The organism is Rhodococcus sp. DMU1, assembly GCF_012272955.1.
GTDB classification, from domain to species: domain Bacteria; phylum Actinomycetota; class Actinomycetes; order Mycobacteriales; family Mycobacteriaceae; genus Rhodococcus; species Rhodococcus aetherivorans.
The window spans coordinates 1-57,258 of record NZ_CP050952.1; the positions used below are offsets into that span (position 1 = coordinate 1).

The window sequence follows — 57,258 nt, forward strand, 5'->3', positions numbered from 1 at the left end:
GTGAACGACGAGCCGAACGCGCTGGCCGACGTGTGGCCGGACGTCGTCGCGGAGCTGACCGCCGACGGCGAGGGCCTCAGCAAGGGCCAGAAGGCGTGGCTCGCCCTGGTCAGGCCGATCACCCTGGCGCAGGGTTTCGCCCTCCTGTCGGTTCCGTCCTCGTTCGCGCAGGAGGCCATCGAGCGGGATCTGCGCGAGCCGATCCTCCGCGCGCTCCACCGCACCCTCGGCCATCGCGTCGAGGGACTCGGCGTGCGCATCGAACCCTCGGCGGCCGTCGACGATCCCGCCGAGGACCCCTACGCCGTGCCCCGGGACACGCTGCCCCTCGAGGGCCTGCCGCCGGACCCCCGCGCGCCCGAGCCCCACGCGTTCGATACGCGGCCGATTCCCACCGGACCGCGCGAGACCGACCCCCGCGACATGGTGCATCCGTTCCGGCGGCGCCGCCCCTCCTCCCTCGACCACGGCATGCTCGAGGTCGACACGGGCGAACTCGAGGAGGTCGACGACGACCGGGAGGCCATGACCGCGGTCCGGGAGTCGTGGCCGTCCTACTTCACCCAGCCGCCGCCGCCCGCCGCCGCGGCACCGACCGGCAGCAGCAGCCTCAACGCGAAGTACACGTTCGACACGTTCGTCATCGGAGCGTCGAACCGGTTCGCCCACGCGGCCGCGGTGGCGATCGCCGAGGCGCCCGCCCGCGCGTACAATCCGCTGTTCATCTGGGGTGCCTCCGGCCTGGGCAAGACGCACCTGCTGCATGCCGCCGGGCACTATGCGCAGCGCCTGTTCCCGGGCATGCGGGTCAAGTACGTCTCCACCGAGGAGTTCACGAACGACTTCATCAACAGCCTCCGCGACGACCGCAAGGTGGCGTTCAAGCGCAGGTACCGCGAGACGGACATCCTCCTCGTCGACGACATCCAGTTCATCGAGGGCAAGGAAGGTATCCAGGAGGAGTTCTTCCACACCTTCAACACCCTGCACAACGCGAACAAGCAGATCGTGGTGTCGTCCGACCGTCCCCCGAAGCAGCTCGCGACGCTCGAGGAGCGCCTGCGGACCCGGTTCGAGTGGGGCCTGATCACCGACGTCCAGCCGCCCGAACTCGAGACCCGCATCGCGATCCTCAGCAAGAAGGCGCGGATGGACCGGCTGGACGTGCCGCACGACGTCCTCGAGTTGATCGCCAGCAGGATCGAACGCAACATCCGCGAACTCGAGGGTGCGCTGATCCGGGTGACGGCCTTCGCGTCCCTCAACCGGCAACCGCTGGACCTGACGCTGGCGGAGGTGGTGCTGCGGGACCTCATCCCCGACTCGACGGCTCTCGAGATCAACTCGGCCACCATCATGGCGGTGACCGCCGAGTACTTCGGCACCTCGATCGACGACCTGTGCGGGCCCGGCAAGGCGCGGCCGCTGGCCCAGGCGCGACAGATCGCGATGTATCTGTGCCGCGAGCTCACCGACCTCTCGCTGCCCAAGATCGGGCAGACCTTCGGCCGGGACCACACGACGGTCATGTACGCGGACAAGAAGATTCGCAAGGAGATGACCGAGCGGCGGAAGGTCTACGACCAGGTGCAGGAGCTGACCGCGCGCATCAAGCAGCGCTCCAAGCGCTGAGCCGTACCGCCCTGTGGCAGGGGCCCGGACGATCGCGTCCGGGCCCTTCGTCGTATCCGGGGACGGGCCGGCGGTGGGCGGTGGGTGTGATTCTCGAGACGGATGGGCAGTGACTCACACCTGTGGACAACCGTGTGTACAACATGGGATCTTTGTGGACGGACGGTGTACCGATGTTGAACACTCTCGAGATGTCCACATCCGTCCTCGAGAATTCCTCGAGTTCATCCTCGAGAGTGCGGGGCTCGAGAAGCCCGCCCCACCAGCGTAGACGGTCGTTCGTCCACAGATTCCACAACCCCTATTACTACTTCTGTGTTTTCTCTCGAAGATTCCTCTTTCAAAACAGGCTTGTGGAGGACTCGAGTGCACAGGGTCTCGAGAGCCGCGTCCCCCTCGAGCCTCCGGCTTTCCAAGTGCTCCACGAGCGCATACCGTGGAGCGACGTCCCCGCTGCCGACCTCGGTGTCGGGGTCCTGTGCCAGACTTCGTTGAATCGATCGACAGCCATCAGAGCGAAAGGATCCGCCGGGCGATGGAGCTTGGAAGCATGAAGTTTCGTGTCGCTCGCGAGGACTTCGCCGACTCCGTCGCGTGGGTTGCGCGCAGTCTTCCGTCGCGGCCGCCGGTGCCGGTGCTCGGCGGCGTCCTCCTCGGCGCCGACGAGCAGGGACTGACCGTCTCCGGGTTCGACTACGAGGTCTCCGCGCAGGTCCATGTCTCCGCAGAGGTCATCACCCCCGGGCAGGTGCTCGTGTCGGGCCGCCTGCTCGCCGACATCACCCGCGCGCTGCCCAACAAACCCGTCGACGTGGTGCTCGACGGAACGCGGGTGCTCATCAACTGCGGTAGCGCGAAGTTCTCCCTGCCGACCATGCCGGTCGAGGACTACCCACAGCTGCCCGAGTTGCCGCAGCAGACCGGTTCGCTGCCCGTGGAGGTGTTCGCCGAGGCGATCAGCCAGGTCGCGGTCGCGGCCGGCAAGGACGACACCCTGCCGATGCTGACCGGTATCCGTGTGGAGATCGACGGCACCCACATGGTGCTCGCGGCCACCGACCGGTTCCGCCTCGCGGTCCGCAAGATCGAGTGGATGCCCACCGCCGACACCGCGACCGCCGCGGTCCTCGTGCCGGCCAAGACCCTCTCCGAGTCGGCGAAAACCGTTGGCGGATCTTCTAATTCGCCCGTCCAGCTCGCACTGGGTGCCGGTTCGTCGGTCGGCGCCGAGGGCCTGCTCGGCATCGTTGCGGACGGCCGGCGCACCACCACCCGCCTCCTCGACGCCGAATTCCCCAAGTTCCGCCAGTTGCTGCCGACCGAGCACACCGCGATGGCGACCGTCGACATCGCGCCGCTCGTGGACGCGATCAAGCGCGTCGCGCTCGTCGCCGAGCGCGGGGCGCAGGTGCGGCTCGAGTTCACCGAAGGCGGTCTGCTGTTGTCGGCCGGTGGCGACGACGCCGGGCGCGCGGAGGAGTCCCTCGCCGCGGAGTTCCAGGGCGAGCCGCTGATCATCGCGTTCAACCCCGGGTACCTGCTCGACGGTCTCGGCTCGCTGCACAGCGAGAAGGTGTCGTTCGGCTTCACGACGCCGAGCCGTCCCGCGGTGCTGCGACCGGCGCTCGAGGAAGCGCCCGAGCCCGACGCCTCCGGTACGTTCGCCGCCCCGGACAGCGACTACACCTATCTGCTGATGCCGGTGCGCCTGCCGGGCTGACCCGGGGCAGGAAACGGTCGGAGCCCGTGTACGTTCGCACCTTCTCGTTGCGCGACTTCCGTTCCTGGGAAGCCGTTTCGCTGAATCTGGCGCCGGGGCCGACGGTGTTCCTCGGTCGCAACGGGCACGGCAAGACCAACCTGCTCGAGGCGCTCGGCTACCTGTCGACGCTGACCTCGCACCGGGTGTCCGGCGATGCCCCGCTGTTCCGGAGCGGGACGTCGCGCGCCCAGGTGGGTGCGGTCGTCGTCAACGGCGGCCGGGAACTGGGTATCGACGTCGAACTCAACGAGGGCCGGCCCAACCGGGGCCGGATCAACCAGTCCCCGACCCGGCGGCCGCGCGAGATCCTCGGCATCCTGCGGACGGTGTTGTTCGCGCCGGAGGACCTGTCGCTGGTGCGGGGCGACCCGGGCGACCGGCGCCGGTTCCTCGACGAGCTGCTCGCCACCCGCATCCCGCGGATGAGCGGGGTCCGCGCCGACTACGACAAGGTGCTGCGACAGCGCTCGGCCCTGCTGAAGACGGCCGGGGGTGCGCTGCGCCGCGGCAGCCGGTCCGGCGACGGGGCGAGCGCCCTGGCGACGCTCGACGTGTGGGACGGCCATCTCGCGGCACACGGGTCCGAGCTGCTCGCGGCCCGCGTCGCGCTGCTGCACGAGCTCGCCCCGCACGTCGCCGAGGCGTACCGATCGATCGCCCCCGAGTCACGACCGGCGCTGCTCCGTTACCGCAGCACGGTGGGCGAGGCGCTGCCGCCGGAGTTCGCCGACCCGGCCCGCGCGCCGCGATCCGACGACCGTGAGGTGCTCGAGGCCGCGTTCCTGACCCGGCTGGCGCAGGCGCGGACGAAGGAGATCGAGCGGGGCGTGTGCCTGGTGGGCCCCCACCGCGACGAACTCGACCTGACCCTGGGTGATCAGCCGGCCAAGGGATTCGCCAGCCACGGGGAGTCCTGGTCGTTCGCGCTGGCGCTGCGCCTGGGCGCCTTCTCGCTCCTGCGGGCCGACGGCACCGACCCGGTCCTCATGCTGGACGATGTGTTCGCCGAGCTGGATCGGCGTCGTCGCACCGCGCTCGCCGCCGTCGCGGCCTCGGCCGAGCAGGTACTCATCACCGCCGCGGTCCCCGAGGACGTGCCGGCGGAGCTGTCCGCGGTCCGGTTCGGGGTGCGGGCCGAGGACACCGACCGGGGACGGCTCTCGGTGCTGACCCGGCTCGACGGCGGCGATCCCTCGCAGCCGGATCTGGACGGAACCGTGGACGGAGCACTGCGATGAGCACCGAGAATCCGGGCGAACAACCCCCCGAGCCGCCGCTGCGCGGGATCGACCTGGCCCGTCGCGCGCTGGAGGAGGCCCGTGCGGCCGCGAAGGCGAGCGGGAAGTCGGTGGGGCAGGGGCGCGCGTCACGCGGGGCGCTGCGACCACGGCGCCGCCGTCGCGGCTGGTCGGGCCCGGGCCCCGACGAGCGGGACCCGCAGCCGCTCGGCGCGCTGGCGAACTCGCTGGCCAAGCAGCGGGGATGGTCGGGGCGCGTGTCGGAGGGCACGGTGCTGGGCAGTTGGGCGCGCGTGGTCGGCGACGATATCGCCTCGCACGCGTCGCCGACGACGCTGCGCGACGGGGTGCTGCACGTGTCGGCGGAGTCGACCGCGTGGGCGACCCAGCTGCGCATGATGCAGGCGCAGATCCTCGCGAAGATCGCCGCCGCGGTCGGGCACGGGGTGGTCAAGGAGCTGCGGATCACCGGGCCGACGGCGCCGAGCTGGCGTAAGGGGGAGCGGCACGTCCGCGGCCGCGGACCGCGGGACACGTACGGCTGATCCGACCCTGGATTTATATGTAACCCGATGTTACGTTGAAATCAGCCGGTTGTGCGCTGCCGCACACGTCCGCATCGGGAGGTACGTCCATGTCCACACCACTCATCGAACCGGACCGCGTCCTGCTCCAGGCCCGCAACGTCGAGTTCGACTGGAGCACGCTGCCCCTGCACTGGGTGCCGGGCGATCCGTTCAGCACCCACGTGCTCAACGTCCTGCATCTGTTGCTGCCGGCGGGGGAGGAGTGGTTCGTCGAGACGTTCAAGGAGGCGCTGCCGCTCATCGAGGACGAACAACTGCGCGAAGACGTCGTGGGATTCATCGGCCAGGAATCGGTGCACTCCCACGCTCACCAGGGGGTACTCGAGCAACTCGAGTCGAAGGGTCTCGATCCCACCCCGTTCACGGACCAGATGCGGTGGCTGTTCGGCCGGTTGCTCGGCCGGCGACCGCTGACCGGACTGCGCGCGGAGAACTACCTCGTCGAGCGGCTCGCCATCATCGCCGCCGTCGAGCACGTCACCGCGTTCCTCGGGGACTGGGTCCTCAATGCGAAGGGCCTCGACGCGGCGGGCACCGATCCGACCATGCTCGACCTGCTGCGCTGGCACGGCGCCGAGGAGGTCGAGCATCGCAGCGTCGCCTACGACGTGATGCGCTACTTCGACCCCGGGGAGGCCCGGCGGATCCGCACCCAGCTCCTCGTCACCCCGGTCCTCGTGTGGTTGTGGATCCGCGGTGCCCGATTCCTCATGGCCCACGACCCGGACCTGGCGCGTGCATCGAAACATGTGCGTGCACCTCATCTTTCGGACTGGCTGGCGGCGAGTCGCCGCGGCACGCTACCCGGCCCGGTGGACCTCGGCAGGCGCATGTCGCGGTACTTCCACCGCTCGTACCACCCGAGCCACGAGGGCTCGACCGGTCAGGCGGTCCGCTATCTGGCGTCCTCCCCCGCGGCCCGGGCGGCAGCCCGATGACCGGGGTGCTGCCGCGGCACCGTCGCCCGTCGGACCTGCACGGGCGGAACCGGACCGACCGTGCGATGGGCCTGCTCGGTTCCGTCGTGGAGAGCTACCTGCGTCTCGTCACGGCTCTCGGCTACGACGGCGCCGCCGGTGCCGGGGACCCCGATCTGCAGCTGAATCTGGTTGTCACCGAAAAGGACCCGGTGACGGCCGACGGCGACGTGGTGCGGTTGACGCTGCGTGCCCCCGGCGGCGCCGAGCTGCCGGCGTGGCACCCGGGTGCCCACCTCGACTTCCATCTGCCCTCCGGGCGGCGACGGCAGTACTCGCTGTGCGGCGATCACGAGGACCGCACCCGCTACACCGTCGCGGTTCGCCGGATCCCCGGCGGCGGGGGCGGGTCGCTCGAGATGCATGCCCTCGAACCGGGCGACCCGGTGGCCGTGCGCGGTCCGCGCAACGGGTTCCCGTTCGTCGCCGAGGGTGCGGCCCTGTTCGTCGCCGGCGGGATCGGCATCACTCCCGTCCTGGCGATGACCCGCGCCGCGGACCGTGCCGGAATGGACTGGCGGCTCGTCTACACCGGACGCACCCGGGCCGCGATGCCGTTCCTCGACGAGATCGGAACATGGGATCCGTCAAGGGTTTTCGTACGTCCGGACGACGAGTACGGCACGCCGACGGGCGCCGACCTGCTCGCCGGCGCCCCCGCCGGCGGGGCCGTCTACTGTTGTGGGCCCACCCCGATGCTGGACGCGGTGCGTGCCGGCATCGATGCCACGGGGGCGTCGGCCCTGCACTTCGAGCGGTTCGGTGCCCCACCCGTCGTCGACGGCCGGGCCTTCGAGGTCCAACTGGCGAGCACCGGAGAGGTGCTCGCCGTCCCGGCCGACGAATCGGCGCTCGAAGTGATCCGCCGGCGCCGGCCCGGCATCGGCTACTCGTGCCGGCAGGGGTTCTGCGGAACCTGCCGGGTGCGGGTCCTGTCCGGCACCCCCGACCACCGCGAGAACCGGCTCACCCCCGAGGAACGTCGCGAGGAGATGCTCGTCTGTGTCTCGCGCGCCGACGGTGGCCGGCTCGTACTCGACCTCTGAGGGAGAACATGACCACTCGTACCGTCACGAACGGAGCCGTCCGCCTCCACGTCGTCGAGGAGGGCAACCCGCAGGGGCCGACCCTCGTGCTGGTCCACGGCTGGCCCGACACGCATGCCCTGTGGGACCGCGTGGTGCCCGCGCTGGCCGGCGACTTCCGGATCGTCCGGTTCGACAACCGCGGTGCCGGCGCGTCGACCGTGCCGCGCGACGTCGCGGCCTACCGGCTCGAACTGCTCGCCGCGGACCTGTTCGCGGTGATCGACGCGGTGAGCCCGGACGCGCCGGTGCACCTGCTCGGGCACGACTGGGGGTCGGTGCTGGGCTGGGAGGCCGTGTGCGAACCCGGGGCGGCGGAGCGGATCGCGTCGTACACCTCGGTGTCCGGGCCGAACCTCGACCACCTCGCGCTGTGGATGCGTCGCCGGCTGGGGGAGCGGCGCCCGCTCGGCCCGCTCGAGCAGGCCGTGGCGTCGTCCTACACGGTGCTGTTCCAGACCCCCGGCCTGCCCGTGCCCGCGCTGCGGTGGTGGTTCTCCCGGCACTGGCCCCGATTCGTCGGGTTCTTCGACCGCTCCGACCCGGCCCTGATCGGACCCGTCGCGCCCACGCTCGCCGACGACATGGTGCACGGCCTGAAGCTGTACCGGGCGAACCTGCGCCGGCGGCTCCGCGCGCCGCGCGAGCGGCGCACCGACGTCCCCGTTCAGCTGATCCAGGGCCTGCGGGACCGGGCGGTGCGGCCGGTCGGGTACGAGGACACCGAGAAGTGGGTCACCGATCTGCGCCGGGAACCGCTCGACGCCGGGCACTGGTCGCCGCGCTCGCATGCCGGGGAGCTCGCGGCCGCGACCGCGCGCTTCGTGCGCGACGTCGAGGCGCGGCACACTGTCCGAACCTCGTCGCCCTAGCGATTCACCCTCCCGTACTCGCGACGCCGCGCCTGCGGGCCGGTGAGCGGCGTCGGCGGCCCGTCCTGTGTCGGACGGGGCAAGTACGCTTCCGGGCAGTAGGATGAATTCCGAATGCGTGCGCGTGTGCGCGAGACCCAGGCGGAAGAAGGAGAGCTACCAACCCGTGGCTGCCCAGAAGTCGAACAAGAGCAACAGTGAGTACGGTGCTTCCTCCATCACCGTCCTCGAGGGTCTCGAGGCGGTGCGCAAGCGCCCCGGCATGTACATCGGTTCCACCGGTGAGCGCGGCCTGCACCACCTGATCTGGGAGGTCGTCGACAACTCGGTCGACGAGGCGATGGCCGGCCATGCCACCAAGGTCGAGGTGACCCTCCTCGAGGACGGCGGCGTGCAGGTCGTCGACGACGGCCGCGGCATCCCCGTCGGGATGCACGCCTCCGGCATCCCGACCGTCGAGGTCGTGCTGACCCAGCTGCACGCGGGCGGCAAGTTCGATTCCGATGCCTACGCCGTCTCCGGCGGTCTGCACGGCGTCGGCATCTCGGTGGTCAACGCGCTGTCCACCCGGCTCGAGGTGGAGATCGACAACGACGGCTACCACTGGGAGCAGACGTACCTGTCGTCGAAGCCCGGCGAACTGATCAGGGGCGAGCCCACGCGGGCCACCGGCACCACCGTCCGGTTCTGGTCGGACCCGGACATCTTCGAGACCACGACCTACAACTTCGAGACGGTCGCGCGGCGCCTGCAGGAGATGGCGTTCCTCAACAAGGGCCTGACGATCACGCTGACCGACGAGCGGGTCGCCCCCGAGGAGGTCACCGACGAGGTCGTCAGCGAACTCGCCGAGGCACCGAAGAAGGCCGAGGAGCAGGAACAGGCCGAGGCCGAGCAGCATCACAAGGTCAAGACCCGCGTCTACCACTACCCGGGTGGCCTCGAGGACTACGTGCGGCACATCAACCGCACCAAGCAGCCGATCCACAACTCGGTCGTCGGCTTCACCGCGAAGGGCACCGGCCACGAGCTCGAGGTCGCGATGCAGTGGAACTCGGGCTACTCCGAGTCGGTCCACACCTTCGCCAACACGATCAACACCCACGAGGGCGGCACCCACGAGGAGGGCTTCCGCGCGGCCCTGACCTCGGTGGTCAACAAGTACGCGAAGGACAAGAAGCTCCTCAAGGACAAGGACCCGAACCTCACCGGCGACGACATCCGCGAGGGACTGGCCGCGATCATCTCGGTCAAGGTCGGCGAACCGCAGTTCGAGGGCCAGACCAAGACCAAGCTCGGCAACACCGAGGTCAAGTCGTTCGTGCAGAAGGCCTGCAACGAGCACCTGTCGCACTGGCTCGAGGCGAACCCGGCCGACGCGAAGACCATCGTGACGAAGGCGGTCTCGTCCGCGCAGGCCCGCGTCGCCGCCCGCAAGGCGCGCGAGCTGGTCCGGCGCAAGTCCGCCACCGATCTCGGCGGGCTGCCCGGCAAGCTGGCGGACTGCCGGTCGAACGACCCGAGCAAGTCCGAGATCTACATCGTCGAGGGCGACTCCGCCGGTGGCTCCGCGAAGTCGGGACGCGACTCGATGTACCAGGCGATTCTGCCGCTGCGCGGCAAGATCATCAATGTCGAGAAGGCGCGCATCGATCGCGTGCTGAAGAACAACGAGGTCCAGGCGATCATCACCGCCTTTGGCACCGGTATCCACGACGAGTTCGACATCGCGAAGCTGCGCTACCACAAGATCGTGCTGATGGCCGACGCCGACGTCGACGGCCAGCACATCGCCACGCTGCTGCTGACGCTGCTGTTCCGCTTCATGCGTCCGCTGGTCGAGCACGGCCACGTGTACCTGGCGCAGCCGCCGTTGTACAAGCTCAAGTGGCAGCGTTCCGAGCCCGAGTTCGCGTACTCCGACCGGGAGCGTGACGGCCTGCTCGAGCGCGGTCTCGCCGCCGGCAAGAAGATCAACAAGGACGACGGCATCCAGCGTTACAAGGGTCTCGGCGAGATGAACGCCAAGGAACTGTGGGAGACCACCATGGATCCCAGCGTGCGCGTGCTGCGTCAGGTGACGCTCGACGACGCGGCCGCAGCCGACGAGCTGTTCAGCATCCTGATGGGCGAGGACGTCGAGGCACGTCGCAGTTTCATCACCCGTAACGCCAAGGACGTTCGCTTCCTGGACGTCTGACCGGGTTCCGCGGCGCCGGAGAGGGCGGCGGAAGGGGTGTGTGACGAGGTTCACACCACCGCTTTCGCCGCCCTTCGGCGCGTCGGGTGCGCGTTCCCGGGCCGCGAATGTTACTGGTCGGTAGAGTTTTCGGCTCGGTGACCGGCTCGGGGCGCGACTCCCGCCGGTTCCGGGAGTGGTCGTGCTCCTTTCGTTATCCGCACTCGGACGGATATGGTGCGTGCACTCAGGAACGTCTCTTCCGACCACTCCACCCGCAGCCGCACCTCCTCGACACCGAGCGGTGTGGCGCGGGTGTGGGTCGGCGGCGGAAACCGGGTGGAAAGTGAGCTGTGAAGATGAGTGACGAATCGCCACCTCGGCAGCGGTGGTGGAACATCGAAGGGTGGGGCCTTCGCTGGAAGGTGACCGCCGTTCTCGCCGTTCCCGTGACCGTGGCAATGGTGCTGGGCGGCCTGCGCGTGCAGCAGGAGCTCTCCAACGCCGTCCACTTCTCGTCCGCTGCCGACCAGGTGGCCGTCGTGCCCGACCTCGTCGACTTCGGTACCGCCTTCGGTACCGCCTCCGCGACGCTGGCCGCCGGCACCGGCATCACGAACGAGATCGAGAACCTCGACGCGACACTGGAACGCGTCCGGGCGGTGTCCCAGAATCCGGAGCTGGATCCGGTCATCGCCGCGGACCTCACCCGCACCGTGGCCGCCGCCGAGGCGCTGCGAGACCGTATCGCGGCCGGCAACATCCCGCTCCCCGAGCTCAACGAGCAGACCAATGCCATCCGCAAGGACCTGATCCGCATCGTCGAGGCGATCGTCGAGCCGATCGAGGATCCGTCCGTGCTCGCCGAGGGCACCCGGCTCGTCGACGCCTGGGCGTCGCAGCGCTACCTGTTCGATCAGGTGATGGGCATCGTGGCGATCCTGCGGGACCCGGACCAGCCGGGCACCACCCTGGTGTCCGCGTCCGGCTCCGAGCTCGCCATGCTCGAGACGCTCGCCCGGTCGTATCCGGCGTCCGACGCCCAGATCCAGGAGCTGCGCAACGGCGTCGCCGAGCGCACCGCGATGATCGACGCCGCCGGCGACGGGCCGCTGCCCATCCTGAACCTGCGCTCGTCGCTGCTGCAGAGCGTCGAGGTCTACGGCACCCTCATCGACGAGGCGTCCGACGCGATCAGCGAGACCGTTCTCGCCCGCGCCTCCGACACCCGCTCCGCCGCCCTCCGCGACACCGCGATCGTGCTCGGTGCCCTGCTCGCCGCGCTCGTCCTGGCGCTTCTCGTGTCGCGGTCGCTCGTCGGCCCGATCCGCCGCCTGCGCTACGGCGCTCTCAAGGTCGCCCGGCAGGAACTCCCCGACGCCATCGACCGCATCAAGGTGGGTGACAACGTCGAGGACATCGAGTTCACGCGGGTCCCGGTGCACACGACCGAGGAGGTCGGCCAGCTCGCCCGCGCCGTCGACGACATGCACGGGCAGGCCCTGCGCCTCGCCGGCGAGCAGGCCCACCTCCGCCTGCAGATCAACGACATGTTCGAGACCCTCGCCCGGCGCAGCAAGTCGCTCGTCGAGCAGCAGCTCGGCCTCATCGAACGACTCGAGTACGAGGAGAAGGATCCGGCCCGGCTCGAGAGCCTGTTCCGACTCGACCACCTCGCGGCGCGCATGCGCCGTAACGGCGACAACCTGCTGATCCTCTCGGGCACCCGGATGCGGCGCGGCCACTCCGCGCCCGTACAGCTCGGTGACATCCTGCGTGCCGCGATGTCCGAGGTGGAGGACTACCAGCGCGTCCAGATCGGCTCGACGCCGGAAGGCGCACTCAGCGGCACGGTCGCCACGGACATCGTCCACCTGCTCGCCGAGCTCGTCGACAACTCGCTGCGGGCGTCCCCGCCGGACAGCACCGTGACGTTCAGCTTCGCCCGGGCCGTCGACGGTGGCCTGCTCGTCGAGATCGCCGACCGCGGTATCGGGATCCCGGCCGAGGAACTCGACGCGATCAACGAGCGGCTTGCTCTCGGTGGCGAGGTCGGTCCCGACACCGCCCGCCACATGGGTCTGTTCGTGGTCTCGCGCCTCGCGGCGCGGCACGGCCTCACCGTGCGGCTGCGCCCGACGTTCGACACCGCACGCAACCCGGGCATCACCGCCAGCGTCCACATTCCCGACGTGCTCCTCGTCTCGCCGCTCGCCCTGTCGCAGACCGGGCCGCAGCCGCGCATGGGCGAGGACGGCCGTCCGGCCGAGGCCCTGGCTCCGCGGCCGCCGCGCGACGTCGCGGCCCCGGCCCTGCCGGAACGCACCCCCGCGCCGGAATCGCCGCTGCCGCAGCGCCAGCCGGCACCCGTTCCTCCGGAGCCATCCGCGGGTCTGCCGCAGCGCCAGCCGGGGACCACTCCCGGTCTGCCGCAGCGCCGCCCCGGCTCGACTCCCGGTCTGCCGCAGCGTCAGCCGGGTGTCACCCCGGGTCCTGTGCCGCGCCAGCCCACGCCGCTGTCGGAACTGCCCCGACGGCAACCCGGTCCGACGCCGGTCCTGCCGCCGCGCCGCTCGGAGACGGTCTCGTCTGCTCCTGCTCCCGCCGCGGCCGCTCCGGCCTCGCCCGAGTCGGCTCCGTCGTCCGCGGGCAGCGGTCTGCCGCAGCGCCGGCCGGGTGCCACGCCGGGTCTGTCGCCGCAGCCGGCTCCGGCCACCGCGGGCAATGGTCTGCCGCAGCGCCGGCCGGGTGCCACGCCGGGTCTGTCGCCGCAGCCGTCCGCTGCTGTGCCGGGCAGCGGTGCGTCGGGGAACGGTGCGTCGGGGAACGGTGCGTCGGGCAGCGGTGCGTCGGGCAACGGTCTGCCGCAGCGCCGCCCTGGGAGCACTCCCGGGCTGCCGACGCCGCCGGCCGCCGCCGATTCCTCCCTGCCGCAGCAGCATTTCGAGCAGTCCGCAGACCCGGCCGCCGCGTCCGCCGGCCACGGCAGCGCAGCAGCCGACGGGCAGCCGGGCCGCGCCGCACGGCATCGGTACCGGACGAACCCGGCCAAGACGGCCGCGTTCTTCCAGCCGCGCCCCGACGTCAACTCGCTGCGTCCGGGTGCCGGCACGCCGATCTTCGCCGACATGATGTCGAGCTGGCTCGTCGATCCGACGAGCCTGCCGGAGGACCGTCGGCCGGAGTGGAACTCGCGGGCGGACGTCGGTTGGAGGGCCGCCCAGGAGGCGGCGCAAGCCCCGGTGGAGCAACTCACCACCGCGGGTCTTCCGCGACGTGCACCCGGTCATAGGCTGGTGCCCGGTGCGGTCGCCTCCCCGGCGACCGGATCTGTGCCGGCTGTTCGGCGGCGCGACCCGGAGGCCATCCGGGCCAACCTGAGCCGTCACCAGCAAGGGGTTCGCAACGGGCGGGCCTCCGCGCACGCGTCCACCCAGACCGACGAACAGGGAGTTCGATGAACATTGACCATGGATCCGACGTAACTCGTCCTCTGGACTGGTTGGTGTCGAACTTCGCGCGCGAGGTTCCCGGCGTCTCCCACGCCGTGCTCGTGTCCGCGGACGGCCTCCTGATGGCGGCCAGCGCACACCTGCCTGTCGACCGTGCCGAGCAGCTCGCTGCCGTCACGTCCGGCCTGGCCAGCCTGTCCAACGGCGTGTCCCAGCTCTTCGAGGGCGGCGGAGTGCTCCAGTCCGTCGTGGAGATGCAGCACGGTTACCTGCTGCTGATGAGCGTGGGTGACGGCTCGCACCTTGCGACCCTGACCGCCTCGGAATGCGACATCGGACAGGTCGGTTACGAGATGGCACTCCTGGTCGATCGTGTGGGGGCGTCGGTCGAGGCCACTCCGCGCATCGGTCTGGGGTCCTGACGTCGAGGTGGCCATGGAAGAACGCAAGCCGGAGTCGCCGCCGGCCCAGCCCAGTCTGGTCCGGCCGTACTCACTGACTTCGGGACGGACCAGCCCCGCGGTCGAGCTGGCGTTGGAGGCACTGATCCAGGTCCTCCCGGGCACGGACGACCGTGCCCGGGACCTGGACAACATCAATGCCACGATCGTGGCTTTGTGCAGAGAGTCCCCGTCGGTCGCCGAGATCGCGGCGCGGGTGGGTGTGCCGATCGGGGTGGCGCGCGTACTCGTGGCGGATCTCGTCGAAGCCGGGCACGTACGGATCCTGGCCACCCTGAAAGACGATTCGAGCGACGCGGAGCGTCGTGAGCTGATTGAAAGGGTCCTCAGTGGACTTCGCGAACTCTAACTCCCCGAAGCGGGTGACCTCGACGAAGATCGTGATCGCCGGGGGCTTCGGTGTCGGCAAGACCACGTTGGTGGGGGCGGTCTCGGAGATCGTTCCGCTGCGCACCGAAGCGCTGGTCACCAACGCCAGCGACGGCGTCGACAACCTGAGCGCGACGCCGCAGAAGGCCACCACGACCGTCGCGATGGACTTCGGCCGGATCAGCCTCGCCGAGGATCTCGTGCTGTACCTGTTCGGTACGCCGGGGCAGCACCGGTTCTGGTTCATGTGGGACGACCTGATCCGAGGTGCGATCGGTGCCATCGTGCTCATCGACACCCGGCGTCTGGACGAGAGTTTCGCGGCGGTCGACTTCTTCGAGGCCCGGAACCTGCCGTTCATCGTCGCGATCAACGAATTCGACGACGCCCCGCGGTACCCGACCGAGGACATCCGTCAGGCCCTCGCGGTCTCGGCGGACGTGCCGATCGTCTCGATCGACGCTCGGCAGCGCGAGTCCGCCAAGTCGGCGCTCGTGACGGTCACCGAGTACGCGCTGCGCAAGCTGCATCAGCCGGTAGCGCCCTGATGGACACGCACGTGCACCTGTTCGGCATGGGCACGTGGGTGATCGTCCTGGCGTACGTGACGTCGGCGATCGGGTTGCTCGTGGGACTGGCCAGTGCCCGCAAGTCGTTGTCCGCCGGTTCGGAACGGGCGCGGCTGTACTGGCTGATGCGAGCCGCGCTCTCGACCGGGGGCGTCGGGGTGTGGCTGGCGCACTTCCTGCCGATGGCGGGTTTCACGGTGGACGGCAGCATCATCCGATACGACCTGCTCGGCATCGTCTTCTCGATGGCGGTGGCGCTGGTGTCCGCCTTCGTCGCCATGGTGGTCGTGCAGCCGAAGCGGGTGTCGCGCCGGGCCCGGCCGTCGCGCGGTGCCGTGGCGGTACGGCTGCTGGGCGGGTCGCTGGTCCTCGGCGCCGGGATCGCCGGCGTGCACTACTCGATCATGTGGGCGATGGAACTGCAGGGCACCGTCGCATACGACCTGACCTACGTGGCGGCGTCCGTGGTGGCGGCCTGCCTCACCGCGGTGGTGGTCCTGTGGCTGGTCACGGTCGCCGACAGCAGGGGGATGCGGATCGGCGGCAGCATCTTCGCCGGCGCGGCGGTGATCGGCGTGCACTTCCTCGCGATGGCGGCGGTGCAGGTGACGGTGGATCCGGCGACCGCGGCCCCGTCGGGGGTCGAGGTGTTCGCCGTCCTCTTCCCGGTGTTCGTGCTCGGCATGCTGATCCTGACGGTCCCGATCATGGCGTTGCTCATGGCTCCCGACCGGATGGCGGCCGCACTGGAGGCCGAGGCCGAGGCGTGGGCGCAGCAGCACAGCCCGGCCGATCCGCGGCATCCGGCCACCTGAGCGCACGGGGGCGGGACCTGCCCCCGTTCGAATTACATCGATGCGATACGCTCCGATCGCTGTCGAGGGGGCGAAGTCGCAGCCCGTATCGATTCGGTGTGGCGCGCCACCGCACGAGTGCGGACCGACTTCCGCGTGCCACGCTCAGAAGGTCACGATGTCGCACGAAATGCACCACTTCTCCATGGGGATGTGGGTGTTCTTCCTCGCCTATGCCACCTCCGTCGTCGGATCGTTCGTCGGGCTCTCCTGCGCCCGCCAGGCGCTGATCGCCCCGACCGGCCGCGGCCACCGCCGCTGGATGGCCATGGCCGCCCTGTCCGTCGGCGGTGTGGCCGTCTGGCTCATGCACTTCATCGGGATGATGGGCTTCGACGTCCCGGGGACCGCGGTCCGATACGCGCTGGGACCGACCGTCTTCTCCGTCGCGCTGTCGGTGGCCGCCACCTGGTTCGGGCTCTGGCTCGTGAGCTCCCGCGCCGCGTGGGTGAACCGCGTCCCGTCTCTCGTCCGCCTGTTCGTCGGCGGTGTCGGGATGGGCCTGGCGGTCAGCCTCATGCACTACAGCGGCATGTGGGCCATCCGGATCCAGGGCTCGCTCGAGCACGACACGGCGTTCGTCGTGGCCTCGGTGGCCATCGGTGTCGTTGCGGCCACGGTCGCCCTGTGGCTCGCGCAGGCCGCGGACCGGTGGACGCTCCGGGTGCCGGCCGCCCTGCTCATGGGCTGCGCGGTCGTCGCGCTGCACTACACCGGCATGGCCGGTGTGCGCGTCCAGGTCGACCCGACCGTCCCGCTGCCGGCGGGCCAGACCGTCACCGCCCTGCTGTTCCCCTCCTTCGTGCTCGGCATCGTCGTTCTCACCGTGCCCATCGCGGCGCTGCTGCTCGCGCCCAGCCGGAGGGATCTGGCACTGGAACAGGAGTTCGCCCGCTGGACCACCGACGACGACGGCACCGACTCGTCGCGGACCGTTCCGGCGCGATCGTGACGTGAATTCCGGGCGACGTGCAGGGTCGGTCGAGCGGAATCGCCGCATCGGTCGGTGTGCGAGCTGACCTGCACCTATAGACTCGTGTGGTTGCGAGACGCGCGCCGGGCGGAAGCCCGCGGCGTTCGAGCCGAGTAGAAGAAGGAGCTCATGACCGACACCACGTTGCCGCCGGAGGGGCCGGGGCACGACCGCATCGAGCCCGTCGACATCCAGCAGGAGATGCAGAGCAGCTACATCGATTACGCGATGAGCGTGATCGTGGGCCGCGCCCTGCCCGATGTGCGGGACGGTCTCAAGCCGGTGCACCGCCGCGTCCTGTACGCAATGTACGACAACGGGTTCCGCCCGGACCGCGGCTACGTGAAGTCGGCACGTGCCGTCGCCGAGACGATGGGCAACTACCATCCGCACGGCGACGCCTCGATCTACGACACGCTCGTGCGACTCGCGCAGCCGTGGTCGATGCGCTACCCGCTCGTGGACGGCCAGGGCAACTTCGGTTCCCGCGGCAACGACGGTGCGGCCGCGATGCGGTACACCGAGTGCCGGCTCACGCCGCTCGCGATGGAGATGCTGCGGGAGATCGACCACGAGACGGTCGATTTCCAGCCGAACTACGACGGCCGCACGCTCGAGCCGGTGGTTCTCCCCAGCCGTATCCCCAACCTGTTGATCAACGGTTCCGGCGGCATCGCGGTGGGCATGGCCACCAACATCCCGCCGCACAACCTCCGTGAGGTGGCCGAGGCGATCTACTGGGCGCTCGAGAACTACGAGGCCGACGAGGAAGCCACCCTGGCGGCCGTCATGGAGCGCATCAAGGGGCCGGACTTCCCGACGGCGGGCCTGATCGTCGGCGGCCAGGGCATCAAGGACGCGTACACCACGGGCCGCGGCTCGGTGCGGATGCGCGGTGTCGTGGAGATCGAGGAGGACGCCCGGGGGAAGACCTCCATCGTCATCACCGAACTGCCGTATCAGGTCAACCCGGACAACCTGATCACCTCGATCGCCGAGCAGGTCCGGGACGGCAAGATCGCCGGCATCTCCGACATCCACGACGAGTCGTCGGATCGTGTGGGCATGCGCATCGTCGTCACCGTCCGCCGTGACGCCGTGGCGAAGGTCGTCCTCAACAACCTCTACAAGCACACGCAGCTGCAGACCGGCTTCGGCTGCAACATGCTCTCGATCGTCGACGGCGTGCCGCGCACCCTGCGGCTCGACCAGATGATCCGGTTGTACGTCAACCATCAGGTCGAGGTCATCGTCCGCCGGACGCGGTACCTGCTGCGCAAGGCGGAGGAGCGGGCCCACATCCTGCGCGGACTCGTCAAGGCGCTCGACGCGCTCGACGAGGTCATCGCGCTGATCCGCGCCTCGGCGACGGTGGAGGACGCGCGCACCGGCCTGATCGGACTGCTCGACGTCGACGAGATCCAGGCCGACGCGATCCTGGCAATGCAGCTGCGCCGCCTCGCCGCCCTGGAACGGCAGAAGATCGTCGACGAACTCGCCGAGATCGAGCGCGAGATCGACGACCTCAAGGACATCCTCGCCAAGCCCGAGCGCCAGCGCGCGATCGTGCGGGACGAGCTGAAGGAGATCGTCGACAAGTACGGCGACGACCGTCGCACCCGCATCGTCGCGGCCGACGGCGACGTCTCCGACGAGGACCTCATCGCCCGCGAGGACGTGGTCGTCACCATCACCGAGACCGGCTACGCCAAGCGCACCAAGACCGACCTGTACCGGTCCCAGAAGCGTGGCGGCAAGGGCGTCAAGGGTGCCGACCTCAAGCAGGACGACATCGTCAAGCACTTCTTCGTGACGTCCACGCACGACTGGCTGCTGTTCTTCACCACCAAGGGCCGGGTGTACCGGGCGAAGGCCTACGAGCTGCCGGAGGCCAACCGCACCGCGCGCGGCCAGCACGTGGCCAACCTGCTGGCCTTCCAGCCGGACGAGCGGATCCAGGGCGTCATCCGGCTCAAGTCCTACGAGGACGCCCCGTATCTGGTGCTCGCGACCCGCAACGGCCTGGTCAAGAAGTCGCGCCTGTCGGACTTCGACTCCAACCGGTCCGGCGGCATCGTCGCGATCAACCTGCGCGGCGACGACGAACTGGTCGGCGCGGTGCTGTGCTCGTCGGACGACGACCTGTTGCTGGTGTCCGCGAAGGGACAGTCGATCCGGTTCGCGGCGAGCGACGAGGCGCTGCGGCCGATGGGCCGGGCGACCTCAGGTGTGCAGGGCATGCGGTTCAACGAGGACGATGCCCTGCTCTCCCTCAATGTGGTCCGCGAGGGCACGTACCTGCTGGTCGCGACGTCCGGCGGGTACGCCAAGCGCACCCCGATCGAGGACTACATGGCGCAGGGCCGCGGCGGCAAGGGCGTGCTGACCATCCAGTACGACCGCAAGCGTGGCACTCTGGTCGGAGCGCTCATCGTGGACGACGACGACGAGCTGTACGCGATCACCTCGGGCGGTGGCGTCATCCGGACCCCCGCGAAGCAGGTGCGCAAGGCCGGCCGACAGACGAAGGGTGTGCGGTTGATGAACCTGGGGGAGGGGGACACGTTGCTGGCGATCGCACGCAACGCCGACGAGCCCGAGGAGAGCGCCGTACTCGAAGCGAAGGAGTCGTAAGTGAGCACTCCCCAGGGACCGAACGGGGCCGAGCAGGGGCCGCCCGCTCAGCCGCCGAAGGGACAGAACGGACGAGAGGTGCCCGGGAAGCAGGCTCCCGAGGTGAAGCCGCAGGGCGCTGCGGGGCCGTCGGACGCGCCGGGTGCCGCCCGGAATCCCGCCGCGGGAGCGAACCCGGGCGCGCCGGCCGACGGCGCGGCGAAGCAGGGTCCCGCCACGCCGGAGAGCGGGACGTCGCCGGCGGGGCGTCCCGGGCAGCAACGGCCGGGTGGCCCCCCCACGCCGCCGTGGCAGCGCGGGAGTCAGCAGGAGGCGCCGCAGAACGTGCCGCAGACGAATCTGGCCCGCCCGGGTCAGATGTCGTCCTCGACCGGGCGTCCCGCGGTGCCCACCTCGGGCGACGCTGTGGGTGACAAGACCGCCACGCGGCCCGGGAGTGACAAGACCGCCACGCGGCCCGGCGCGGCCCCGACCGGATCGGCGCAGCCCGCAGGACAGCAGCCGGGCCCGGCGAAGCCGGCGGCGGCTCGCCCCGGCGTGAATCCGGCCGGCGGCCGGTCCGGTGCCGCGACGCCGCCGACCCGCCCGGTGGTCACCGGCACGGCGGCCGCCTCGATGAACGCGCCCACGACGGGGATGCCGGGTGCGGACCGGTCGGCGGCCAAGACGAAGGCGGCCGTCATCGACGGTCCGACGCGGCACATCGAACGCAAGGACCTGGCGAAGGACCTGCCGGACCTGTCGACGGTGAAGCATCCGCTGCCGTCCGCGCCGGCCGAGGAATCCGCGGCTGCGCAACCGGCTGCCGTGGTGGCGGCCGCGGCCCGGGTCCCGGGTGAGCCGCTGCGGGCGACCGTGCAGCTGCGCCGCATCGATCCGTGGTCGATGCTGAAGATCTCCTCGGTGATCTCCGTCTCGTTGTTCTTCGTGTGGATGGTCGCCGTGGGTCTGCTGTACGGCGTGCTCGCGGGCATGGGCGTGTGGGAACGGCTCAACAGCGCCTTCACCGACATGGTGTCCGACACCGGTGGGGGTGGCCTCATCACCGCCGGCCAGGTCTTCGGGTACGCGACGGTGATCGGGCTGGTCAACACGATCCTGCTGACCGCTCTGGCCACCCTGGGGGCGTTCATCTACAACCTGTGCACCGACCTCGTCGGGGGCGTGCAGGTCACCCTCGCAGACCCGGACTGAGCTGGGAAAACGTGACCCCGCCGAGCCGATTTTGGACTTCGTGGCTCGGTGGGGTAGTGTTCCAACTCGGTTCGAGGGCCTATAGCTCAGGCGGTTAGAGCGCTTCGCTGATAACGAAGAGGTCGGAGGTTCAAGTCCTCCTAGGCCCACTCCCCGTGCCGAAAGGGCAGCGAGCATGAAGGTTCTTCTCACTGTGGGAACCGTGGTGCTGGTGGCCGTCGGACTCGCTCGGATGTTGCGGAGCGAGGACGAATGGCACGAGGTCACCGGCCGCTGAGGCGGCAGACGGGGCCTTAGCTCAGTTGGTAGAGCGCTGCCTTTGCAAGGCAGATGTCAGGAGTTCGAATCTCCTAGGCTCCACAACGCACACTCGAATATCGACGACAGGCCCGGACATCACGGATGTCCGGGCCTGTCGTCGTGCCCGGTCACTTCTCCTCGGCGAGCTCGTCGAGGACCGCCGAGAGCCGGCGCATCGCGGCCAGTGCGCCGGCCAGGTCTTCCTCGCCCACGGCGTCGGCCAGGCGACGGGCGAAGGCGGCATGCGCCGGATCGATCCCGGACACCGCCTCGCGTCCCGCCGGGGTCGGCGCGACGAGCTTGGCGCGCCGGTGGGCCGGGTTGGGCAGGTACTCGGCGAGGCCTCGCTCGACCAGCAGGTCGGCGATCCGCTGCACGCTCTGGCGGGTGATCCCCATCGCGCGGGCGATGCCGGCGACCGGCAGGGGTTCGCGCAGCACGGCACCGAGGACCTGCCACCACGCCGCGGTGAGCCCGGCCGGGCGCGCGAGGGATTCGGCGACCTCGAGGAACTGTCCGTTGAGCCGGAACGACGTCAGAGCGAGGCCGCTGAGCAGTTCTTGTTCCGGGCGCTCGCTCATCCGGCCATGAGTTCGTAGAAGCCGGCGGGGTCGCGTCGGCCGTAGAGCTTGAACCAGGATTCGAGGACGTGCGGCTCGAACACCTCGAGGCGTTCGAGGATCGCGCGGGCGAACTCGACCGGGGCGGTGGCACTCGCGGTGATCAGATTCCGGTCGGTGACGGCCGGTTCGTCGCGGTAGAGATCCCCGCCCGCGTAGCCCACACTCGCCAGGAACTCGGCGGCGTTGCTCGTGTGCGCGCGATCGTCGAGTAGGCCGGCGAGGGCGAGCCCGCCCGTGGCCCCGCAGATCGCGGCCACCGGGACCCCGGCCTCGAGGAAGTCGCGCGCCCGTTCGGCGAAGGGGGTGAACTGCTCGGTGTTCCAGATGTCGTTGCCCGCCAGGACGAGCATCGCGCTGTTCTCCGGCCGCACCTCGTCCAGGGTGGTGTCGGGGAGGATGCGGATTCCGCCCATGGTGGTGACGGGTTCGCGCGTGGCGCCGACGGTGGCGACGGCGTAGCGGCCGGGATGCTTGTGCCAGAGGGGCTTGTTGATGTGGGCGATCGCATGACCGACCTCCCAGTCGGCGAAGGTGTCGTACACGGCGACATGCACTGTCTCAGTCATGACAATATGCTGTCGATTTGACAGCCTGTTGTCAATAGGGGGCACCCGGAAGATCTCAGCCCGTTTCACGTGAAACGTCGATGAGCTCGAGCAGATCGCGGACCGCCCGGCGGACCTCCTCCAGGTTCCGGCCGGATTCGATGAGTTCGGTGCCCTTGTGGACCACGGCGCCGACCAGTTCGGCGGCCAGTTCCGGATGCGTGGTCCCGTGCTCACGCAGGGCCTCGACGAGGGGGAGCACGAGCTCGCGGTGCAGCGTCTGCATGCGTTCGTCGGTGAAGGCCTGCGGCGTGACCGTGGCGAGCGCTCCGACGAGCGCGTGCTCGCCCTCGGCGACGAGCCGGAGGTTGGCGTCGACGTACGCGAGTACCCGGCCGGCCGGATCGCCGGCCTCGTCCATGGCGGCGATCACCTTCGCGTTCCAGCGCGGGAACATGTCCTCGACGACCGCGCGCAGCAGATCCTCCCGCGACCGGAAGTAGTGGTAGACGCTGGAGCGGGCGAGCCCGGCCCGGGCCGCGACCTCGCCCAGGCTCGGCGGGCGCTCCGGCGACTCGGTCAACAGTGCGTGAGCCGCATCGAGGAGTGCCCGTAGTTGGGTTGCGCGATGCTCGGCGACGGTAGCCGCAGAGATCTTCGGCACGGGCCCTCCTCGTGCGGTCAGCCGCGGGCGTGCAGCCTGCCGTCCACCATCTCCAGGATGCGGTCGCAATGCTCCAGCACGTCGTGGTCGTGGGTGACCATGATGCCAGCCACCCCCGCATCGTGGGTTTCCCGGGCAAGCAACTCGACCACCTCGTGGCTGCGGGTGCGGTCGAGGGCGGCGGTCGGTTCGTCGACGAGCAGCAGCGCCGGCCGCGAGACGAGGGCCCGGGCGATGCCGACCCGCTGGCGTTCGCCGCCGGAGAGCTGTCCGGGTCGCCGGTCGGCGCGATGGCTCATCCCGACCGCCCCGAGCAGCTCGTCCGGATCACGTCCGGGGCGACCGGTGATCTTCGGGACCAGCCGGAGCTGGTCGCGGGCGGTCAGGGCGGGAACGAGGTTCCCGGACTGGAAGACGAAGCCCACCCGCTCTCGCCGCAGCCGGGTCAGCGCCCGATTCGGCAGGGCGGAGACGTCGATCCCCGCCAGCGTGACGACACCCGTGGTGGGGCGGGTGAGACCGCCGGCGACGGCCAGCAGACTCGACTTGCCGGCGCCCGAGGGCCCGACGATCGCGACGAGCTCACCGGCGGCGACGTGCAGGTTCACGTCGTCCAGTGCCACGACGGTGTTGTCGCCGTCGCCGAAGCGGAGGGTGACGCCGGACAGGGCCAGGCCGGTGGTGGGGATGGTCGAGGTGGTCATCGGTTCTCTCCGAGTGCGGTGAGGGGATCGACGCGGGTGACGCGGACGACGGCAACGGCCGCGCCCAGCAGTCCCAGCAGGACCAGGGTCGCGGCGCCGGACGCGACGGGGCCGGTCTCGAGCGCGAACGGCATGCCGCTGCCCTCGAGGCCCGACCCGAGGCCGAGGCCGAGGAGGACTCCGACGGTCACCGACGCGAGGAGCACGACCGTCGCCTGTGCCAGGCCGTCGCGCAGGAGGAAACCCGTGGAGGCGCCCATGGCCCGCAGCACGGCCAGTTCCCGGGAGCGCTGGACGGTCCAGATGCTGAAGAAGGCGCCGACGACGAGGGCGGAGATCGCGTACAGGAAGCCCTTGATGAGGGACATCGTCATCATCTCGGCGGAGTAGCCGGGGGAGGCGTCGAAGGATTCCTCGAGGGTCTTGGCGGCGGTGCCGGCGGCGGCATCGCCCGCGGCGAGGTCGGGCAGCCGGTCGTCGACACCCCGGACGGCGACGACGCTCGCCTCGGTGTAGACGCGCGGATCGGGTAGCTCGCCGGCCCGCGTGCCGGCGTGGATCGCCTGCCAGGTTCGCAGCGGCAGGTAGGCGACGTCGACGTGGCCGAAGGTGCGCTTGTCGGCGGTGAAGCCGGCGACCGTGAGTTCGGTGCCGAGGCGCTCGAGGACGATGGTGTCGCCGACGGCGATGCCCGCCTCGCGCACGGTGTCGCTGACCAGGATGTCGGTGTCGCCGGTGAGGGGACGCCCCTCGGCGGGCGCCGGTTCGAGGAACGAGCCGGGTTCGACGCCGAAGAGGGTGAGGTCGACCGGTGTGCCGGACGCGGTCCGGGCGTTGACGATGGCGTTGCCGAGCAGCGCGGCGTCGGCGACGTCCGGCCGGGCGCGCCACGCGGCGGCCTGGTCCTCGGTGACGACGGATCGCGAGAACGCCGAGTCGGTGCGGGTGCCCTCGGCGAAGGCGAAGGCCTGGACCGGGGTGCGCTGGAGGGCCGAGACGCCGTCTGCCACGAGGCCGGAGGACAGGCCGGACAGGATGACCATCAGCACCGCCACCAGGGCTACGACGGTTCCCATGAGGAGGAAGCGGGTGCGCGCGAACCATAGTTCGCGCAGCGCGAGGAACATGTGGGCTCCTGAGGAAGATTTACCGACGGACAGTCGACATCTTATCGACAATGTGTCGGCAAGTTCTGTGAGGCCGGTTACTACTTCCGGTAGTAGGAGGCGCGTATCCTGGCTGCATGTCTGCCGAGAAGGACTTCGCCGCACGCGTGCGCGGCGCCTTCGTCGGCGGCATGTCGGGGGCGGTGAGCATCGCCGCCCATGCGCTCGCCGGCGGGGCCGCGCCGGGACAGGCATCCGCGGTGTTGCTGCTCGCCGCCGCGGCCGCGGTGGGTCTGCTCGCCGCGGGCACGCGCCTGCCGATCGTCGGCGTGCTGGCCGCCGGGCAGGTGGTGGGCCACGGTGTCCTCTCCCTCGACACGGGACACGTCCACGTCCCCGGCGCGGGCATGCTGGCCGCCCACACGGCCGCGATCGTCGTCGCGGCGCTGCTCGTCCGCGGCGCCGAACACGGCTGCCGCGTCGGGCTCACCGCGGTGCGGCGCGCGAGTGTGCCGCCGTTCGCGCCGGCGCCCGTCGCCGTTCCCGGCTGGACGCCCGTCGCACACCATCCCCGGGTGCGGCGCGGCCTGCTCGTCGCCGCAGGTCTCGGCACCCGAGGTCCTCCCCACACGGTCTGATCCCAGCCCACCTCACGGTCACCGCTACGCGGGACCGCGCGCACGCGTGCGCACCCGGACCGATTTCGGAGAACCTCATGAAGAAGACCCTGTTCCTCGCTGCCGCCGCGGCCGCGACCCTGTTCGCCGCCGGATGCTCGTCCGACGAGCCGGCCGCCGCCTCCGCGGACTCGCTCACCGTCTCCTCGGCGTGGGCGAAGGCCGCCGAATCCGGCATGACCGGTGCTTTCGCCGAGCTCGAGAACACCGGCGACTCCGACATCCACATCGTCTCCGCCGCCAGCCCCAGCTCGGCCCGCACCGAGATCCACGAGATGGCGGCCGGCGACGGCGGCGCCATGGTGATGCGCGAAAAGGAGGACGGCCTGGTCATTCCCGCGCACAGCACCCACTCCCTCGCGCCCGGCAACGACCACCTGATGCTGATGGACCTCGTCGAGCCCGTCCTGCCCGGCACCGAGGTGACCTTCGAGCTGACCTTCGAGGACGGCTCGACCACCGAGTTCACCGCGCAGGTCCGCGACTTCTCCGGCGCACGGGAGAACTACCAGCCGAGCGCCGGCATGGGGGCGAACCACGGTGGCTGAGCTGAGCCGGCGGCGCCTCCTCGGGGGCGGCGCCGCCGTCCTCGGCGTCGCGGGCATCGGCGCGGCCGGGATCGGGACGGGCCTCGGCTATGCCGCCACGCGGGAGCCCGAGCCCACCGGCGGGCGCACCGTCGCCTTCCACGGCGTGCACCAGGCCGGCATCGACACCGAACCGCAGGCCTTCGCCGCGTTCGTCGCCCTGGATCTGCGCCCGGGCCTCGACCGGCGGGCGCTCGTCGGGATCATGAAGGTGTGGGCCGAGGACGGCCGCCGGCTCACCGAGGGCAGCCCTGCCCTCGGCGACACCGAGCCCGAACTCGCCCACGATCCCGCGCGGCTGACCGTGACCGTCGGATTCGGTCCCGCCGTGTTCGACGCGGCTGGCCTGGCGGCGCAGCGGCCCGAGTGGCTGCGGCCGCTGCCCGCGTTCTCGATCGATCGCCTCGAGGAGCGCTGGTCGGGCGGTGATCTGCTGGTGCAGGTCTGCGCCGACGACCCGGTCACCGTCTCGCACGCGACCCGCACGCTCGCCAAGAGCGTGCGGTCGCTGGCCACCGTGCGCTGGGTCCAGCGCGGGTTCCGCAACGCGGCGGGCACCAAGCCCGCCGGCACCACGATGCGCAACCTCATGGGCCAGGTCGACGGCACGGTCAACCCGGCCGCGGGAAGCACGGACTTCGACCGGCAGGTGTGGAATCCCGGCACCCCGGCCTGGCTGGCCGGGGGCACGTCCGTGGTGGTGCGGCGTATCCGCATGGAACTCGACACGTGGGACGAGCTGGACCGGCCGGCCCGTGAACTCGCCGTGGGCCGGGACCTGGCCTCGGGGGCGCCGTTGACCGGCAACCGGGAGCACGACGATCCGGACTTCGCCGCCACCGACGTGCACGGCATTCCGGTGATCCCCCCGGAATCGCACGTCGCGCGGGCGCGGCCCCGGAACGCGAACGAGCGGTTCCTGCGGCGCGGCTACAACTACGACGACCCGGACGGCGCCGGGCTGCTGTTCGCGTCGTACCAGGCCGACGTGGACGCCCAGTTCGTTCCGGTGCAGCAGCGGCTCGCCGAGCACGACGCGCTGAACCCGTGGATCACGCCGATCGGGTCGGCGGTGTTCGCCGTCCCACCCGGATTCGGCCCCGGCGGATATCCGGGGGACACCCTGCTCGAGGGCTGACGGGCAGCGCTCCCGGCCGGGATCTGCTCGACGATCCCGGCCGGGGGTCCGTCATACCTACAGTTTGTATGGTTCCCGTCACGCCCCGCCGAAATGGCGCTACCGTCGAGATGGACACGCGTCCATCCGGGCGAGGGAAGGCGGGCACACTCATGACCACAGCACTGCCGGAACGTCAGGGCTTCGGAACGCTGCGCGCGGGAGGTCTGCACTGGGACGCCTTCCCGCTGCGGCTGTTCGCGAAGGGTAACGCGAAGTTCTGGGATCCGCTCGAGCTGGACTTCAGCCGGGACGCGGCCGACTGGAACGAGCTCAACAGCGAACAGCACCGCAGCGCCACCTATCTCGTCGCGCAGTTCGTGGCCGGCGAGGAGGCCGTCACACAGGACATCCAGCCGTTCCTACGGGCGATGGCCGCCGAGGGCCGGCTCGGCGACGAGATGTACCTGACCCAGTTCTGCTTCGAGGAGGCCAAGCACACCCAGGTCTTCCGCCTGTGGATGGACGCGGTGGGCCTGACCGCGGACCTGCACTCCTACGTCGCGGACAATCCGTACTACCGGCAGCTGTTCTACGAGGAACTGCCCCATTCGTTGCGCGTCCTCGAGACCGATCCGAGTCCTGCCAATCAGGTCCGCGCCAGCGTCACCTACAACCACGTCATCGAGGGCAGTCTCGCCCTCACCGGGTACTACGCCTGGCAGAAGGTGTGCACGAAACGCGGAATCCTGCCCGGCATGCAGGAACTCGTGCGCCGGATCGGCGACGACGAACGCCGGCACATGGCGTGGGGCACGTTCACGTGCCGCCGCCACGTCGCAGCCGACGACTCGAACTGGGATGTCGTGCAGCAGCGCATGGGGGAGTTGCTGCCGCTGGCGCTCGGCATGATCCAGTGGGTCAACGACCAGTTCGAGGAGCAGCCCTTCGGCCTCGACCCCGACGAGTTCGTCGCCTACGCGGCCGACCGGGCCCAGCGGCGGCTCGGGGCCATCGAATCCGCGCGCGGCCGGCCGGTCGAGGAGATCGACCTCGACTACAGCCCCGAGGTGCTCGAGGACAAGTTCGGCGCGGAGGACGCCGCGGAGCTGAACTCGCTCACGGAGGGCTGAACTCCGCGGTAGTAACAACCCGAACGGTCAGAGCAGCGCGACGGCCGCGACGGCCAGCAGCAGGATCACTGCCACCACGGCCCCGATCGCCGAGGAGTTCCTGCTCGGCCGCGTGGTGACGGTGGTGACCGTCGCCCCGAAGGCCTCGTCGGCGCTGCTGTCATCGGACCGGGTGTCATCGGACCGGGCGTCGCCGGACCGGGAGTCGGAGGCGGTCGTCGCCGGGACCGGTGCGGGGCTCCCCGGTGCGCCGGCCGCCCTGTCTCGTTCCGCGGCCGCCTCGGCCCTCGCTCGTTCGGCCGCTTCGAGTTCCCGGATACGTGGGATGCCACCGGTGAGGACGTCGGTGACGTCGTACGACGGTGGCAGTCCGATCCGCGCCTTGACCACGCGCGCGGGCGTGAAACCCGCCGCCAGGATGGCGGCACCGAGGGCGGCGGTCTGCTCGGGGCCGGGGCCGACGAGGGTGCGCACGCCGAGTTTCGCGGCGAGGCTGTCCGCGATGGACTGCACATGCGAGCGGTCGCGCGCGACGAACCCGTCGCCCATCACCACCACGGCGTCGAGGTTGTGCGAAAGCCAGCCGAACGCGCCGAGCGCGGTGGCCAGCTGGGCCGCGGGAGACGGGGCGCTCTTGGCGGCGAAGCGGAACGCCTTGCCGGCTGACACACCGGAGCGCACGAGATTGACGGTCGAGCCGCCGTCGTCGACGTGGAAGATGCCGACGAGTTGGCCGGGGGTCTCCGAGATCTCCGACGCGTACCAGGTGGCCGCGGCCTCGGCGTCCGAGACGAGGGCGATGTGCCGCAGATCCGCGTAGTCGAGCGCGGCCCGCAGCGCGGCCACCGTGGACTGGTCCCACCGCGACGGGTAGGTGGCGGTGACAGCGGGCAGACCCCCGTCGGGCCCGCCGTCCGGCGGCAGCGGCTGGCACTCGTGCAACAGGCAGGCGATCGCCGTGGCCATCGAGTCCTCGGCCCGGTAGATACGCCCGTCACTGGCGGTGACGCCGGCGGGATCGCCGACGCGGCCGAGGAAGCCCGACAGGTAGCGGGCCTCGCCGGCGGGATGCGGGGCGCCGCCGAGGACGGTGGTGCCGTCGGAGTCGATGTGCAGGACGGTGTCACGGGCTATGACGACGGGATCGGGGCTGCCGGGGTCGTTGGAGGCGAGCACCGCGGTGGACACCACGCTCCCGATCCGGAGACCGACTCCCACAGCCATGTCACACCTCCCGTAGACAACGATCGGCGTACATCTTGCTACCGACTCGGCCACGTCCGGGGAAGCCGCGCCGTAGGACCGCGCGGGAGATTGCCGTGCCCACTAGGATCCGCGCGTGACGTAAGCACAGCCCGTGTGCGCCTGCGGTTACCAGGCCGATCACCCGGTGGTCGTTCGGGCTGCTGCTGCGGGAGCCGGACTGGTTGCGGGAGCCGCTCGCCCCGGATGTGGATCCGGGCATGCGGTGGCTGCCCTTCGTCACGTTCTTGCAGGTCACGCTCGACATGGTGTTCTCCGCCGACGTCCCGTCCGGGTTCGGCCACGCCTACGGGCCGGAGGCGGCGCAGTTGTGGGCGGACATCCTCGCCCCGACGGCTGGGACGACGCGGTCACCCACCGGGTGCAGAACGCCCTGTCCGCCCAGCCCGGCGACGAGTGACGCCGCTCCGTCGCCGTGGCACCGTCAGGTTCTCGGCCGGAACGCCCGCCGGGGCGGGAACGCCTGCCGGGCGTGGGTCAGCAGGAACACGCTGATCACGATCACCCACGCCGGGAAGACGAGCGTGAGCCACAGCGCCTCGGTCACCGCGAACAGCAGGACCAGGGCGAGCAGGTACGTGGGTAGGACCAGCCATCGGGGCATGAGTCCGGTGCGCAGCCAGATGGTGGCCAGCGAGATCATGAAGACCGCGGCCATGCGGATCGAATAGACGTTGCTGATCTGCAGGATCAGCGCGTGCGCGAAGGCGGCGGATTCCTGGGCGGGCACCGCCTCCGCCCGGTCCGCCAGGAGCAGCCCGCCGGCGGTGGCCATCGTGACGAGGATCAGCGCCAGGAACAACAGGCCGCTACCGACGAAGACCGTCGAGAAGAACTGGTCCTCGAGGTCTCCCAGCCGGTGCCGGAGCGCACCGATGAACCACAGGAACGCGATGCAGGCGAACTGGGCCAGCGTCAGCGCCACGGTGAGCCGTGAGCGGCCGGCGTCCAGCCACTCGGTGCTGCCGAAGGGATCGGCGGGGATCGCCTGACGGATCAGGACGATGCTCGTCGCGAACAGGACGGCGAACACGATCCCGACGACGGCGGCGGTATGCGGTGTGGTCAGTCGGTGCAGTTGCGGTTCGCTGCGCTCCCCGGTCATGACCGGATTGTCCCCGACCAGCGGCAATGCCCGGGAGCGAACGACGGACCGCGGTGCGAATCGGGGTTCGCGAGCCCCCCGGATCACGTACTTACGCGCCGGTAAGTTAGGTGTTACAGTGCGTACCGCTTGTGTCGTCCGACACACGGACAGCTACCTGTGAAGGGACCATGGGGATGGGGATGGGGATCACCAGACGGTGGATCGGCGCTGCGGCGACGGCCGCGGCACTGACAGGAGCGATGCTTGCCACGCCGGCGACGGCGAGCGCGGATGCGAACTTCTACGATCCTCCGCTCGACCTGGTCGGAGCCTCCGGCGACGTCCTCCGCAGCGGGCCGTCCGACCTCTCCATTCGCGTCCCGTCGCCGCAGGGCGTGTTCCCCGCGCAGGGCACCCGGCTGCTGTACCGCAGCCTCGACGCCACCGGCGGACCCAGCGCCGTCGGCGGCACCTACCTCGAGCCGTCGCTGCCGTGGAACGGGCCGGGGCCGCGACCGCTCGTCGCCATCGCGCCGGGCACCCAGGGCCAGGGCGACCAGTGTGCCCCGTCCAAGCAGCTGAACTCGCTCGTGTCCTACACCCCGCCGCTCGACCTGTTCACCGAGTACGAACTGCTCTCGATCAACACCCTGCTGCTGCAGGGCATCGCCGTCGTCGTCACCGACTACGACGGGCTCGGCACACCGGGGCACCACACGTACGTCAACCGGCTCGCCGAGGCGCACGCGGTGCTGGATGCGGTCCGGGCGGCGCAGAGCCTGCCCGCCACGTCCATCACCCCCGACGGTCCTGTCGGCCTGTGGGGGTACTCCCAGGGCGGCGGTGCCGTGGCTGCGGCAGCAGAACTGCAGCCGACCTACGCGCCCGAGCTGAACGTCGTGGGGGCCTATGCCGGCGCGCCGCCCGCGGACCTCGAGGCCACGCTCAGCCAGGTCGACGGAACGGCGCTCACCGGCGTGATCGGCTGCACGATCAACGGCCTCGGCGAGGCCTACCCCGAGCTCCGGGATCTCATCGACGCCGAGGTCAACGACCGTGGACGCGAGATGCTGCATTCGGTGGCGAACCAGTGCGCGCCGGAGACGATCTTCCGTTACGGCTTCCAGCGCACGAGCGACTACACCCGCACGGGTGAGCCGCTGAGCGTGGTCGTCGATCGGTTGCCGGAGGCGAAGGAAGCCATCGCCGCGCAGCGGATCGGACGTCTGCAGCCGTCGGTGCCGGTACTCGTGCAGCACGGGACGATGGACGACATCGTGCCCTACGGACAGGGTCGCCAGCTCGCGGCGGACTGGTGCGCCCTCGGCGCCACCGTCCAGTTCTCCCCGAACACCACCCCGCCTGTCCTGCCGGGCCTGGCCGTCAATCACGCGCTTCCTCTGGTCGCGGGGATGCCCGAGGCGGTCGCCTACCTGAACGACCGGTTCGCGAATCGGCCCGCCCCGTCCAACTGCGGCGCCTTCTGACCCACGACGGCGTCGGATCCGCGCAAGGCGATCAGCCGCGACAGCGATTGCTGTCGCGGCTGACCGGAGCCCGCGCGGCCGGCGGCCCGTTCACACCACCGGATGGTCGGCGCCGAGGAATCTGCGGGCGAGGTTCTGCTCCACCGACGGCCCGGGCGACCATTCGGCGATCCACGGGCCCGTACCCTCGCTGGGATCGATCACGCCCTTCTCCAGCCAGGTGTAGCGCCCGTCGAGGACGTCGGCCGTGAGCTGCCGGTCGGCATCGTCGGTGTGCGTCCACAACGCGGCGAACAGCGAGTCCACGCGGAGCTTCGCCTGGAGGCAGAAGACGTCGGCGAGTTCGTAGGCCGCGTCCGTATCGGGGTGGCCGTCGGTGTGGTACATCTGCGCCCGCACGCAACTCGCCGACATGGCGAACAGTTCCGCGCCGATATCGACGAGCCGCCCCAGGAAATTCTGCCGCTTCTCCAGACCGCCCTGCCACCGGGCCATGCCGTAGAACGTGGACCGAGCGAGCTTGCGCGAACACCGCTCCACGTAGCGCAGATGGTGTGCCAGGGGACCGAATTCGCCGTACGAGGTGGGTAGCTGGCCCCTGCCCGCCACCAACTGGGGCAGCCACTTGGCGTAGAAGCCGCTCGCCTTGGCGGCGGCCCGGGCCTTCGTGTCCAGAGTGGCTTTCGGATCCGCCAGCTCACCCGCCACCCGCAGGTGGGCGTCGACGGCTTCGCGGGCGACGAAGAGCCGCATGATCTCGCTCGAGCCCTCGAAGATCCGGTTGATCCGCAGGTCCCGCAGGAGCTGCTCGGCGGGCACCATCCGCTCACCCCGGGCCGCAAGCGACGCCGCCGTCTCGTAGCCGCGTCCCCCTCGGATCTGCATCAACTCGTCGGCGATCTCGCAGGCCACCTCGCTGGACCACAGCTTGGCCAGGGCCGCCTCGATGCGGATGTCGTTGCGGTCCTCGTCGCACATCTGGCCGGTCAGTTCCACCACGGCCTCGAGGGCGAACGTGGTGGCGGCGATGTATCCGATCTTGCCGGCGATCGCATCGTGCCGGCCCACAGGCCGACCCCACTGGACGCGGGTGCCGGACCATTCCCGGGCGATCTTGAGCGCCCACTTGCCCGCACCGGCGCACATCGACGGGATCGCGAGCCGGCCGGCGTTGAGGGTGGTCAGGGCGATCTTCAGGCCGTCGCCCTCGCGGCCGATGAGGTTCTCCTTCGGCACCCGCACCTTGTACAGCCGGGTGAGGCCGTTCTCGATCCCCTTCAGGCCCAGGAACGAGTTGCGGCGTTCGACGGTGATGCCCGGGGTGTTCGCCTCGACGACGAACGCCGAGATGCCACCGCGGTGGCCCTCGCTGCGCGGCACCCGCGCCATCACCACCAGCAGTTCGGCGACCACTCCGTTGGTGGTCCACAGCTTCAGGCCGTCGAGTTCGTACGCGTCGCCGTTCTCCACCGGCACCGCCGTCGAGGCGAGACGGGCGGGATCGGAACCCACGTCGGGTTCGGTCAGCAGGAAGGCCGAGATCGCCCCTCGCGCACACCGCGGGAGGAAAGCGCGTTTCTGTTCGGGTGTCCCGGCCAGCTTCAGGGGTTCGGGCACTCCGATGGACTGATGCGCCGACAACAGAACGCCCAGGCTCGGGTGGGCGCTGGCCACGAGCATCAGCGCGCGGTTGTAGGCCACCTGCGACAGTCCCAGGCCGCCGTACTCCTGGGAGATCTTCATGCCGAAGCAGCCGAGCTCGGCCAATCCGGCGACGTATTCGTCGGGGATCCGGGCCTCGCGCTCGATGCGGCTGCCGTCCACACCCTCGCAGAAGCGGCGAAGCTCTGCCAGGAACCCTTCGGTACGGGCCTCCTCGTCGGGGGTGGGCCGCGGGAACGGATGGATGAGGTCGAGGGTCAGACGTCCGAGAAACAACTCCTTTGCGAACGACGGCTTGTGCCAGGTGGTCTCGCGGGACTCCTCTGCGAGCGCGCGCGACTGTTCCTCGCTGGCGTGTACCTGTTGTGCCATGTGATGCCTCCCCGATAGGACTGCTACCGGCGAGTATCCACCTGTTCTGTGATGCACATCACGCGATTCGGCGGATCGGTACCCATGAGTAACCGACGGCGCGGGGGTGGGGCGGATCACGGTCCGACGGGGCTGCCGGCGCGACAGAGCCCCCGCCCGTGTCCGTAGGCTGGACATGTCATCGACGACGTACCCGAGCACCTCCACCTTCCCGCTCGCGCGGACCACCGCTGGAGGCCGACATGGAATTCCTCGCGTCCGTACCCGTTGTGCTGCTGTTGACCGTCCTGATCTATGTCGTGGCCGGCCGGATCGTCGACCTGGAAGTGCGCGTCACCGAACGACAACTGCAGAAGGAAGGGCAGGCCGCGATCGACGCGACCTGCCCCGGATCCGATTCCGTCCCGTGACCCCGGGCGGAACTCAGTCCTGCTTCTTCGGGCCCCCCGCGGGACCGGCCGACGGCTTCGGCTTCGCGGCGGTTCCCTTGCTGCCGGCGGCCTCGCTCTTCGGCTCGGCGGCCGGCTTCGGAGCCGTTCCCTCCTTGGCCGCGTGCTTTCCGGTCGGGGGCGCCTCGGCAGTCCCCTTCGGGACGGTGGTGGGCTCGGCCTTCGGCGTCGCGGCTGCCGTCGGGGTCGCCTTCGGCGTCGGCGCGGGCACCGCGGGGGCAGCCGTCCCGCCCTCGGCCCGAGGTGCGGCCTTCCCCGGCGCGGCCGATTCGGGCTTCGGGGCCACGGCCTCGGGCGTCGCGGCCGGCCCGGGCTTCGCCTCGGGTGCGGCAGCCTCCGGCTTCGGTGCGGCAGCCTCCGGCTTCGGTGCGGCAGCCTCCGGTGTCGCGACCGGCCCGGGCTCGGGGGTGACCGGCTCGATCCGCGGCGGCTCCGGCGCGACCGGCGGATGATCCCCGAGACGGCTGCGGTAGAACACAACTCCGCCGGCGGCGACGACGCCGAGCGCGCCGACCGTCACCAGGATCCTGCGGCCCCGCCCGCGGGGTGCTGCCTCGATCGTCGCCGCGGCTCGCGCGCGGCGGCACTCCCGGCTTCTGGCCATGTTCCGGGCGATGTCGAGACCCTTGCGGGCGACCAGCAGGCCGGTGAAGAGCGGCCCCCGCGCGAGGGCCGTAGCGCCCTGCCCTGCGAGCTTCAGGTAGCCACCGGCGCCCTCGGACTTCTTCGGGGGGCGCACGAGTTCGCTGCCGGCGCCGGACCCGATCTTGGTTCTGGACTCGCTCACACTCGTCATGTACCCACTTTTGCACAGCGGACCCCCGCGGCCGGGGTTCGCGAGACGGACCGCCCCGGTGTCGCAGACCCGGATGGCACGATGGAGGGGTGACTTCACCTCAAAAGACCGCAACCGCGACTCTGCACACCAACCGCGGCGACATCGTGATCTCGCTCTTCGGCAACCACGCTCCGAAGACGGTCGAGAACTTCGTCGGCCTCGCGAACGGCACCAAGGAGTACAAGACCCAGAACGCCAAGGGGGAGACCAGTGGCCCGTTCTACGACGGTGCGGTTTTCCACCGCGTCATCGACGGCTTCATGATCCAGGGCGGCGACCCGACCGGCACCGGTCGTGGCGGCCCGGGCTACCAGTTCGCCGACGAGTTCCACCCCGAGCTGCAGTTCGACCGCAGCTACCTGCTGGCCATGGCCAACGCCGGCCCGGGCACCAACGGTTCGCAGTTCTTCATCACCGTCGGGCCGACCCCCCACCTGAACCGACGCCACACCATCTTCGGTGAGGTCGCCGACGAGGCGTCGAAGAAGGTCGTCGACGCGATCGCCACGACGGCGACGGACCGCGCGGACCGCCCGGTCGAGCCCGTCGTCATCGAGAGCATCACCATCTCCTGAATCTCCGGAAGAGACCGATATGACGAACCCCGGCTGGGGCCACGCGGCCGGCGGGGGCGGCCACCCGCCCCAGCCGCGGTGCGTCCGGCATCCCGATCGCCCGACCCTGCTCTCGTGCAGCCGATGCGGGCGACCGGCCTGCCCCGACTGCCTGCGGCCCGCCGCGGTGGGTCAGCAGTGCGTCGACTGCGTCGCGGCCGCCCAGCGCGATGTCCCGCAGGCCCGCACCGTCGCGGGGGCGCCCATGCGGGCGCAGACGAACACCCCCCTCGTGACCTACATCCTGATCGCGCTGAACACCGCGATCTTCGCGATCACCGCCGCCCAGTCCGGCAGCGTGATGAACAACGAGCGCTCGTCGAGCCTGTTCTTCGAGTGGGCGCTGTGGCCGCCGATGATCGCGGTGCGCGACGAGTACATCCGCGTGCTCGGCAGCGGGTTCCTGCACTTCGGTGTGCTGCACCTCGCGGTCAACATGTTCGCGCTGTACGTGATCGGGCGTGACACCGAACTCGTCCTCGGCCGGCTCCGGTACCTGGCCGTATACCTGGTGTCCATCCTCGGCGGATCCGCCGCGGTGATGCTGCTCCAGACCGACGCCGTGACCGCCGGTGCCTCCGGCGCCGTGTTCGGCCTGCTGGGCGCGCAGGCGGTGATCCTGATGCGGCTGCGGCGCAGCCCCGCGCCGGTGCTGATGATCGTCGTCCTCAACGTCGTCATCAGCATCACCATCCCGGGCATCTCCCTGTGGGGACACCTCGGCGGCCTGGCCGCGGGTGCGGCGGCGACGGCGGCGCTGTTGTTCGCGCCGCGGGCGCTGGGCGCGGGCGACGACCGTGCCCGCTTCGTTCGGACGGGCTGGCTCGCGCTGGCAGCCGTCACGGTGGTCACCGTGCTGGTCCTCGTGCTGGCGGTCCTGCGCCTGCGGGCTCAGCTCGGCGTCTGATCCGGCGCCAGCCCCCGCACCGCGAGCGCGTCGTACACCGTGCGGGGGTCGGTGCCCAGGTCCCAGCGCCCGAAGATCAGCAGCTGCTCGTCGCCGCGGGGATCGCGCACGTCGATCTCCAGCATCGGCACGCGACGGCCGAGCCGCGGATACGCGACGATCCGCACCCGCATCAGGGCCGCGCGGGGCAGCTCGCGTCGTCCCGACAGACGGGTGACGGCCAGCCCGGCGCCGTCCGGAAGCACCTCGAGCCGCGGACGCTGACGGACCGCGAGGGCCGCGACCGCGAACGCCACCACGGCCGCGAGCCCGACGAGCGTGCGACCGGCGGCATCGGCCGTCGTCGCCGCGGCGACGGCGAGCACGATGCCGCCCGCCGTGAGAGCGGCGATCGCGAGCGGGGGTGTGGACCAGCGGAGCGATTCAGTCGCCACGGGGAGCTTTCCCCAGTTCATCCACAGGTTTGTCCACAGGTGGGGATGAACTACATCCCTGTAACCTCACCGCCATCTCATGGTCATGATCAGGCCGACGATCATGAACCCGAAGCCGATGAGGAAGTTGTACGCACCGAGGTCGTTCATCCACGAGATCTGCTCGGCCGCGAGGTAGTACACCACCAGCCAGGCCAGGCCGACGAGCATGAAGCCGAGCATCAGCGCGACGTACCAGGTGCTCGACGGGCCCGCCTTCACCTTCACGGGGGTTCGGCTCACCGGGTTGATCGTGTAGTCGGTCTTCTTCCGGACCTTCGACTTGGGCATGACGTCCTCGTTCGTGCGGTACCGCGCGGGGCGGACAGGTAGGTTGGGCAGCTACCTGATGTGTACTGCCAGTGTGAGTACACGCTAACGCAGAATCCGGAACGGAGGGTCCACGTGTCGGACGGCCGGGCCCGCGCGCTCGGGTGGACTGCCGCCGCGCTGGCCGTGTGCCTGCTCGCCGGGTTGCTGCTCGGCACCACCCGCGGGGTCTCCGACGGCGCGGAACTGCGCGTGAGCGACTCCGCGCGGCTGTCCGATCTCGTACGGGCGGCGCAGGCCAAGGCCGACGAGCTCGCCGCCACCCGCGACGACCTCGCGGGACGCGTCGCCGAGCTGCAGGCGCAGGCCGCGGCCACCGACGACGACGTCGCCGCGGTGCTCGCCGACACCGCCGCCCTCGAGGACCCCGCCGGGCTGACCGCACGGCGTGGCCCGGGCGTCACCGTCAGCCTCACCGATGCCCCGCGCGGCGCCGACGGCCGGTATCCGGCGGACGCGTCGCCCGACGATCTCGTGGTGCACCAGCAGGACGTGCAGAGCGTGCTCAACGCGATGTGGGCCGGCGGGGCGGAGGCGATCGCCATGCAGGATCAGCGGATCGTCGCGACGTCGGCGCCGCGCTGCATCGGCAACACCCTGCTGTTGCACGGCCGCACCTACTCCCCGCCCTACGTGATCACCGCGCTGGGCGACCCCGCACGGCTCGAGGCGGCGCTGGCCGCCGAGCCGGGCATCCGCGTGTACAGGCAGTACGCGGCCCGCTACGGGCTGGGCTACACGCAGCAGGCGTCGGATGCCCTGTCGGTTCCCGCCTACACGGGCGGAACGACGCTGCGCTGACGGGTCGGTACCCTTTCCGCATGCGCATCCTCGTCGTCGACAACTACGACAGCTTCGTCTTCAATCTCGTGCAGTACCTGGGGCAGCTCGGTACCCGCGCCGAGGTGTGGCGCAACGACGACGAGCGGCTCACCGGCCCCGGCGCCGCGGACCGGATCGCGGCCGAGTTCGACGGGATCCTCCTCAGCCCCGGTCCGGGCACCCCGCAGCGGGCCGGCGCCAGCATGGACCTCGTGCGTGCCTGCGCCGCCGCGAGCACACCGCTGCTCGGCGTCTGCCTGGGCCATCAGGCGATCGGTGCCGCCTTCGGCGCGACGGTCGACCGTGCCCCGGAGCTGCTGCACGGCAAGACCAGCTCGGTGTGGCACGACGGCACCGGTGTGCTGGCCGGCCTGCCGGATCCGTTCACCGCGACGCGCTACCACTCGCTCACGGTGCTGCCGCAGACGATGCCCGACGAGCTCGTGCCGACCGGATACACCGAGAGCGGCATCGTCATGGCCCTGCGGCATCGCGAGCTGCCGATCCACGGCGTCCAGTTCCACCCCGAGTCGGTCCTCACCCAGGGCGGTCACCGGATGCTGGCGAACTGGCTGGCCGTGTGCGGCGAGGCGCCGGACGAGCAGCTGGTGGCCCGGCTGGAGGCGGAGATGGCGAAGGCGCTCGCGGGCGGCGCCGCCTGAGCCGTCCGCTCCGCGGACCGATATCCGAGCGCAGCTCAGCGGATACCCAGCACGCCCACGCCCACGGTGATGGTCTCCGAGTTGGAGATCTCCGACCCCGGGGGCTGCTGCTGGGCGATGACCTTGCCCACGAGCTCCGGGTCGAGGGTGGCCTCACGGTTCTGCACGAGCTGCGCCGGCGAACCCGTCCAGCCGGCCGCCCGCAGCGCCGTCAGCGCCTCGGACACCGTCCTGTTCGTCAACGCCGGCATCTCGATGCGGTTCCCGTTGGACACCTGGATGGTGACCGTGTCGCCCTTCGTGGCGCTGGTTCCGCCCGCCGGGCTGCTCGACACGACCGTCCCGGCCGGCTGGCTGGAGTCGATCTCGTCGACCACGACGGTGAAGCCCGCGGCCTCGATGTTGTCGCGCGCCACCTCGGTGGCCTGACCCACGACGTTGGGCACGCGGATCTGTTCGGGGCCGCTGCCGAGCGTCACGCTCACCGCGCTGTCGCGGTCGGCGTCCGCTCCCGCGGCGGGACTCTGGTCGACGACGGTGTCGCGTTCGGCCGCCGACGACGGCGCCCGCGCCACATTCGGATCGAGCCGCAGTCCGGCCTCGGCCAGGGTCTGCAGCGCCTCCTGCTGGTTCATGCCCGCGAGCCGCGGGATCTGCACCTGCTCGGGCCCGCTCGAGACCTCGAGGGTGACGGTGCTGCCCTCCTCGGCCTGGACCCCGGCGACCGGCCGGGTGTTGACGACGTTGCCGCTGGCGACCACCGCGTCGGGCTTCATCTGCACCGACACCTCGAACCCGGCATCCTGCAGCCTGCTCTCCGCGATCTCCGCGGCGAGGTTGCGCACGTCGGGGACGGGGATCTGCGCGGCGCTCGAGCCGGGGCCCGAGGTCCACAGGAACACGCCGACGATGCCGACGATCACGACCGCGGCCAGGCCCAGCAGCGTGTTGCGCAGTGCCCGGGAACGTTGCGGCGCGGCCGAGGTCCCACCCGCGACGACTCCGGCGGCCCCGCGGTCCGTGCCGTTGCGCGGTGTCCCGGCGCCGTCGACGGCCCCGAGGATGGTGGTGCGGTCCTCGTCGGTCATCACCATCGGCGCGCTGGGCTTCTGGCCGCTGAGCACGCGGATCAGGTCGCTGCGCATCTCGGCGGCGCTCTGGTAGCGGTTGGCGGGGTTCTTCGCCATCGCCTTGAGGATCACCGAGTCCAGCTCCGGCGGGACGGCGGAGTTCACCGACGAGGGCAGCGGCGGATCCTCCCGGACATGCTGGTACGCGACGGCCACCGGGGAGTCGCCCTGGAACGGCGGCTTGCCGGTGAGGATCTCGAACAGCACACAGCCCACGGAGTACACGTCGGAGCGGGCGTCGACCTGCTCGCCGCGGGCCTGCTCCGGCGACAGGTACTGGGCGGTGCCGATCACCGCGGCCGTCTGCGTCATCGGGCTCGCGGCGTCGGAGATGGCCCGGGCGATGCCGAAGTCCATCACCTTGACCGCGCCGGAACGGGTGATCATGACATTCGCGGGCTTGACGTCGCGGTGGACGATCATGTTGCGGTGGCTGAAGTCCAGGGCGGCGCACACGTCGGCCACGACCTCCATGGCCCGCTTCGGGGTCATCGGCCCCTGGGAGCGCACGATGTCGCGCAGCGTATCGCCCTCGACGTACTCCATGACGATGTACGGCAGCGGGCCGGCCTCGGTCTCCGCCTCGCCGGTGTCGTACACGGCGACGATCGCCGGATGGTTCAGCGCGGCCGCGTTCTGGGCTTCGCGGCGGAACCGGAGATAGAACGTGGGGTCGCGGGCGAGGTCGGCGCGCAGCACCTTGATCGCCACGTCGCGGTCGAGCCGCAGATCCCGGGCCAGGTGCACCTCCGACATGCCACCGAAGCCGAGGATCTCACCCAACTCGTAGCGGGAAGAGAGCTTGCGGGGTGTGGTCATGACTGTCCTCGGGTGACTGGCTCGATCGGGGTGAACGGGTTGTCTATGGCTCCGGGTTCGAGACCACCGTCGCCGCCATCCGGCAACGAGACCGTGGTGGTGGTCGTCTCGGCCGTCGTCGTGGTGGCGGCTGTGGTCGTCGTGGCCGTCGTCGTGGTCGGCGGCGCGGTGGTCGTCGGCGCCTCCGTCGTCGTCGGCGGCGGCGGGGTGGTCGTCGTCGGCTCGGGGGTCGTGGTGGGCGCCTGCGTCGTGGTGGGAGGAGCCGTGGTGGTCGGTTCCTCCGTCGTGGTGGTGGTCCGCGGCGGCCGCGTGGTCGTCGTCGCGCGGGTGGTGGTCGTCGGGGCCTGCGTGGTCGTCGTGGACCGCGCGGGGCCCGCGTCACCCGAATTGTCGCCGCCCAGCAGCACCAGCGCCAACGCGACGAGCGCCAGGGCCACCGCCGCCCCGGCCGCCCAGGCGAGGACCTTCGGGCTGGGGGAGCGCTTGTCGCCGGACGGGGTGGGTCCGGTGGGCGGCTGGTCGCCGCCGTTCGCGTACGTCGGGGCGTAGTACGGCCGCGACGGCGGAGGCGGGGTCGGACCGAGCGCGCGGGTCGCGGCGGTGGGCGCGGTGGTGCCCGGCACCCCGGGCGGCAGGATCCGCGTGGCACCGGTGACCGGCGGCACGTTGCCCGGCGGTGGCACCGGCCGCCCGGCGCGCACCGCGGAGACGGCGTCGGCGAACTCGCCGCCGCTGGTGTACCGGTACGCCGGATCCTTCGTCATGGCGATCTCGATGAGTTCACGCACCCCCGCCGGCAGGTCGGTGGGCAGCGGCGCGGGCGTCTCCTGCACGTGCTTCATCGCGACGGTGACGACGCTGTCGCCGAGGAACGGTCGCCGGCCGGCGAGGGCCTCGTACCCGACGACGCCGAGCGAGTACACGTCGCTCGCCGACGTCGCCTCCTGGCCGAGAGCCTGCTCGGGCGCGATGTACTGAGCGGTGCCCATGACCATGCCGGTGCGCGTCACCGGCGACGCGTCGACGGCCTTGGCGATGCCGAAGTCGGTGATCTTCACCTGGCCGGTGGGGGTGATGAGGATGTTGCCGGGTTTGACGTCGCGGTGCACGACCCCGGCGTCGTGGGCAGCCTGCAGCGCCCGCCCGGTCTGCTCGAGCATGTCCAGGGTGTGCGGCAGCGACAGCCGGCCCACCCGGGCGAGGACGGCGTTGAGGGGCTCGCCGTGCACGAGTTCCATCACGAGGTACGCGATGGACTGGCCCTCGGCGTCGGTGGTCTCGCCGTAGTCGAACACGCCGGCGATGCCGGGGTGGTTGAGCTGCGCGGTGGTGCGCGCCTCGAACCGGAAACGGGTCAGGAAGTCCGCGTCGCCGGAGAGCTCGGCCTTGAGGACCTTCACCGCCACCCGGCGGTCGAGACGGGTGTCGAGCCCCTCCCACACCTGTCCCATGCCGCCGGTGGCGATGAGCCGTTGCAGCCGGTATCGGTCGGCGATCATGGCGCCGCTGTGCAAAGCCATAATCAGCCTCTCTGCATTCCCGCCGCGATCACGGCACGTCCGATCGGCGCGGCAACCGAGCCTCCCGTGGCGGCGAGTGCGCGGTCGCCGCCGTCCTCCACGATGACCGCCACGGCAACTGTTGGCTGCTGGGCGGGCGCAAAGGCGATATACCACGTGTGCGGGGGAGTGTTACGGGGGTCGTCGCCGTGCTCGGCGGTACCGGTCTTCGACGCGATCTGGACCCCCGGGATCTTCCCCTCGCCGCCGGAGAAGTTCTCGGATCCGATCATCAGGTCGGTCAGGGTGGCCGCGACCTGCGGCGACATCGCCTGTCCTGCCGACACCGGCGTGGTCTCCGCCAGCACCGACAGGTCCGGCGACTGCAACTGCGACACCAGATGCGGCTGCATCCGGACGCCGCCGTTGGCGACTGTGGCGGCAATCACGGCGTTCTGCAGCGGGGTGAGTGCGACGTCACGCTGACCGATGCTGGACTGGCCGAGCGCGGCGCCGTCGGGGATCGGCCCGATCGTGCTCGCCGCGACGGGGACGGGGATGTCCACGGACTCGCCGACGCCCAGCGCCTCGGCCTGCTCGGCGAGGGCGTCCTTGCCGGTCTTCAGGCCCATCTCGACGAAGGCGGTGTTGCAGGAGCGGGCGAAGGCCTCGCGCAGGGTGGCGGTGGGGCCGCCGCCGCACGTCGCGCCGCCGTAGTTCTCCAGCGTGGTCGCGGTGTCGGGGAGGGTGATGTTCGGCGCGGCGGTGAACTGGTCGTCGGGAGTGGTGCCCGCGGCGAGGGCCGCGGCGGTCACCACGACCTTGAACGTCGAGCCGGGCGGGTAGGTCTGCGAGATGGCGCGGTTGAGCATGGGCTTGTCGGGGTCGGCGTTGAGTTCCTCCCACGCCTGCGAGGTGGCGGCGCCGTCGTGACCCGAGAGCCGGTTGGGGTCGTAGCTCGGGGTGCTCACCATTGCCAGGATGCGGCCGGTGCTCGGCTCGATGGCCACGACCGAGCCGGTGTAGCCCTTGGACGTGAGCTCGTCGTAGGCCACCTGCTGCATGACCGGGTCGACGGTGGTGACCACGTTCCCGCCGCGCGGGTCCCGCCCGGAGACCAGATCGAAGAAGCGCCGGCCGAACAGTCGGTTGTCGGAGCCGTTGAGGACCTCGTCCTCGGTGCGCTCGAGCCCGGTGCTGCCGTATTGCATCGAGTAGAACCCGGTCACGGGTGCATACGCGAGCGGGCTCATCGGCTGCTCGGGCGCGGCCGGGTAGGTGCGCAGGTACTTGTAGCGGCTGTCGGTGGGGACCGACACCGCCAGGACCTGTCCGCTCGCGGAGATCTGGCCGCGCTGGCGTGAGTACTCGTCGATGAGCACCCGGGAGTTGCGCGGGTCGGTGCGCAGGTCGTCGGCCTTGATGACCTGCACGTAGGTGGCGTTTGCGAGCAGCGCGACGACCATGAACATCACCGCCATCGCGACCTTGCGGAGCGGTGCGTTCATCCGCGCCCCAGCATTTCCGTCGGCGCGTCCGCGATCGGTGGCGGTGCCTTCTTGCGTGGGGCGGCGGGTTCGCGGGCCGCGTTGGAGATCTTCACCAGCAGTGCCAGCAGGAGGTAGTTCGCCAGCAGCGACGAGCCGCCGTAGGACATGAACGGCGTGGTGAGCCCGGTGAGGGGGATCAGCTTGGTGACGCCGCCGACGACGACGAACAACTGGATCGCGATGGTGAACGACAGGCCGGCGGCCAGCAGCTTGCCGAAGCTGTCGCGGACGGCGATCGCGGTGCGCATTCCGCGCATGATCAGGATCAGGAACAGGAGGAGGATGGCGCTGAGGCCGATGAGCCCGAGTTCCTCACCGATCGCGGCGACGATGAAGTCGGTCTTGGCGAACGGCACCTGCGCGGGACGTCCGCTGCCGAGCCCGGTGCCGGCGACGCCGCCGGTGGCGAGACCGAACAGCGACTGCGAGATCTGGTAGCCGGTGTTGTTGTAGTCGGCCAGCGGGTCGAGCCAGGTCTCCACCCGCACCCGCACGTGCCCGAACATCTGGTAGGCGAAGTAGAAGCCGACGACGAGCAGGGCACCGCCGATGAGCAGCCAGCCCACCCGCTCGGTCGCGATGTACAGCATCACCAGCACCGTGCTGAACAGCAGCAGCGACGTGCCGAGGTCCTTCTCGAACACCATGACGCCGATCGAGAGGATCCACGCGGCCAGGATCGGGCCCAGGTCGCGGGCGCGGGGGAAGTCCATGCCGAGCACGTGTTTGCCGGCGGTGGTGAACAGGTCGCGCTTGGCCACCAGCACGGAGGCGAAGAAGATGATGAGCAGGATCTTGGCGAACTCGCCGGGCTGGATGCTGAACCCGGGCAGCCGGATCCAGATCTTGGCGCCGTTGACCTCGGAGAAGCGGGACGGCAGCAGGGCCGGGACCGCGAGGGCGACGAGGCCGATCAGGCCCAGCGTGTAGCTGAACCGGGCGAGGAGCCGGTAGTCGTGCAGCAGCGCGAGCACCGCGACGAAGCCGGCGATGGCGAGCGCCGTCCACAGCACCTGCTGGTTGGCGTCGGGGGAGGGGATCGGCTGCCCGAGGTAGAGCGCGTTCTCCTCGTCGGCGAGGTCGAGCCGGTGGATCAGGACCAGTCCGAGGCCGTTGAGCAGCGCGACGATCGGCAGCAGCAGCGGGTCGGCGTACGGCGCGAACCGGCGCACCGCCAGGTGCGCGGCGAGGAACAGCACCGCATACGTCAGCCCGTACTTGGCCAGATCCAGGGTCACGGTCTGTTCCTGGCTCGCCTCGACCAGCATCAGCGACACCGTGGTGATCGCGATGGCGGCGACGATGAGCAGCAGCTCCGTGCCGCGCCGGGTGGACACGGCGGGAGCCGGGGCGAAACCTCCGGGAGGACTGGGGAAGGAAGCTCCGGGTGCGTGGGACACCGACATCAGGCGCCCACCCGGCAGTTCTGGCCCGGCACCTGCGGAACCGCCGGCGTCGGCTCGGGCGTCGGGGTCGGTGCGGGGGCCGGTGCCGCGGCGGGTGCGGGCTCCGACGCGGGAGCTGCCGGCGGCGTCGTCGGGGCCGGTGCGGGCGCCGGTTCGGGCGCCGGAGCCGGAGCCGGTGCGGGGGCCGGCTGTTCCTCGACGCACACCGGGAGCAGGTCGTTCTCGGCGAGACGGTTCATCTGGGTGCGCGCGTCGTCGAGGGATCCGGAGGGCAGGCCCGCCCGCACCTGCTCGCGGGCGGTCGGCTGCAGGTCGTCGACCAGCATGACGCGGCAGTCGGCCTCCTGTGGGGAGGTCAGGGTCAAGGTTCCGTCGTCGGCGAGGCAGCCGACGAGGGACTGTTCCTGCAGCGAGTAGCCGAGGATGTTGCCGGGTACGCCGCGCAGCACCGTGACGCGGCCGTCGTCGTCGCCGACGTAGTAGTAGCTGCGGATCATCGTGCGGCCCACGGCTGCCCCGGCGACGAGCAGTCCGAGCACCACGACCGCGACGAGCGGCCACCACATCCGGCTGCGCTTGCGCTTGGGCTCGGGTTCGTTCTGCACGACGACGCGCTTGGGCGTGGCCCGCGGCGGACGCATCGCGGCGGCGCGGCCCGCGGCGGTGTTGGGCGGCGGGGTGTCCTCGTCGTCCCCGGACGCGGCGCCGGCGACGATCGGGTGGCTCTGGCCGTAGTCGAGGTCGATGACGTCGGCGACGACGACGGTGACGTTGTCGGGGCCGCCGCTGCGCAGCGCGAGTTCGATGAGCCGGTCGGCGCACTCGTCCTGCGTGCCCTCGCTCAGGGTGTTGGCGATGGTCTCGTCGCTGACGACGTCGGACAGGCCGTCGGAGCAGATGAGGTAGCGGTCGCCGGCGCGCGCCTCGCGCACGGTGAGGGTCGGTTCGACCTCGCTGCCGGTGAGGGCGCGCATGATCAGCGATCGCTGCGGGTGGCTGTGCGCCTGCTCGGGCGTGATGCGGCCCTCGTCGACGAGGGACTGCACGAAGGTGTCGTCGCGGGTGATCTGGGTGAGCTGGCCGTCGCGCAGCAGGTAGGCGCGCGAATCGCCGATGTGGGCGAGGCCGAGCTTGCTGCCGGCGAAGAGGATGGCGGTGAGCGTGGTTCCCATGCCGTCGAGTTCGGGTTCCTCCTCGACCTGATCGGCGATGGCGGCGTTGCCCTCGCGCACGGCGGCGGCGAGCTTGCCGAGCAGGTCCCCGCCGGGTTCGTCGTCGTCGAGGTGGGCGAGCGCCGCGATCATCAGCTGCGAGGCGACCTCGCCGGCGGCGTGGCCCCCCATTCCGTCGGCGAGGGCGAGCAGGCGGGCCCCCGCGTACACGGAATCTTCGTTGTTGGAACGAACCAAGCCGCGGTCGCTGCGGGCGGCGTAACGCAGTACGAGGGTCACGGGCGGAGCTCGATCACGGTCTTCCCGACCCGGACAGGTGTGCCCAGGGGTACGCGGACGGCGGTGGTGACCTTGGCACGGTCCAGGTACGTGCCGTTGGTCGAGCCCAGGTCCTCGACGTACCAGTCCGACCCGCGCGGCGACAGGCGGGCGTGCCGGGTGGAGGCGTAGTCGTCGGTGAGGACGAGGGTCGAGTCGTCGGCCCGGCCGATCAGGACGGGTTGGGTGCCGAGCGTGATGCGGGTGCCCGCAAGCGCGCCCTGGGTCACCACCAGGAACTTCGCGGACTTGCCGCGGCCCAGCGAGGGCAGCACCGACTGGTTGCGCGGCGAGTAACGCGGGACCGGACGCGCGGCACCGGCGTAGATGTCCGACCGCAGCGTGCGCAGGATCGCCCAGATGAACAACCACAGCAGGAGCAGGAACCCCGCCCGGGTCAGCTGCAGAATCAGCCCCTGCACGGCTCGCCCTCCTTCTGCGTATCGGCCCGGTGCGGTGTCGTCCGGTGCGCTGCGGTCACCCACAATACGGACCCCGGGCGACGAGACGCATCGTCCGGCGCGTTGCCGACGCGTCGGATGGGTCTCGTGCCGGTTCCGATCGGGTCTCGGTCCCCGGCGTTCAGAGAATGCGCACCAGGATCTCCGAGTGTCCCGCCCGGATCACGTCGCCGTCGGCGAGCTGCCAGTCCTGCACGGGCGCGCCGTTGACGGTGGTGCCGTTGGTGGAACCGAGATCCGAGAGCATGGCCACCTGCCCGTCCCAGCGAATGTCGATGTGGCGCCGGGAGACACCGGTGTCCGGCAGCCGGAACTGGGCGTCCTGCCCGCGTCCGACGATGTTGCTGCCCTCCCGGAGCTGGTAGTAGCGCCCGCTGCCGTCCTCGAGCTGGAGCGTCGCGGTCAGCACCCGGCCGGCCTGCGGGGGCTGGTACGCGCCGGCGCCGTAGCCCTGATCCGCATAGCCCTGATCCGCGTACCCCTGGTCGGGGTAGCCCTGCTGGCCGTAACCCTGCTCCGCGTAGCCCTGGTCGGGGTAGCCCTGTCCGGCGTAGCCCTGCTGGCCGTAAGCCTGGTCGGCGTAGCCCTGGTCGTAGCCGCCGGGCTGGGCGTACCCGCCCTGGTAGCGGTCGTCGCCGTAGGCCTGCTGCGACGGGTACTGCGGGGAGTAGTCGCGCCCGTAGTCCTGGCTGTACGCCTGTCCGGAGTGGCCGCCGTAGCCCCGCTCCTCGCCGTAGCCCCGGTCCTCGTGGCCGCCGGCCCGGCCGTAGTCCTGCTGGTCGTAGCCGCCGGCGTCGTAACCGCCCTGCTGCTCGCCGCCGTAGGGCGCCTGCGCGGCGGGATACGCCCCGCCGTTCCGCTGGCCCTGCTGGTAGCGCTGATCCTGGCCTACGTGCGCGTGACCGTTCCGCGCGTACTGCGGTTCGGCGCTCTCGGCGGGGTCACGGCTTGGGTCGTAGCCTGGATTCTGCGTCATCGAGCCAACTCCTGGGTCGGGGGTCACGGTTGAACGGTTGTGCGGTGTCCGCGAGGCCGGGGCGCGCACCGGTGAGCGCCCGACGTCGGGGTCGACCGACCCGTGCGTGCGGAACTGCCCGGTGTGCAGTGCCGCCGACGACTCGAATGCGACCTGGATCTGACCGTAGGTCTGCCACCCCTGCTCGCGGATGAAGTCCTCAAGGTGACGCGCGAACGCCTTCACCGTCAAGTCCCGATCCGCGGCGAGGGCTTCGTGATCGGATTCGCTGATCGTGATCACGTACCGGTTGGGAGCCAGCATGTGGCCCCGGTCGAGCTGCTGGACGCCGTCGGTGGCTTCGCGCTGGAGCGCGGCCTCCACTTCCTGCGGAACTACACCGCCACCGAAGACGCGCGCGAACACGTCGCTGACGGCAGCCTGCAGCTTGCGCTCGAATCGCTGCGCGATACCCACGGCGACCCCCTTTCCGGTCTGCGTGTCGCAATGCAGAGCTCGCTTCTGCATGGTATCGACTTTTCGTCCGATCCGGCCCGGTGGAGGGGGCGGCGCTGCCCCGGCGGGCCGGTGCAGCGCCGGCAAAGGGCCTCTGTGCAGGCGAATCGTTGTTCGGCGGGAGGGTGTGTTACTGTTCTCCAGTCGCTCGGGCGAGTGGCGGAATGGCAGACGCGCTGGCTTCAGGTGCCAGTGTCCTTCGGGACGTGGGGGTTCAAGTCCCCCTTCGCCCACCATGAGCAGTTCCACGAACTGCGACGGACGAGGTCACGAACTCGAAAGAGGTCGTGGCCTCGTTTCGTTGATCGATCGGACGGGCGGTCCGATTCGGGTTCGGTCTTCGGCCGTGTTGTCATAGAGCGGTGATGACCCTGACACAGCCCTGGTGGCCGTACTTCTAGCGGCCTTGTCGACTGTGTTGTCCGGCCGCCTTCTCCGCGGTCGGTGACGCTCACTTTCCTGTACGACGGTGATACCGGTCGGCGGGTGAGGTGGCCTCGATCCGAGAGGAACCACCCCGTGACCCACGACATCGATACCGCACCCACGACAGGTATCGGCGAGATGCTGATCAGCTCCCGTTCACTGGACGAGTACCGGTCGATGTTCAATCTCACCGACGAGGACCTGTCCCGCACAATCCTGGACTGTCCGGGTGGCGCCGCGGGGTTCACCAGCGCAGTGAACCGCCTCGGCGGTGACGTGACCGCATGCGATATGGCCTATTTCGACCGTGAGACCGAACAACTCGCCGTCGTTGCGGTAGCTGAAACCGATCGTGGTAACCGGTACATCCGAGCCCACGCCGAACATTACGACTGGACGTTCTTCGCCGATCCCGACGAGCATGCACGCGTGCGTCGGCAGGCAGTCGAGGAATTCGCCGCAGATATCCGCCGGCATCCGCGCCGCTACGTTGCCGGGCGGTTGCCGTCCTTGCCGTTCCCCGATGCCGCTTTCGATCTCGTGCTCAGCTCGCACCTGCTGTTCAGCTATTCCGACCGCCTTGATCACACCTTCCACCTCGACGCGATCCGGGAACTGATGCGTGTCGCCCGCGGTGAACTGCGGGTCTTTCCGCTCGTGGTCTCGGGTTCCTCGGTTCGCTATCCCCGCGTGGACGAGCTGCTCACCGACCTTCGGAACCACGACATCGCCGGTGAAGTCGTCGAGGTCGACTACCGGTTCCAAAGGGGCGCTCACCACATGCTGGTGTGCCGCCACATCACCTCGCATGCTCCGGAAGCTGCAGGTTCGGCCTGAGAGGGACTCGCGTCTCGGGTCAGGAAGTCCGCAAGGGTGGCCCTCGCCGAGCAGGACGGGTAATGCTCCGGAGAACTCAGGGAAAAGCTCTGGAACGTCTCTGCAGAAAGTGCTGCCGACCAGGTATTGCGAACCGCACACCATCACCTCGGGCCCCCGATCCATACGGATCGGGGGCCCGAGTCGTTGTCCGGTCGCTCGGCGCGCCCGCTCAGGAGCCGGAGCCGGCGAAGCGCGTCCGCAGGTTCGCGATCATGCAGTGCAGTTCCCGCTGGGTCTCGCGCAGCCGCCGGGCCTCCGCCTCGTATCGCTGTGCGGCGGCGACGGAGCCGCTGCCGCGTTCGATCCGCGCGCAGGTCTCGGCGGTCGTGAGTGCCGCGGCGACGCTGTCGTTCTCGCGGTGGAGGATGCCGAGGAACACCTGGCCCTGATGGGCGTCGGCGACGGTGTGCTCGTCGCCGGCCGCCGCGAGGTCGACGAGGTTCGTCGCGCCCCCTCGCGCGGGCCGGGCGGTCGTGCGGGCTGCCGTGCGGGTCGTGCTCATGGCGAGCAGTCTGGCACGTACCCGCGTCCTGCATGCAGGATGCACGGACTGTTTTGCCCGACTCGGGACGTTTGCCCAGATGGTTGAGTGTTCAATCAGTTGCCCTGTGACGGACATCTCCGCGCATCCGCGTCCGGGGACGGTTCCCGGGGCTGAACAGGGCCAAACCTGATGTGACTCACTTCACGGAACTTTTGTTTCCGTACCCTAACCACCCCCTGTTACCCTTTCGATACCGCTGACCGCAGCTGATTTAATCGCTGCGGTCAGTTGTTATTTATGGGGTTTTTACGTTCGCGTGCTAGGTGATCCGGCCGCTCTCAGATTCCTGTGGTGCCCCGCGGATACGCCGCCGTGACGTCCGTCAGCACGTTCACCAGATACGGCACCCCGGACGCGAAGGCCCGGTCCAGCGCCGGACCGAGCTCCCGCGGATCCGTCACCAGCTCACCGCCCGCCCCGAGAGCGGTCGCGACCAGGTCGTACCGCGTGCCCGGCGCCAGGTCGGCTGCCACGTCGTACCCGTACAGCAGCTGCATCGGTCCCTTCTCGAGTCCCCACGCCGAGTTGTTGCCCACCACGATCACCACGGGCAGCTCGTGCCGCACGAGGGTGTCGATGTCCATCAGCGACAGACCGGCAGCACCGTCGCCGAGCAGCAGCACCACCTGACTCGACGGCCGCGCCACCCGCGCCGCGACGGCCGCGCCGAGCCCGGCGCCGAGACAGCCGTACGGCCCCGGATCGAGCCACTGCCCGGGCCGCTTCGGCTCGACGAACTTGCCCGCGAACGACACGAAGTCACCGCCGTCGCCGATGACCACGGCGTCTTCGGCCAGCCGCGGCAGCAGTTCGCCGTAGATCCGGGCCGGGTGGATCGGATCGGCCTCGGCGGCCAGCAGGGCGGCGTCGCGCGCCGCGGCGGCAGTTACTTCGTCGCGCAGTCCGGTCACCCAGACGTCCGTGTCCGGGCGCGACGACAGCGCCGACAGGATGCCGTCGAGGCACGCCGTGAGGTCGCCGGACACCGAGCCGGCGAGTTCGGCGTGTGCCGACACCTGACCGGGGGAGTCGGCCACGTGCACCACCCGGGCCGCGGGCGCGCCGTCGCGCCCACCGAACCGGCCGTAGCCGAGGCGGAAGTCCAGTGGGGTGCCCACGACGATCGCCAGGTCGCAGGTCCCCACCGCGGTGCCGCGGGCCTTGGTGACGAGGAGGGGATGGCCACCCGGGACCACCCCGCGGCCCATGCCGTTGGTGATCACCGGGATGCCGGCCTCGTCGACGAACCGCAGTGCCGCCTCCTCGGCGTGATCGGCCCACACGTCGGTACCCAGCACCAGCAGCGGCCGCCGTGCCCCGGCGAGCAGGGCGGCGATCTCCGCCAGCGACTCGGAGTCGGGCTCGAGCCGGACCGCGGCCGGCGGCGACGGACGCGGCAGGGTGGCACGGCCGAACAGTTCGTCCATCGGCACGTCCACGAACGCCGGCCCCCGGTGCGACGTGCGGGCCGCCGTGAACGCCTCGTCGACCAGCGGGCCGACGCGATCCACGGTCGCCGCCGTCTCGGACAGCTTCGTGACGGTGGACAGCAGCGGCGGCTGGTCGAGTTCCTGCAGGCTGCCCGTGCCCCAGCGGGCGTTGGGTGCGCGGCCGCCGAGCACCACCAGCGGCGACCCCGCGAAGTACGCCTGGGTGACGGCACTGACGCCGTTCGTCACGCCCGGCCCGGCGGTGAGCACGGCCAGCCCGGGATGCCGCAGGAGCTTGCCGGTGGCCTCGGCGGCGAACACCGCGGTCTGCTCGTGGCGCACGTCGATCAGCCGCATGCGTGCTTCACCCTTGACCGCGGCGTCGTACAGCGGGAACACGTGCGCGCCGGAGAGGGTGAACATCGTCTCGACGCCGTGGGAGCGGGCCACCGCCGCGGCGTGATCGCCGCCGTGCCCCTCGAGGTCCGGGCTCATGGCGCGAAGGGTACGGCCGAGGGCACTGCCGTGGGGCGGGTTCGGGGGAACACGAGCGTGGTCGCCGGGCCGGGGGTCCGGGGCGGAGGCCGGCTTCCGATCGAAAGTTGTTGTAGTACAGCTGGAAAGACACACCGGTGGATGCGTCACGCCCCTCGCCGGGTCGCGAGGCCGACCACGGCGTCGCGCAGGCCCGTCCAGTGCTCGGCGGTGGTCACCCGGCTCGCCGCGTACGACGCCCGCACGAGAAGCCGGGTGGCGCGTCGCCGGGCCCGGTCGTACCGGCCGAGCGCGTCGCGCACGTCGAACCGGGCGAGCAGATCCGCGAGGGTGGCCGCGTCGACGATCGCCTCGCAGGCACCGCGGCCGAGGTTGGGGGTCATGGCATGGGCGGCGTCGCCGAGCAGTGCGACGTTGCCGCGCACGTACGACGGCAGCGGCGGGGACTGGTAGATCTCGTGGTGGAGCACCGTCGCCGGATCCAGGCGGTTCAGCACGTCGCGCACGGCCGGATGCCAGTCGCCGAACCGGGCGACGAGGTCGTCGACGCTGCCGGTGGTGCCGGCCGGCGCGCGGACGGCGGCGAACCAGTTGATCAGGCCGCCCTCGCGGGGCGTGATGCCGAACAGCGCACCCGCCCCCCACGTCTCGGTCGCGGTGTCCACGGTGCCGTCCACCCAGCCGCGCCACGCCGCGATGCCGGCGTGGACGGGCCGGTGGTCCGGGCCGAAGAGGGCGTCACGGGTCGGACTGCCCAGGCCGTCCGCGCCGATCACGATGTCGTAGCCGGCGAGCTCGGTCAGCGGCGGAGCGGGCCGGCCGAGCCGTACCGCCTCGTCGGGCAGGCCCGCGGCGAGCAGGCCCAGCAGGGCCGGCCGGGAGAGCAGTACGGCGGGACGCCGGGTGCGAAACCGTGCGAGCTCGCGGCCGTCGGGCCGCATGATCGCGCCGCGGTCCAGTGCGACGCCGAGCCGCTCGACGCCGCCGCCGAGCCCTGCCGAGGCGAGTGCGTCGAGCGCGGCCGGCCACATTCCCAGGGCCGTCCCGGTGGGCGGCAGCGCGGGGGAGCGCTCGAACACGTCGACGTGCCAGCCCCGCCGGATCAGTGCATTCGCTGCGGTGAGCCCGCCGATGCCCCCGCCGAGGATCGCGGCCTTGCCGCCGTTGTTCCTGGTCATGAAGTCAAGGTACTACGGATGTAGTGTCATGTCACTACTGTTGTAGTGTCGAGATGTGACCGACAAGCGCGCAGCGGTGCTCGACGCCGCGATCGACCTGCTCGGCCGGGAAGGGTTGCGCGGGCTCACTCATCGCGGGGTGGACGCGGCCGCCGGCGTGCCGGCCGGTTCCACGTCGAACTACTTCCGCACCCGCCGGGCCCTGCTCGAGGGCGTCCTCGACCGCCTCGTCGAGCGCGACCGGGCCGACGTCGCCGTCCTCGGCGGCGGAAACCTCCCGCGCACCGAGGAGGAGCTCGTCGACATGCTCGCCGGGTACGTGATGTTCGCGACAGGCCCCGATGCCGTACGTACCCGCGCCCGGTTCGCGCTGTTCGTCGAGGCCACCGCCTCGCCGTCGCTGCGACGGTCCGTGCAGCGACGCCGCGACGAACTGCGGGGCATGGGTCTGGCGGTGCTCGCCGCCCTCGGATCCTCGGATCCCGTCGCCGGGGCGCGCGTGCTCACCGACCACCTCGACGGGATGATCCTACACCGTCTGACCTCGGACGATGTGGATCTCGACCCGCGCGACGACCTCCGCCGGATGGTGCGCGCGCTGCGGTGACGAGGCGCGCCGCCCGGTCGTGCGTCAACCGCGTGTTAACGGGCGGTCACCGGCTCGTTAGGGATGGATAGGATAGCCTTGGTTGCGTCGTCCCCCGGCGGCTGACATATCGTTGTACGCAACACGGTGGACACACGACGTCCAAGCCGACCGGGAGGTCCGGCCCGAGCTGCCGAAAATTGGCACCCGCATCGTCGCGGAAGGGCGGATACTGAACGGTGATCGGTGCCGATCCACCACGTGTCGGTACTTGCTCACGCAAGTAGATGGCCATCAGCGCTGCTGGTCGTCGCTGCAATCTAACGCAACGAAGGCTAGGTATGAAGCATCTTCCCGGGCCGCAAGGGCTCTACCACCCGGCGAACGAGCACGACGCCTGTGGTGTCGCATTCGTCGTCGACATGCATGGTCGCCGCAGCCGGGACATCGTGGAGAAGGCGATCACCGCTCTGGTGAACCTCGAGCACCGCGGCGCGGCGGGCTCCGAGTCGAACACCGGCGACGGTGCCGGCATTCTCATCCAGGTCCCGGACCGCTACCTCCGTGAGGTCGTCGACTTCGACCTGCCGCCGATCGGCTTCTACGCCACCGGCATCGCCTTCCTGCCGCAGGACGAGAAGGCCGCCGACGAGGCCGTCGCCGCGGTCGACGCGATCGTCGCCGAGGAGGGCCTGCAGGTCCTCGGCTGGCGCGAGGTTCCCGTCGACCCCTCCGACCTGGGAACGCTGGCCCGGCAGGCGATGCCGAGCTTCCGCCAGATCTTCATCACCTCGCCCGACCGGACCCTCGGTGGCCTGGAGCTCGAGCGGCGGGCCTACGTGGTCCGCAAGCGCACCGAGCACGAGCTCGGCCGCGAGGGCGCCGGCCAGGACGGCCCCGGCAGCGAGACGGTGTACTTCCCGAGCCTGTCGGCGTCGACCTTCGTCTACAAGGGCATGCTCACCACGCCGCAGCTCGAGGGCTTCTACCGCGATCTGCAGGACGAGCGCGTCGAATCGGCGCTGGGCCTGGTGCACTCGCGCTTCTCCACCAACACCTTCCCGTCGTGGCCGCTGGCGCACCCGTTCCGCCGTGTCGCCCACAACGGCGAGATCAACACCGTCACCGGCAACGCCAACTGGATGCGTGCCCGCGAGGCGCTCATCGACTCCGACGTGTTCGGCGGCCGCGAGAAGCTCGAGAAGATCTTCCCGGTCTGCACCGAGGGCGCGTCCGACACGGCCCGCTTCGACGAGGTGCTCGAACTCCTGCACCTCGGCGGCCGCAGCCTGCCGCACGCCGTGCTCATGATGATCCCCGAGGCGTGGGAGCGGCACGAGTCCATGGACCCGGCCCGTCGCGCGTTCTACGAGTACCACGCGGCGCTCATGGAGCCGTGGGACGGCCCGGCGTCGGTGTGCTTCACCGACGGCACCGTCGTCGGCGCGGTCCTCGACCGCAACGGCCTGCGCCCGTCGCGCGTGTGGGTCACCGACGACGGCCTCGTGATCATGGCCTCCGAGGTGGGCGTGCTCGACATCGAACCGCAGAAGGTCGTGCGCAAGCTGCGCATGCAGCCCGGTCGCATGTTCCTCGTCGACACCTCGCAGGGCCGCATCATCGACGACGAGGAGATCAAGAGCGCCCTCGCCGCCGAGCACCCCTACCAGGAGTGGATCGACCAGGGCATCGCCCGGCTCGAGGATCTGCCCGAGAGCAAGTACACCTACATGTCGCACGAGCGGGTCGTGTTGCGGCAGCAGGTGTTCGGGTACACCAGCGAGGAGGTCAACCTCCTGGTCAAGCCGATGGCCGCGACCGGCGGCGAGGCGCTCGGCTCGATGGGCACCGACACCCCCATCGCCGTGCTCTCCGCGCGTCCGCGAATGCTGTTCGACTACTTCTCGCAGCTGTTCGCGCAGGTCACCAACCCGCCGCTCGACGCCATCCGGGAGGAGGTCGTCACGAGCCTGGGCGGCATGCTCGGGCCCGAGGGCGACCTGCTGAACCCGACCGCCGACTCGTGCCGGCAGATCCTCGTCTCCGCGCCGGTCATCGACAACGACGACCTGCAGAAGCTGATCCACGTCAACGACGACGGCAAGTTCCCCGGCTTCAACAGCGTCATCATCCGCGGCCTGTACCCCGTCGCCGAGGGCGGCGAGGGTCTGCGCCGCGCGCTCGAGAACATCCGCGGCGAGGTCTCCGAGGCCATCGAGAAGGGCGCGCGCCTGATCCTGCTGTCGGACCGCGAGTCCGACGAGAACCTCGCGCCGATCCCGTCGCTGCTGCTCACCTCCGCGGTGCACCACCACCTCGTCCGCGAGAAGACCCGCACCAAGGTGGGCCTGCTCGTCGAGGCCGGCGACGCCCGCGAGGTGCACCACATCGCCGCGCTGTGCGGTTTCGGTGCGGCCGTGGTCAATCCGTACATGGCCTTCGAGACCATCGACGAGCTGCTGCAGAACGGCGACCTGCCGGACGGCATCACCCTCGACAAGGCCCTCGCGAACTACATCAAGGCCGCCTCGAAGGGCGTGCTCAAGGTGATGTCCAAGATGGGCATCTCCACGCTCGCCTCCTACACCGGTGCGCAGCTGTTCCAGGTGATCGGCCTCTCGCAGGAGGTCGTCG

General features: G+C 70.5%; 50 protein-coding genes, 3 tRNA genes and 1 pseudogene (1 of these 54 only partly in view). 33 read left to right on the forward strand and 21 right to left on the reverse strand.

From position 1 onward, the window contains the following. The 18 genes from dnaA (at position 1) to HFP48_RS00090 (ending at position 21,198) form a co-directional block, all read left to right on the forward strand. Complete coding sequence (dnaA, locus tag HFP48_RS00005) at positions 1-1,632, forward strand: chromosomal replication initiator protein DnaA (RefSeq protein ID WP_044475805.1); 1,632 nt, start codon at positions 1-3, stop codon at positions 1,630-1,632. A 535-nt stretch (positions 1,633-2,167) separates the two neighbouring features. After that, on the forward strand, positions 2,168-3,352 hold the full coding sequence (gene dnaN / locus HFP48_RS00010; protein ID WP_044475806.1) for a DNA polymerase III subunit beta: 1,185 nt from the start codon (positions 2,168-2,170) through the stop codon (positions 3,350-3,352). 26 nt (positions 3,353-3,378) lie between these two features. Continuing rightward, complete coding sequence (recF, locus tag HFP48_RS00015; RefSeq protein ID WP_168578826.1) at positions 3,379-4,632, forward strand: DNA replication/repair protein RecF; 1,254 nt, start codon at positions 3,379-3,381, stop codon at positions 4,630-4,632. After that, positions 4,629-5,177, forward strand: coding sequence for a DUF721 family protein (locus HFP48_RS00020; protein WP_043799108.1), 549 nt, complete (start codon positions 4,629-4,631; stop codon positions 5,175-5,177). The genes recF and HFP48_RS00020 overlap by 4 nt, the downstream gene beginning before the upstream one ends. 89 nt (positions 5,178-5,266) lie before the next feature. After that, a complete protein-coding gene (locus HFP48_RS00025) occupies positions 5,267-6,157 on the forward strand; it encodes a metal-dependent hydrolase (protein WP_029546805.1) in 891 nt (296 codons plus the stop codon). Then, the gene (locus HFP48_RS00030) at positions 6,154-7,242 is read left to right on the forward strand and encodes a PDR/VanB family oxidoreductase (protein ID WP_050034255.1); all 1,089 of its coding nucleotides are present in this window, start codon (positions 6,154-6,156) and stop codon (positions 7,240-7,242) included. The genes HFP48_RS00025 and HFP48_RS00030 overlap by 4 nt, the downstream gene beginning before the upstream one ends. 8 nt (positions 7,243-7,250) lie before the next feature. Beyond that, positions 7,251-8,153, forward strand: coding sequence for an alpha/beta fold hydrolase (locus HFP48_RS00035; protein ID WP_043799104.1), 903 nt, complete (start codon positions 7,251-7,253; stop codon positions 8,151-8,153). A 166-nt stretch (positions 8,154-8,319) separates the two neighbouring features. Beyond that, on the forward strand, positions 8,320-10,353 hold the full coding sequence (gyrB, locus tag HFP48_RS00040) for a DNA topoisomerase (ATP-hydrolyzing) subunit B (protein WP_006934474.1): 2,034 nt from the start codon (positions 8,320-8,322) through the stop codon (positions 10,351-10,353). 338 nt (positions 10,354-10,691) lie between these two features. After that, positions 10,692-13,793, forward strand: a complete 3,102-nt coding sequence (locus HFP48_RS00045) for an ATP-binding protein (RefSeq protein ID WP_185713365.1) — start codon at positions 10,692-10,694, stop codon at positions 13,791-13,793. Then, positions 13,790-14,206 (forward strand): roadblock/LC7 domain-containing protein, encoded by a 417-nt coding sequence (locus tag HFP48_RS00050; RefSeq protein ID WP_006934478.1) that lies wholly within the window; start codon positions 13,790-13,792, stop codon positions 14,204-14,206. Before HFP48_RS00045 ends, HFP48_RS00050 begins: the two co-directional genes overlap by 4 nt. A 13-nt stretch (positions 14,207-14,219) precedes the next feature. Further along, positions 14,220-14,594 carry a DUF742 domain-containing protein gene (locus HFP48_RS00055; RefSeq protein ID WP_006934479.1) on the forward strand — a complete coding sequence of 125 codons (375 nt, stop codon included), beginning with the start codon at positions 14,220-14,222 and terminating at the stop codon, positions 14,592-14,594. Between the two features lie 13 nt (positions 14,595-14,607). Further along, positions 14,608-15,162, forward strand: a complete 555-nt coding sequence (locus tag HFP48_RS00060) for an ATP/GTP-binding protein (protein ID WP_006934480.1) — start codon at positions 14,608-14,610, stop codon at positions 15,160-15,162. Beyond that, positions 15,162-15,998, forward strand: a complete 837-nt coding sequence (locus HFP48_RS00065; RefSeq protein ID WP_050034257.1) for an MHYT domain-containing protein — start codon at positions 15,162-15,164, stop codon at positions 15,996-15,998. Before HFP48_RS00060 ends, HFP48_RS00065 begins: the two co-directional genes overlap by 1 nt. A 157-nt stretch (positions 15,999-16,155) precedes the next feature. Beyond that, positions 16,156-16,989, forward strand: a complete 834-nt coding sequence (locus HFP48_RS00070) for an MHYT domain-containing protein (RefSeq protein WP_006934482.1) — start codon at positions 16,156-16,158, stop codon at positions 16,987-16,989. 150 nt (positions 16,990-17,139) lie between these two features. Further along, positions 17,140-19,644 (forward strand): DNA gyrase subunit A, encoded by a 2,505-nt coding sequence (gene gyrA, locus HFP48_RS00075; RefSeq protein ID WP_006934483.1) that lies wholly within the window; start codon positions 17,140-17,142, stop codon positions 19,642-19,644. Next, positions 19,645-20,838 carry a DUF3566 domain-containing protein gene (locus HFP48_RS00080; protein WP_168578827.1) on the forward strand — a complete coding sequence of 398 codons (1,194 nt, stop codon included), beginning with the start codon at positions 19,645-19,647 and terminating at the stop codon, positions 20,836-20,838. Positions 20,839-20,913: 75 nt separating this feature from the next. Continuing rightward, a tRNA-Ile gene (locus tag HFP48_RS00085) sits at positions 20,914-20,987 on the forward strand. A gap of 138 nt (positions 20,988-21,125) precedes the next feature. Then, positions 21,126-21,198: transfer RNA gene (locus HFP48_RS00090), tRNA-Ala, on the forward strand. A 68-nt stretch (positions 21,199-21,266) separates the two neighbouring features. Here HFP48_RS00090 and HFP48_RS00095 read toward each other — a convergent pair. From HFP48_RS00095 to HFP48_RS00115, 5 genes are read right to left on the reverse strand one after another with little or no spacing between them, the layout of a single operon-like run. Further along, on the reverse strand, positions 21,267-21,719 hold the full coding sequence (locus HFP48_RS00095) for a MarR family transcriptional regulator (protein ID WP_043799097.1): 453 nt from the start codon (positions 21,717-21,719) through the stop codon (positions 21,267-21,269). Next, positions 21,716-22,327: a type 1 glutamine amidotransferase family protein gene (locus tag HFP48_RS00100; RefSeq protein WP_050034261.1), complete on the reverse strand. Its 612-nt coding sequence runs from the start codon at positions 22,325-22,327 to the stop codon at positions 21,716-21,718. The genes HFP48_RS00095 and HFP48_RS00100 overlap by 4 nt, the downstream gene beginning before the upstream one ends. A 55-nt stretch (positions 22,328-22,382) precedes the next feature. After that, a complete protein-coding gene (locus HFP48_RS00105) occupies positions 22,383-22,970 on the reverse strand; it encodes a TetR/AcrR family transcriptional regulator (RefSeq protein WP_006934487.1) in 588 nt (195 codons plus the stop codon). Positions 22,971-22,987: 17 nt separating this feature from the next. After that, positions 22,988-23,674, reverse strand: coding sequence for an ABC transporter ATP-binding protein (locus HFP48_RS00110; RefSeq protein WP_168578828.1), 687 nt, complete (start codon positions 23,672-23,674; stop codon positions 22,988-22,990). Then, complete coding sequence (locus HFP48_RS00115; protein WP_168578829.1) at positions 23,671-24,801, reverse strand: ABC transporter permease; 1,131 nt, start codon at positions 24,799-24,801, stop codon at positions 23,671-23,673. The genes HFP48_RS00110 and HFP48_RS00115 overlap by 4 nt, the downstream gene beginning before the upstream one ends. A gap of 116 nt (positions 24,802-24,917) precedes the next feature. Here HFP48_RS00115 and HFP48_RS00120 point away from each other — a divergent pair, with 116 nt between their 5' ends. The 4 genes from HFP48_RS00120 to HFP48_RS00135 all read left to right on the forward strand — a co-directional run bounded on the left by HFP48_RS00120 (position 24,918) and on the right by HFP48_RS00135 (position 28,294). Beyond that, positions 24,918-25,418: a hypothetical protein gene (locus HFP48_RS00120; RefSeq protein WP_029546814.1), complete on the forward strand. Its 501-nt coding sequence runs from the start codon at positions 24,918-24,920 to the stop codon at positions 25,416-25,418. A gap of 77 nt (positions 25,419-25,495) precedes the next feature. Then, positions 25,496-26,005 (forward strand): copper chaperone PCu(A)C, encoded by a 510-nt coding sequence (locus HFP48_RS00125; protein ID WP_006934494.1) that lies wholly within the window; start codon positions 25,496-25,498, stop codon positions 26,003-26,005. After that, positions 25,998-27,182, forward strand: coding sequence for a Dyp-type peroxidase (locus tag HFP48_RS00130; protein WP_006934496.1), 1,185 nt, complete (start codon positions 25,998-26,000; stop codon positions 27,180-27,182). The genes HFP48_RS00125 and HFP48_RS00130 overlap by 8 nt, the downstream gene beginning before the upstream one ends. A 152-nt stretch (positions 27,183-27,334) precedes the next feature. Further along, complete coding sequence (locus HFP48_RS00135) at positions 27,335-28,294, forward strand: R2-like ligand-binding oxidase (RefSeq protein WP_006934498.1); 960 nt, start codon at positions 27,335-27,337, stop codon at positions 28,292-28,294. 27 nt (positions 28,295-28,321) lie between these two features. Here the strand turns inward: HFP48_RS00135 and HFP48_RS00140 are convergent, their stop codons facing one another. Next, positions 28,322-29,518 (reverse strand): hypothetical protein, encoded by a 1,197-nt coding sequence (locus HFP48_RS00140; protein WP_168578830.1) that lies wholly within the window; start codon positions 29,516-29,518, stop codon positions 28,322-28,324. A gap of 149 nt (positions 29,519-29,667) precedes the next feature. Between HFP48_RS00140 and HFP48_RS00145 the strand changes: the two are divergent. Further along, positions 29,668-29,957: pseudogene (locus HFP48_RS00145) on the forward strand (alpha/beta-hydrolase family protein); the annotation flags it as partial. Positions 29,958-29,981: 24 nt separating this feature from the next. Here HFP48_RS00145 and HFP48_RS00150 read toward each other — a convergent pair. Then, positions 29,982-30,662, reverse strand: coding sequence for a hypothetical protein (locus tag HFP48_RS00150; RefSeq protein ID WP_168578831.1), 681 nt, complete (start codon positions 30,660-30,662; stop codon positions 29,982-29,984). Positions 30,663-30,844: 182 nt separating this feature from the next. Here HFP48_RS00150 and HFP48_RS00155 point away from each other — a divergent pair, with 182 nt between their 5' ends. Then, on the forward strand, positions 30,845-32,131 hold the full coding sequence (locus HFP48_RS00155; protein WP_168578832.1) for a lipase family protein: 1,287 nt from the start codon (positions 30,845-30,847) through the stop codon (positions 32,129-32,131). 90 nt (positions 32,132-32,221) lie between these two features. Here HFP48_RS00155 and HFP48_RS00160 read toward each other — a convergent pair whose 3' ends face one another. Then, positions 32,222-34,165, reverse strand: a complete 1,944-nt coding sequence (locus HFP48_RS00160) for an acyl-CoA dehydrogenase family protein (RefSeq protein WP_006942216.1) — start codon at positions 34,163-34,165, stop codon at positions 32,222-32,224. Between the two features lie 242 nt (positions 34,166-34,407). On the opposite strand from HFP48_RS00160, the gene HFP48_RS00165 reads away from it, so the two are divergent. After that, positions 34,408-34,575, forward strand: coding sequence for a hypothetical protein (locus tag HFP48_RS00165; RefSeq protein WP_164528058.1), 168 nt, complete (start codon positions 34,408-34,410; stop codon positions 34,573-34,575). 13 nt (positions 34,576-34,588) lie between these two features. Here the strand turns inward: HFP48_RS00165 and HFP48_RS00170 are convergent, their stop codons facing one another. Next, positions 34,589-35,410 (reverse strand): alginate biosynthesis protein AlgP, encoded by an 822-nt coding sequence (locus HFP48_RS00170; protein WP_246872491.1) that lies wholly within the window; start codon positions 35,408-35,410, stop codon positions 34,589-34,591. Positions 35,411-35,499: 89 nt separating this feature from the next. Here HFP48_RS00170 and HFP48_RS00175 point away from each other — a divergent pair, with 89 nt between their 5' ends. Both HFP48_RS00175 and HFP48_RS00180 read left to right on the forward strand, forming a co-directional pair. Then, positions 35,500-36,027 (forward strand): peptidylprolyl isomerase, encoded by a 528-nt coding sequence (locus HFP48_RS00175; RefSeq protein ID WP_006942206.1) that lies wholly within the window; start codon positions 35,500-35,502, stop codon positions 36,025-36,027. A 19-nt stretch (positions 36,028-36,046) separates the two neighbouring features. Continuing rightward, positions 36,047-36,973, forward strand: a complete 927-nt coding sequence (locus HFP48_RS00180) for a rhomboid family intramembrane serine protease (protein ID WP_006942204.1) — start codon at positions 36,047-36,049, stop codon at positions 36,971-36,973. Here HFP48_RS00180 and HFP48_RS00185 read toward each other — a convergent pair. Continuing rightward, a complete protein-coding gene (locus tag HFP48_RS00185) occupies positions 36,958-37,407 on the reverse strand; it encodes a PH domain-containing protein (RefSeq protein ID WP_029546822.1) in 450 nt (149 codons plus the stop codon). The genes HFP48_RS00180 and HFP48_RS00185 overlap by 16 nt on opposite strands. Before the next feature lie 66 nt (positions 37,408-37,473). Then, positions 37,474-37,737 (reverse strand): cell division protein CrgA, encoded by a 264-nt coding sequence (gene crgA / locus HFP48_RS00190; protein WP_006942200.1) that lies wholly within the window; start codon positions 37,735-37,737, stop codon positions 37,474-37,476. 114 nt (positions 37,738-37,851) lie between these two features. Here crgA and HFP48_RS00195 point away from each other — a divergent pair, with 114 nt between their 5' ends. Both HFP48_RS00195 and HFP48_RS00200 read left to right on the forward strand, forming a co-directional pair. Continuing rightward, positions 37,852-38,577, forward strand: coding sequence for a DUF881 domain-containing protein (locus tag HFP48_RS00195; protein WP_043799077.1), 726 nt, complete (start codon positions 37,852-37,854; stop codon positions 38,575-38,577). Between the two features lie 20 nt (positions 38,578-38,597). Further along, positions 38,598-39,260, forward strand: coding sequence for an aminodeoxychorismate/anthranilate synthase component II (locus tag HFP48_RS00200; RefSeq protein WP_006942196.1), 663 nt, complete (start codon positions 38,598-38,600; stop codon positions 39,258-39,260). Between the two features lie 35 nt (positions 39,261-39,295). Here HFP48_RS00200 and pknB read toward each other — a convergent pair whose 3' ends face one another. The 7 genes from pknB to HFP48_RS00235 form a co-directional block, all read right to left on the reverse strand. Further along, positions 39,296-41,209 carry a Stk1 family PASTA domain-containing Ser/Thr kinase gene (gene pknB / locus HFP48_RS00205; protein ID WP_050034266.1) on the reverse strand — a complete coding sequence of 638 codons (1,914 nt, stop codon included), beginning with the start codon at positions 41,207-41,209 and terminating at the stop codon, positions 39,296-39,298. Further along, a complete protein-coding gene (locus HFP48_RS00210) occupies positions 41,206-42,729 on the reverse strand; it encodes a serine/threonine-protein kinase (RefSeq protein WP_050034267.1) in 1,524 nt (507 codons plus the stop codon). Before HFP48_RS00210 ends, pknB begins: the two co-directional genes overlap by 4 nt. A gap of 2 nt (positions 42,730-42,731) precedes the next feature. Continuing rightward, entirely contained in the window at positions 42,732-44,216 is a 1,485-nt protein-coding gene (locus tag HFP48_RS00215; protein WP_050034268.1) for a penicillin-binding protein 2, read from the reverse strand. Next, on the reverse strand, positions 44,213-45,664 hold the full coding sequence (locus tag HFP48_RS00220; RefSeq protein WP_029546825.1) for an FtsW/RodA/SpoVE family cell cycle protein: 1,452 nt from the start codon (positions 45,662-45,664) through the stop codon (positions 44,213-44,215). Before HFP48_RS00220 ends, HFP48_RS00215 begins: the two co-directional genes overlap by 4 nt. Beyond that, positions 45,664-47,115: a PP2C family serine/threonine-protein phosphatase gene (locus HFP48_RS00225; RefSeq protein WP_029546826.1), complete on the reverse strand. Its 1,452-nt coding sequence runs from the start codon at positions 47,113-47,115 to the stop codon at positions 45,664-45,666. The genes HFP48_RS00220 and HFP48_RS00225 overlap by 1 nt, the downstream gene beginning before the upstream one ends. Then, positions 47,112-47,576, reverse strand: a complete 465-nt coding sequence (locus HFP48_RS00230) for an FHA domain-containing protein (protein ID WP_006942182.1) — start codon at positions 47,574-47,576, stop codon at positions 47,112-47,114. The genes HFP48_RS00225 and HFP48_RS00230 overlap by 4 nt, the downstream gene beginning before the upstream one ends. Before the next feature lie 160 nt (positions 47,577-47,736). Next, a complete protein-coding gene (locus HFP48_RS00235; RefSeq protein ID WP_072633822.1) occupies positions 47,737-49,098 on the reverse strand; it encodes an FhaA domain-containing protein in 1,362 nt (453 codons plus the stop codon). A gap of 138 nt (positions 49,099-49,236) precedes the next feature. On the opposite strand from HFP48_RS00235, the gene HFP48_RS00240 reads away from it, so the two are divergent. Together HFP48_RS00240 and HFP48_RS00245 are read left to right on the forward strand one after the other, a co-directional pair. Then, a tRNA-Leu gene (locus HFP48_RS00240) sits at positions 49,237-49,322 on the forward strand. A gap of 283 nt (positions 49,323-49,605) precedes the next feature. Further along, positions 49,606-50,349 carry a methyltransferase domain-containing protein gene (locus tag HFP48_RS00245; protein WP_082120158.1) on the forward strand — a complete coding sequence of 248 codons (744 nt, stop codon included), beginning with the start codon at positions 49,606-49,608 and terminating at the stop codon, positions 50,347-50,349. A 211-nt stretch (positions 50,350-50,560) separates the two neighbouring features. On the opposite strand, the gene HFP48_RS00250 is transcribed toward HFP48_RS00245, so the two are convergent. The 3 genes from HFP48_RS00250 to HFP48_RS00260 form a co-directional block, all read right to left on the reverse strand. Beyond that, positions 50,561-50,893, reverse strand: coding sequence for a hypothetical protein (locus HFP48_RS00250; protein ID WP_168578833.1), 333 nt, complete (start codon positions 50,891-50,893; stop codon positions 50,561-50,563). A gap of 320 nt (positions 50,894-51,213) precedes the next feature. Then, a complete protein-coding gene (locus HFP48_RS00255) occupies positions 51,214-52,860 on the reverse strand; it encodes an acetolactate synthase (protein ID WP_168578834.1) in 1,647 nt (548 codons plus the stop codon). A gap of 146 nt (positions 52,861-53,006) precedes the next feature. Beyond that, complete coding sequence (locus HFP48_RS00260; protein WP_168578835.1) at positions 53,007-54,038, reverse strand: FAD-dependent monooxygenase; 1,032 nt, start codon at positions 54,036-54,038, stop codon at positions 53,007-53,009. A 55-nt stretch (positions 54,039-54,093) separates the two neighbouring features. Between HFP48_RS00260 and HFP48_RS00265 the strand changes: the two genes are divergently transcribed. Then, the gene (locus tag HFP48_RS00265; RefSeq protein ID WP_006942168.1) at positions 54,094-54,645 is read left to right on the forward strand and encodes a TetR family transcriptional regulator; all 552 of its coding nucleotides are present in this window, start codon (positions 54,094-54,096) and stop codon (positions 54,643-54,645) included. A 320-nt stretch (positions 54,646-54,965) separates the two neighbouring features. Then, on the forward strand, positions 54,966-57,258 hold the 5' end (the start) of the coding sequence (gene gltB / locus HFP48_RS00270) for a glutamate synthase large subunit (RefSeq protein ID WP_006942166.1). Its footprint extends 2,303 nt past the window's final position; the window shows 2,293 of its 4,596 coding nt (coding positions 1-2,293); the start codon lies at positions 54,966-54,968; its stop codon lies beyond the right edge, outside the window.

What these genes read in the sequence shown, in the direction of transcription:
- dnaN (WP_044475806.1), top strand. Translation starts at nt 2,168, where the DNA reads ATGGAGCTTGGAAGCATGAAGTTTCGTGTCGCTCGCGAGGACTTCGCC.
- HFP48_RS00020 (WP_043799108.1), top strand. Translation starts at nt 4,629, where the DNA reads ATGAGCACCGAGAATCCGGGCGAACAACCCCCCGAGCCGCCGCTGCGC.
- HFP48_RS00025 (WP_029546805.1), top strand. Translation starts at nt 5,267, where the DNA reads ATGTCCACACCACTCATCGAACCGGACCGCGTCCTGCTCCAGGCCCGC.
- HFP48_RS00030 (WP_050034255.1), top strand. Translation starts at nt 6,154, where the DNA reads ATGACCGGGGTGCTGCCGCGGCACCGTCGCCCGTCGGACCTGCACGGG.
- HFP48_RS00035 (WP_043799104.1), top strand. Translation starts at nt 7,251, where the DNA reads ATGACCACTCGTACCGTCACGAACGGAGCCGTCCGCCTCCACGTCGTC.
- HFP48_RS00045 (WP_185713365.1), top strand. Translation starts at nt 10,692, where the DNA reads ATGAGTGACGAATCGCCACCTCGGCAGCGGTGGTGGAACATCGAAGGG.
- HFP48_RS00050 (WP_006934478.1), top strand. Translation starts at nt 13,790, where the DNA reads ATGAACATTGACCATGGATCCGACGTAACTCGTCCTCTGGACTGGTTG.
- HFP48_RS00055 (WP_006934479.1), top strand. Translation starts at nt 14,220, where the DNA reads ATGGAAGAACGCAAGCCGGAGTCGCCGCCGGCCCAGCCCAGTCTGGTC.
- HFP48_RS00065 (WP_050034257.1), top strand. Translation starts at nt 15,162, where the DNA reads ATGGACACGCACGTGCACCTGTTCGGCATGGGCACGTGGGTGATCGTC.
- HFP48_RS00070 (WP_006934482.1), top strand. Translation starts at nt 16,156, where the DNA reads ATGTCGCACGAAATGCACCACTTCTCCATGGGGATGTGGGTGTTCTTC.
- gyrA (WP_006934483.1), top strand. Translation starts at nt 17,140, where the DNA reads ATGACCGACACCACGTTGCCGCCGGAGGGGCCGGGGCACGACCGCATC.
- HFP48_RS00095 (WP_043799097.1), bottom strand. Translation starts at nt 21,719, where the DNA reads ATGAGCGAGCGCCCGGAACAAGAACTGCTCAGCGGCCTCGCTCTGACG.
- HFP48_RS00100 (WP_050034261.1), bottom strand. Translation starts at nt 22,327, where the DNA reads ATGACTGAGACAGTGCATGTCGCCGTGTACGACACCTTCGCCGACTGG.
- HFP48_RS00110 (WP_168578828.1), bottom strand. Translation starts at nt 23,674, where the DNA reads ATGACCACCTCGACCATCCCCACCACCGGCCTGGCCCTGTCCGGCGTC.
- HFP48_RS00115 (WP_168578829.1), bottom strand. Translation starts at nt 24,801, where the DNA reads ATGTTCCTCGCGCTGCGCGAACTATGGTTCGCGCGCACCCGCTTCCTC.
- HFP48_RS00120 (WP_029546814.1), top strand. Translation starts at nt 24,918, where the DNA reads ATGTCTGCCGAGAAGGACTTCGCCGCACGCGTGCGCGGCGCCTTCGTC.
- HFP48_RS00125 (WP_006934494.1), top strand. Translation starts at nt 25,496, where the DNA reads ATGAAGAAGACCCTGTTCCTCGCTGCCGCCGCGGCCGCGACCCTGTTC.
- HFP48_RS00135 (WP_006934498.1), top strand. Translation starts at nt 27,335, where the DNA reads ATGACCACAGCACTGCCGGAACGTCAGGGCTTCGGAACGCTGCGCGCG.
- HFP48_RS00140 (WP_168578830.1), bottom strand. Translation starts at nt 29,518, where the DNA reads ATGGCTGTGGGAGTCGGTCTCCGGATCGGGAGCGTGGTGTCCACCGCG.
- HFP48_RS00150 (WP_168578831.1), bottom strand. Translation starts at nt 30,662, where the DNA reads ATGACCGGGGAGCGCAGCGAACCGCAACTGCACCGACTGACCACACCG.
- HFP48_RS00155 (WP_168578832.1), top strand. Translation starts at nt 30,845, where the DNA reads ATGGGGATCACCAGACGGTGGATCGGCGCTGCGGCGACGGCCGCGGCA.
- HFP48_RS00160 (WP_006942216.1), bottom strand. Translation starts at nt 34,165, where the DNA reads ATGGCACAACAGGTACACGCCAGCGAGGAACAGTCGCGCGCGCTCGCA.
- HFP48_RS00165 (WP_164528058.1), top strand. Translation starts at nt 34,408, where the DNA reads ATGGAATTCCTCGCGTCCGTACCCGTTGTGCTGCTGTTGACCGTCCTG.
- HFP48_RS00170 (WP_246872491.1), bottom strand. Translation starts at nt 35,410, where the DNA reads ATGACGAGTGTGAGCGAGTCCAGAACCAAGATCGGGTCCGGCGCCGGC.
- HFP48_RS00180 (WP_006942204.1), top strand. Translation starts at nt 36,047, where the DNA reads ATGACGAACCCCGGCTGGGGCCACGCGGCCGGCGGGGGCGGCCACCCG.
- crgA (WP_006942200.1), bottom strand. Translation starts at nt 37,737, where the DNA reads ATGCCCAAGTCGAAGGTCCGGAAGAAGACCGACTACACGATCAACCCG.
- HFP48_RS00200 (WP_006942196.1), top strand. Translation starts at nt 38,598, where the DNA reads ATGCGCATCCTCGTCGTCGACAACTACGACAGCTTCGTCTTCAATCTC.
- pknB (WP_050034266.1), bottom strand. Translation starts at nt 41,209, where the DNA reads ATGACCACACCCCGCAAGCTCTCTTCCCGCTACGAGTTGGGTGAGATC.
- HFP48_RS00210 (WP_050034267.1), bottom strand. Translation starts at nt 42,729, where the DNA reads ATGGCTTTGCACAGCGGCGCCATGATCGCCGACCGATACCGGCTGCAA.
- HFP48_RS00215 (WP_050034268.1), bottom strand. Translation starts at nt 44,216, where the DNA reads ATGAACGCACCGCTCCGCAAGGTCGCGATGGCGGTGATGTTCATGGTC.
- HFP48_RS00220 (WP_029546825.1), bottom strand. Translation starts at nt 45,664, where the DNA reads ATGTCGGTGTCCCACGCACCCGGAGCTTCCTTCCCCAGTCCTCCCGGA.
- HFP48_RS00235 (WP_072633822.1), bottom strand. Translation starts at nt 49,098, where the DNA reads ATGCAGAAGCGAGCTCTGCATTGCGACACGCAGACCGGAAAGGGGGTC.
- HFP48_RS00250 (WP_168578833.1), bottom strand. Translation starts at nt 50,893, where the DNA reads ATGAGCACGACCCGCACGGCAGCCCGCACGACCGCCCGGCCCGCGCGA.
- HFP48_RS00255 (WP_168578834.1), bottom strand. Translation starts at nt 52,860, where the DNA reads ATGAGCCCGGACCTCGAGGGGCACGGCGGCGATCACGCCGCGGCGGTG.
- HFP48_RS00260 (WP_168578835.1), bottom strand. Translation starts at nt 54,038, where the DNA reads ATGACCAGGAACAACGGCGGCAAGGCCGCGATCCTCGGCGGGGGCATC.